Origin of the sequence: Oceanospirillum multiglobuliferum, assembly GCF_900167095.1 — a bacterium.
Lineage (GTDB): Bacteria > Pseudomonadota > Gammaproteobacteria > Pseudomonadales > Halomonadaceae > Oceanospirillum > Oceanospirillum multiglobuliferum.
The window spans coordinates 1-57671 of record NZ_FUXG01000005.1 but is presented as its reverse complement, the minus strand read 5'-3'; the positions used below and the strand labels follow the sequence as shown (position 1 = coordinate 57671).

Annotated in this window: 58 protein-coding genes (1 of these 58 running past the window's edge); 29 read left to right on the top strand and 29 right to left on the bottom strand. The window is 44.5% G+C overall.

The window, feature by feature from the left end; genetic code table 11:
* Positions 1–729, bottom strand: the 5' portion of a protein-coding gene (gene mazG, locus B5D26_RS05050; RefSeq protein WP_078744642.1) for a nucleoside triphosphate pyrophosphohydrolase. 114 nt of this gene lie to the left of the window's left edge; only the first 729 of its 843 coding nucleotides appear in the window; its start codon is at positions 727–729; the stop codon falls past the left edge of the window.
* 104 nt (positions 730–833) lie between these two features.
* A complete protein-coding gene (locus B5D26_RS05045; RefSeq protein WP_078744641.1) occupies positions 834–1343 on the bottom strand; it encodes a PACE efflux transporter in 510 nt (169 codons plus the stop codon).
* A gap of 119 nt (positions 1344–1462) precedes the next feature.
* Here B5D26_RS05045 and B5D26_RS05040 point away from each other — a divergent pair, with 119 nt between their 5' ends.
* Positions 1463–2347: a LysR family transcriptional regulator gene (locus B5D26_RS05040; protein ID WP_078744640.1), complete on the top strand. Its 885-nt coding sequence runs from the start codon at positions 1463–1465 to the stop codon at positions 2345–2347.
* 68 nt (positions 2348–2415) lie between these two features.
* On the opposite strand, the gene B5D26_RS05035 is transcribed toward B5D26_RS05040, so the two are convergent.
* From B5D26_RS05035 to B5D26_RS04975, 14 genes are all read right to left on the bottom strand, one after another.
* Positions 2416–2982, bottom strand: a complete 567-nt coding sequence (locus B5D26_RS05035) for a CBS domain-containing protein (protein ID WP_078744639.1) — start codon at positions 2980–2982, stop codon at positions 2416–2418.
* A 56-nt stretch (positions 2983–3038) separates the two neighbouring features.
* Positions 3039–3332, bottom strand: a complete 294-nt coding sequence (locus B5D26_RS16030) for a hypothetical protein (protein WP_139776611.1) — start codon at positions 3330–3332, stop codon at positions 3039–3041.
* Between the two features lie 134 nt (positions 3333–3466).
* On the bottom strand, positions 3467–4486 hold the full coding sequence (gene lipA, locus B5D26_RS05030) for a lipoyl synthase (RefSeq protein ID WP_078744638.1): 1020 nt from the start codon (positions 4484–4486) through the stop codon (positions 3467–3469).
* A gap of 4 nt (positions 4487–4490) precedes the next feature.
* Complete coding sequence (gene lipB / locus B5D26_RS05025; protein WP_268808389.1) at positions 4491–5177, bottom strand: lipoyl(octanoyl) transferase LipB; 687 nt, start codon at positions 5175–5177, stop codon at positions 4491–4493.
* A gap of 34 nt (positions 5178–5211) precedes the next feature.
* On the bottom strand, positions 5212–5481 hold the full coding sequence (locus tag B5D26_RS05020) for an HP0495 family protein (RefSeq protein WP_078744637.1): 270 nt from the start codon (positions 5479–5481) through the stop codon (positions 5212–5214).
* A 158-nt stretch (positions 5482–5639) separates the two neighbouring features.
* Positions 5640–6740, bottom strand: coding sequence for a D-alanyl-D-alanine carboxypeptidase family protein (locus B5D26_RS05015; RefSeq protein WP_234985189.1), 1101 nt, complete (start codon positions 6738–6740; stop codon positions 5640–5642).
* Between the two features lie 185 nt (positions 6741–6925).
* Positions 6926–7777 carry a septal ring lytic transglycosylase RlpA family protein gene (locus B5D26_RS05010; protein ID WP_078744635.1) on the bottom strand — a complete coding sequence of 284 codons (852 nt, stop codon included), beginning with the start codon at positions 7775–7777 and terminating at the stop codon, positions 6926–6928.
* On the bottom strand, positions 7774–8835 hold the full coding sequence (mltB, locus tag B5D26_RS05005) for a lytic murein transglycosylase B (RefSeq protein ID WP_200810618.1): 1062 nt from the start codon (positions 8833–8835) through the stop codon (positions 7774–7776). Before mltB ends, B5D26_RS05010 begins: the two co-directional genes overlap by 4 nt.
* Before the next feature lie 113 nt (positions 8836–8948).
* Positions 8949–10091, bottom strand: a complete 1143-nt coding sequence (gene rodA, locus B5D26_RS05000) for a rod shape-determining protein RodA (RefSeq protein WP_078744634.1) — start codon at positions 10089–10091, stop codon at positions 8949–8951.
* Complete coding sequence (gene mrdA, locus B5D26_RS04995; protein WP_078744633.1) at positions 10088–11965, bottom strand: penicillin-binding protein 2; 1878 nt, start codon at positions 11963–11965, stop codon at positions 10088–10090. Before mrdA ends, rodA begins: the two co-directional genes overlap by 4 nt.
* 34 nt (positions 11966–11999) lie before the next feature.
* Complete coding sequence (rlmH, locus tag B5D26_RS04990; protein ID WP_078744632.1) at positions 12000–12467, bottom strand: 23S rRNA (pseudouridine(1915)-N(3))-methyltransferase RlmH; 468 nt, start codon at positions 12465–12467, stop codon at positions 12000–12002.
* Positions 12464–12823 (bottom strand): ribosome silencing factor, encoded by a 360-nt coding sequence (gene rsfS, locus B5D26_RS04985; protein ID WP_078744631.1) that lies wholly within the window; start codon positions 12821–12823, stop codon positions 12464–12466. Before rsfS ends, rlmH begins: the two co-directional genes overlap by 4 nt.
* Positions 12824–12945: 122 nt before the next feature.
* A complete protein-coding gene (nadD, locus tag B5D26_RS04980) occupies positions 12946–13614 on the bottom strand; it encodes a nicotinate-nucleotide adenylyltransferase (protein ID WP_159445598.1) in 669 nt (222 codons plus the stop codon).
* The gene (locus B5D26_RS04975) at positions 13592–14848 is read right to left on the bottom strand and encodes a glutamate-5-semialdehyde dehydrogenase (RefSeq protein ID WP_078744629.1); all 1257 of its coding nucleotides are present in this window, start codon (positions 14846–14848) and stop codon (positions 13592–13594) included. Before B5D26_RS04975 ends, nadD begins: the two co-directional genes overlap by 23 nt.
* 144 nt (positions 14849–14992) lie before the next feature.
* On the opposite strand from B5D26_RS04975, the gene B5D26_RS04970 reads away from it, so the two are divergent.
* Genes B5D26_RS04970 through B5D26_RS04960 form a run of 3 tightly spaced genes read left to right on the top strand, consistent with a single transcriptional unit; the run spans position 14993 to position 17760 of the window.
* The gene (locus B5D26_RS04970) at positions 14993–15952 is read left to right on the top strand and encodes a hypothetical protein (RefSeq protein ID WP_078744628.1); all 960 of its coding nucleotides are present in this window, start codon (positions 14993–14995) and stop codon (positions 15950–15952) included.
* A complete protein-coding gene (locus B5D26_RS04965; protein ID WP_159445597.1) occupies positions 15945–16904 on the top strand; it encodes a GGDEF domain-containing protein in 960 nt (319 codons plus the stop codon). Before B5D26_RS04970 ends, B5D26_RS04965 begins: the two co-directional genes overlap by 8 nt.
* A gap of 1 nt (position 16905) precedes the next feature.
* On the top strand, positions 16906–17760 hold the full coding sequence (locus B5D26_RS04960) for a DMT family transporter (RefSeq protein ID WP_200810617.1): 855 nt from the start codon (positions 16906–16908) through the stop codon (positions 17758–17760).
* A 34-nt stretch (positions 17761–17794) separates the two neighbouring features.
* Here the strand turns inward: B5D26_RS04960 and B5D26_RS04955 are convergent, their stop codons facing one another.
* The 6 genes from B5D26_RS04955 to B5D26_RS04925 all read right to left on the bottom strand — a co-directional run bounded on the left by B5D26_RS04955 (position 17795) and on the right by B5D26_RS04925 (position 25197).
* Positions 17795–18430, bottom strand: a complete 636-nt coding sequence (locus B5D26_RS04955; RefSeq protein WP_078744626.1) for a flavin prenyltransferase UbiX — start codon at positions 18428–18430, stop codon at positions 17795–17797.
* Between the two features lie 7 nt (positions 18431–18437).
* Positions 18438–19829, bottom strand: a complete 1392-nt coding sequence (gene mpl / locus B5D26_RS04950; protein ID WP_078744625.1) for a UDP-N-acetylmuramate:L-alanyl-gamma-D-glutamyl-meso-diaminopimelate ligase — start codon at positions 19827–19829, stop codon at positions 18438–18440.
* A gap of 225 nt (positions 19830–20054) precedes the next feature.
* Positions 20055–21356 (bottom strand): methyl-accepting chemotaxis protein, encoded by a 1302-nt coding sequence (locus B5D26_RS16600; RefSeq protein ID WP_078744624.1) that lies wholly within the window; start codon positions 21354–21356, stop codon positions 20055–20057.
* Positions 21331–21810, bottom strand: coding sequence for a PAS domain-containing protein (locus B5D26_RS04940; RefSeq protein ID WP_234985187.1), 480 nt, complete (start codon positions 21808–21810; stop codon positions 21331–21333). The genes B5D26_RS16600 and B5D26_RS04940 overlap by 26 nt, the downstream gene beginning before the upstream one ends.
* A gap of 728 nt (positions 21811–22538) precedes the next feature.
* The gene (locus tag B5D26_RS04930) at positions 22539–23675 is read right to left on the bottom strand and encodes an Abi family protein (protein WP_078744621.1); all 1137 of its coding nucleotides are present in this window, start codon (positions 23673–23675) and stop codon (positions 22539–22541) included.
* 346 nt (positions 23676–24021) lie between these two features.
* Complete coding sequence (locus B5D26_RS04925; RefSeq protein ID WP_078744620.1) at positions 24022–25197, bottom strand: type III PLP-dependent enzyme; 1176 nt, start codon at positions 25195–25197, stop codon at positions 24022–24024.
* A 346-nt stretch (positions 25198–25543) separates the two neighbouring features.
* Here B5D26_RS04925 and B5D26_RS04920 point away from each other — a divergent pair, with 346 nt between their 5' ends.
* The 8 genes from B5D26_RS04920 (at position 25544) to B5D26_RS04885 (ending at position 32982) form a co-directional block, all read left to right on the top strand.
* Positions 25544–26023, top strand: a complete 480-nt coding sequence (locus B5D26_RS04920) for a BamJ family beta-barrel-assembly machinery protein (RefSeq protein ID WP_078744619.1) — start codon at positions 25544–25546, stop codon at positions 26021–26023.
* A gap of 329 nt (positions 26024–26352) precedes the next feature.
* Positions 26353–27576 carry a hypothetical protein gene (locus B5D26_RS04915; RefSeq protein ID WP_078744618.1) on the top strand — a complete coding sequence of 408 codons (1224 nt, stop codon included), beginning with the start codon at positions 26353–26355 and terminating at the stop codon, positions 27574–27576.
* 32 nt (positions 27577–27608) lie between these two features.
* Positions 27609–28667, top strand: coding sequence for a sensor histidine kinase (locus tag B5D26_RS04910; protein ID WP_159445596.1), 1059 nt, complete (start codon positions 27609–27611; stop codon positions 28665–28667).
* Positions 28655–29440 carry a LytR/AlgR family response regulator transcription factor gene (locus tag B5D26_RS04905; RefSeq protein ID WP_078744616.1) on the top strand — a complete coding sequence of 262 codons (786 nt, stop codon included), beginning with the start codon at positions 28655–28657 and terminating at the stop codon, positions 29438–29440. The genes B5D26_RS04910 and B5D26_RS04905 overlap by 13 nt, the downstream gene beginning before the upstream one ends.
* 128 nt (positions 29441–29568) lie before the next feature.
* Positions 29569–30222 carry a hypothetical protein gene (locus tag B5D26_RS04900; protein WP_078744614.1) on the top strand — a complete coding sequence of 218 codons (654 nt, stop codon included), beginning with the start codon at positions 29569–29571 and terminating at the stop codon, positions 30220–30222.
* Between the two features lie 12 nt (positions 30223–30234).
* Complete coding sequence (locus B5D26_RS04895; RefSeq protein ID WP_078744613.1) at positions 30235–30960, top strand: ABC transporter ATP-binding protein; 726 nt, start codon at positions 30235–30237, stop codon at positions 30958–30960.
* Complete coding sequence (locus tag B5D26_RS04890; protein WP_078744611.1) at positions 30957–32171, top strand: ABC transporter permease; 1215 nt, start codon at positions 30957–30959, stop codon at positions 32169–32171. The genes B5D26_RS04895 and B5D26_RS04890 overlap by 4 nt, the downstream gene beginning before the upstream one ends.
* A complete protein-coding gene (locus tag B5D26_RS04885) occupies positions 32164–32982 on the top strand; it encodes an outer membrane lipoprotein-sorting protein (protein WP_078744610.1) in 819 nt (272 codons plus the stop codon). Before B5D26_RS04890 ends, B5D26_RS04885 begins: the two co-directional genes overlap by 8 nt.
* A gap of 190 nt (positions 32983–33172) precedes the next feature.
* Here B5D26_RS04885 and B5D26_RS16355 read toward each other — a convergent pair whose 3' ends face one another.
* The 3 genes from B5D26_RS16355 to B5D26_RS04870 all read right to left on the bottom strand — a co-directional run bounded on the left by B5D26_RS16355 (position 33173) and on the right by B5D26_RS04870 (position 37890).
* Positions 33173–36034, bottom strand: a complete 2862-nt coding sequence (locus B5D26_RS16355) for an HD domain-containing phosphohydrolase (protein WP_078744608.1) — start codon at positions 36032–36034, stop codon at positions 33173–33175.
* Positions 36035–36209: 175 nt separating this feature from the next.
* Positions 36210–36911 carry a 16S rRNA pseudouridine(516) synthase RsuA gene (gene rsuA, locus B5D26_RS04875; protein ID WP_078744606.1) on the bottom strand — a complete coding sequence of 234 codons (702 nt, stop codon included), beginning with the start codon at positions 36909–36911 and terminating at the stop codon, positions 36210–36212.
* A gap of 16 nt (positions 36912–36927) precedes the next feature.
* A complete protein-coding gene (locus B5D26_RS04870; protein ID WP_078744605.1) occupies positions 36928–37890 on the bottom strand; it encodes a D-2-hydroxyacid dehydrogenase in 963 nt (320 codons plus the stop codon).
* Positions 37891–38042: 152 nt separating this feature from the next.
* On the opposite strand from B5D26_RS04870, the gene B5D26_RS04865 reads away from it, so the two are divergent.
* The 7 genes from B5D26_RS04865 to B5D26_RS04835 all read left to right on the top strand — a co-directional run bounded on the left by B5D26_RS04865 (position 38043) and on the right by B5D26_RS04835 (position 44811).
* Positions 38043–39935, top strand: coding sequence for a DUF3413 domain-containing protein (locus tag B5D26_RS04865; RefSeq protein ID WP_078744603.1), 1893 nt, complete (start codon positions 38043–38045; stop codon positions 39933–39935).
* 136 nt (positions 39936–40071) lie between these two features.
* Positions 40072–41085, top strand: a complete 1014-nt coding sequence (locus B5D26_RS04860) for a D-alanyl-D-alanine carboxypeptidase family protein (RefSeq protein WP_139776609.1) — start codon at positions 40072–40074, stop codon at positions 41083–41085.
* A gap of 117 nt (positions 41086–41202) precedes the next feature.
* On the top strand, positions 41203–41961 hold the full coding sequence (locus tag B5D26_RS04855; RefSeq protein WP_159445595.1) for a glucosaminidase domain-containing protein: 759 nt from the start codon (positions 41203–41205) through the stop codon (positions 41959–41961).
* A 66-nt stretch (positions 41962–42027) separates the two neighbouring features.
* Positions 42028–43047 (top strand): NAD(P)H-dependent glycerol-3-phosphate dehydrogenase, encoded by a 1020-nt coding sequence (locus B5D26_RS04850; RefSeq protein ID WP_078744598.1) that lies wholly within the window; start codon positions 42028–42030, stop codon positions 43045–43047.
* Between the two features lie 38 nt (positions 43048–43085).
* On the top strand, positions 43086–43421 hold the full coding sequence (locus B5D26_RS04845; RefSeq protein ID WP_078744596.1) for a DUF4389 domain-containing protein: 336 nt from the start codon (positions 43086–43088) through the stop codon (positions 43419–43421).
* Between the two features lie 24 nt (positions 43422–43445).
* The gene (gene sixA / locus B5D26_RS04840; protein WP_078744594.1) at positions 43446–43910 is read left to right on the top strand and encodes a phosphohistidine phosphatase SixA; all 465 of its coding nucleotides are present in this window, start codon (positions 43446–43448) and stop codon (positions 43908–43910) included.
* 4 nt (positions 43911–43914) lie between these two features.
* A complete protein-coding gene (locus B5D26_RS04835; protein ID WP_078744592.1) occupies positions 43915–44811 on the top strand; it encodes an alpha/beta hydrolase in 897 nt (298 codons plus the stop codon).
* Between the two features lie 67 nt (positions 44812–44878).
* Here B5D26_RS04835 and B5D26_RS04830 read toward each other — a convergent pair whose 3' ends face one another.
* Positions 44879–45835 (bottom strand): AEC family transporter, encoded by a 957-nt coding sequence (locus tag B5D26_RS04830; protein WP_078744590.1) that lies wholly within the window; start codon positions 45833–45835, stop codon positions 44879–44881.
* Positions 45835–45990 (bottom strand): hypothetical protein, encoded by a 156-nt coding sequence (locus B5D26_RS16155; RefSeq protein ID WP_159445594.1) that lies wholly within the window; start codon positions 45988–45990, stop codon positions 45835–45837. The genes B5D26_RS04830 and B5D26_RS16155 overlap by 1 nt, the downstream gene beginning before the upstream one ends.
* A gap of 199 nt (positions 45991–46189) precedes the next feature.
* Between B5D26_RS16155 and B5D26_RS04825 the strand changes: the two genes are divergently transcribed.
* The 3 genes from B5D26_RS04825 (at position 46190) to B5D26_RS04815 (ending at position 48998) form a co-directional block, all read left to right on the top strand.
* Positions 46190–46975, top strand: coding sequence for an alpha/beta fold hydrolase (locus tag B5D26_RS04825; RefSeq protein WP_078744588.1), 786 nt, complete (start codon positions 46190–46192; stop codon positions 46973–46975).
* Between the two features lie 13 nt (positions 46976–46988).
* Complete coding sequence (locus B5D26_RS04820) at positions 46989–47885, top strand: alpha/beta fold hydrolase (protein ID WP_078744586.1); 897 nt, start codon at positions 46989–46991, stop codon at positions 47883–47885.
* 114 nt (positions 47886–47999) lie between these two features.
* A complete protein-coding gene (locus B5D26_RS04815) occupies positions 48000–48998 on the top strand; it encodes a DUF4892 domain-containing protein (protein WP_078744584.1) in 999 nt (332 codons plus the stop codon).
* Positions 48999–49168: 170 nt separating this feature from the next.
* Here the strand turns inward: B5D26_RS04815 and B5D26_RS04810 are convergent, their stop codons facing one another.
* Complete coding sequence (locus B5D26_RS04810) at positions 49169–49732, bottom strand: Smr/MutS family protein (protein ID WP_078744583.1); 564 nt, start codon at positions 49730–49732, stop codon at positions 49169–49171.
* 123 nt (positions 49733–49855) lie between these two features.
* Here B5D26_RS04810 and prmB point away from each other — a divergent pair, with 123 nt between their 5' ends.
* From prmB to B5D26_RS04775, 7 genes are all read left to right on the top strand, one after another.
* Positions 49856–50782, top strand: a complete 927-nt coding sequence (gene prmB / locus B5D26_RS04805; protein ID WP_234985186.1) for a 50S ribosomal protein L3 N(5)-glutamine methyltransferase — start codon at positions 49856–49858, stop codon at positions 50780–50782.
* An 85-nt stretch (positions 50783–50867) separates the two neighbouring features.
* Positions 50868–51965 (top strand): chorismate synthase, encoded by a 1098-nt coding sequence (aroC, locus tag B5D26_RS04800; protein ID WP_078744581.1) that lies wholly within the window; start codon positions 50868–50870, stop codon positions 51963–51965.
* A 93-nt stretch (positions 51966–52058) separates the two neighbouring features.
* Entirely contained in the window at positions 52059–53225 is a 1167-nt protein-coding gene (locus B5D26_RS04795; protein ID WP_078744580.1) for an MFS transporter, read from the top strand.
* Positions 53226–53332: 107 nt separating this feature from the next.
* Entirely contained in the window at positions 53333–53575 is a 243-nt protein-coding gene (locus B5D26_RS04790) for a DUF6489 family protein (protein WP_078744578.1), read from the top strand.
* A 305-nt stretch (positions 53576–53880) separates the two neighbouring features.
* Positions 53881–54297, top strand: coding sequence for a phasin family protein (locus tag B5D26_RS04785; RefSeq protein ID WP_078744575.1), 417 nt, complete (start codon positions 53881–53883; stop codon positions 54295–54297).
* Positions 54298–54419: 122 nt separating this feature from the next.
* Positions 54420–56270: a PHA/PHB synthase family protein gene (locus B5D26_RS04780; RefSeq protein ID WP_078744574.1), complete on the top strand. Its 1851-nt coding sequence runs from the start codon at positions 54420–54422 to the stop codon at positions 56268–56270.
* A gap of 124 nt (positions 56271–56394) precedes the next feature.
* Positions 56395–57477, top strand: a complete 1083-nt coding sequence (locus B5D26_RS04775) for a CHASE domain-containing protein (protein WP_078744573.1) — start codon at positions 56395–56397, stop codon at positions 57475–57477.
* Here B5D26_RS04775 and B5D26_RS04770 read toward each other — a convergent pair.
* On the bottom strand, positions 57398–57671 hold a 274-nt coding region (locus tag B5D26_RS04770), incomplete at its 5' end, for a zinc ribbon domain-containing protein (protein WP_143833097.1). The two genes, B5D26_RS04775 and B5D26_RS04770, sit on opposite strands and share 80 nt — an antisense overlap.

The following is a 57671-nucleotide window of genomic DNA, read 5'->3' as shown; positions in this document are numbered from 1 at the left end:
CTCAAATTTTCGGTTAGTGCCACGTAACGCTGTTTCGGGGTCTTGCTTTAAAAAGCGAGTGAGATTAGTTACTGCAAATAATAAGTCGCCATACTCTTCTTGTGCTGCGCTTAAATTGCCTGCATCAACCGCTTCTTGCACCTCGTCTAACTCTTCCCGAATTTTGTCGAGTACACCGGATATATCCGGCCAATCAAAGCCTACTTTAGATGCCCGCTTTTGAATCTTTGCAGCTCGGGTCAAGGCTGGCAGCCCTACGGGAATATCTGCCAAAATGGATAAAGGCTCAGTGCTTTGCTTAACCTCTGCTTTTTCTTGCGCTTTAATCTCATCCCAACGCTGTTTCACTTGTTGTTGGCTAACCTCTGTAGAGGAGGCTGTATTATTAGCAGCATAAAGCTTGCCATCAGCAAAAACATGGGGATGGCGGCGTACCATTTTAGTCACTAAACCATGCACCACATCTTCAAGCTCAAACCAAGTTTGTTCTTGTGCCATCTGTGCGTAGTAGATCACTTGAAACAATAAATCCCCTAGCTCATCTTGCAAATGCGGCCAATCTTCTCGCTCAATGGCATCGGCAACTTCGTAAGCTTCTTCTAAGGTGTAAGGCACTATAGTGGCGAAGGTTTGTACTTTGTCCCAAGGGCAGCCTGACTCAGGATCACGCAAACGCGCCATTAGGTACTTTAAATCCTCGACAGAATAACGCTGGGGTTGATTGCTCATGGTCGATCCAATATTGAGTATAAAGAGGGTTTTGAGAGTAGGATTCTAACATAGAGATAAAGCCCCACTATGGAAAGTGGGGCGTTGGGTTTTTTAATAGTCTATTAGGTCTTGAGCTGGATGAAGGTATTTTCTGACTCAGACTGAATGCTAGATTCGGTTATAGCCTGACTGACAGGAAAAATTCGATCGTAAATCCAAGTAAAAACAAAGGTATAAAGCACAATAAAGGCCATGATTACAGCGTCCATTGCTAAGGCTTTAAGCAGCCCAATCTGCAACCACCACATAACAATCGGTAGAGAGGTCATGGTGAGTGTCAACTCAAAACCAAACGCATGTAAAAGCCTAGCTTTAGCGCCTCGCTCTGTTGGTACTATGCCACGGCGCGCATCAAAACGATCATAGAAATAGTTATAGACAATATTGATGACCATAGCCTTTAGGCTGAGAATAATGGTCAACATGCCAACGTCTAACACCTCTTTACCCAATGCATAAGCAATAACAGGTGCAGATAGCAAAATCAGTAGTACTTCAAAGCAGAGCACATAACGCACTCGGTCTGCTTTTGAACGTAAAGTGACTGTTTTTTTGTCAGCTGATGTCGCCATTTTGATTATTACGCCTCTTTATAAATAGCTATCTAGTTTGATTGGCGTATTCTATGGCTTATTAAGATATATTAAAGTTAGTATCTATCTGATATTTAGATAAGTTGATAGGGTCGTTTATGCCTAATCTTGATCAATTGTCTGCATTCATTGCTGCGGCAGAAACAGGCTCTTTTTCTGCCGCAGCGAGACGTTTAAAAAAAGCACAATCTGCTGTCAGTAACGCGATTATCAATTTAGAAATTGAATCTGGTGTTGATCTGTTTGATCGTTCTAGTCGTAGCCCAACTTTAACCGATCAAGGTGAGGCGCTATTAAAGTCAGCTTATGCGGTACAAAGCAGCCATCATGACTTTGTGGCTAAAGCGCGTGCGTTAAACCTTGGCGAGGAAAGCGAGCTTTGCATTGCCATTGAGCAAAATATCTCCCCTCAACCTGTAGTCGAACTACTGATTGAGTTTGAGCAAACATTCCCTTTTATCGAGTTAGAGTTGCTAGATCCCGGTATTAATGATGTGGCAGCGCTGATTCGTTCTGGCCGAGCCCATATTGGTTTGATGCTTGAACAAGAAGAATACCCTCAAGGCATTAAGTTTAAGGGTATAGGACATTCAAGGCGGATGCCGGTGTGCAGTCGGAATCACCCACTTGCTCAGTTAAAGCAGGTGAGCCACAGCGATTTACGTCAATATCGGCAGTTGGTGATGAAAAGCCTTGATCCTGAGGATACGAGCCATAATAGACAGGTCATCAGTCCTAAACTCTGGTATGCAGAAAGTCCTTTTGTGATTGCTGAGTTGTTGAGTGCAGGCTTAGGCTGGGCAGCATTACACGAAGCGGTTGTTGCGGAGCAGTTGGAAAAAGGTATCTTGGTTGTATTGAGTCGTACTTATCAGCAAGATGCTAACTTACAAGGCATTGATGTGGTTTGGACGGAGCAGAAGGCGCTAGGCAAAGGCGGGCAGTGGCTATTAGAGCGCTTGTTTAAGTTAAAACTTGGTTAGTGTTAAACCCCATCACGGGCCTATTACAGGAATAGGACGGTGATGGGGTATTTTACGATGCTCTTGGATCAGTGAGGGCGTAAGGCCATAAAAATATCAAAGAAAGTGGTTTTTCTTTCGGTCGGTAACGGAATATGCAGACGACGAGCAATGTCTGTGGCCGAAATCACACCGCGAATTTGTTTTTCATCGCTATCCACCACTAAACAGTGCTGTTGATGGTTTTGGTTTAGAGTCTCTAATACATCACCAATGCTGGCTTGTGCTAGTTCATCATATTCTAGGGCTTTGATTTTTTGACGTGGAATCATTAAGTCTTGCACTAAGACTTCTTCTTTTGAGATACCGTTTTCTTGCTGAACCTGAAACATTTTCTGTTCTTCTAACTCATTAACACTGATGGTTCCGACCAGCTCGCCCTCTTTGTCTACCACCACTTTTAAACGTACGTGGGCTTTGCGCATCATCGATTCAGCATGCATTGCGGGCATGTTGAAGACCACGGCCTGTGGGATATGCTTTTTAAAGTCAGTGAAAATGGCCAGCGCTGAGGAGTCTTGTGTGAGGTGGCTGAACTCTTCAGGGTGAACAAGGTGAAAGTGTTGATCAAAGCTCATTAAATTTAATGCTTTCATGATAAAACCTACCAATCAAATTATGCGGATATCAATACGATAAAATAAACACAGTGTTATGTTTGATGTGTGAGGGGTGGAGCACGGACGAGAGGAAAGGCATAAACAGAGGTGGAAAATAGCGGTGTATTCAGTGCGATAATTTGAATTCTAGAGTAAATCAGGGCGGGTAATCGCCAGTGTGTGAGTAGCGAGGTTTCGCTATCACCGGAATCTAATAAACTGAAATAAGCGGCGTTATCAAACGCGATCGGGCTAGGCTCAACCAGTGTGTCGATGGGTTTAAAGATTGCAAAGGACAATACAATCCAAAAATAGAAACTGGGTATACGGGGAACGCTGTTGATCATTGGAGATACTCGCTACCGTCATACTTTCAGGCTATGCGAGTTTTCCAATCTTATCAAGTCATAAGGGGCTAATTAGCCCCTTATTTTGTAAATTAAATATTGCTTTTGATCTGCAAGGCAGATGTTATGGGTGATTATTTCACTTCTTCACCATGTGCTTGTTTATCAGCATGGTAAGACGAGCGAACCAGTGGGCCAGAGGCGACGTGTTTAAAACCTAAACCTTCCGCAATTTCACGCAGTTCGTCAAATTCAGACGGCGGCACCCAGCGGTCAATAGGCAGGTGGTTTTTAGAGGGCTGCATATACTGACCTAAGGTCAACATGTCCACGTTGTGAGCACGAAGGTCTTTCAATACTTCGATGACCTCTTCTTTGGTTTCGCCAACACCTAGCATCAAACCTGATTTGGTCAGTACATTTGGGCAGCGCTCTTTGTATTTTTTCAGTAGGTCTAAAGACCACTGATAATCGGCACCCGGGCGTACTTTGCGATACAGAGCAGGAATAGTTTCAAGATTGTGGTTGAACACATCGGGTGGTGACTGTTCAAGAATATCCAGTGCAACCTCCATACGACCACGGAAGTCTGGCACTAGTACTTCAATCTCAATTTTGTCCATGCGCTTACGTGTTTCAGAAATACAGTCTGCAAAGTGCTGAGCACCACCATCACGTAGATCATCACGGTCAACGGAAGTGATCACAACATACTTCAAACGCATGTCTGCAATAGCTTCAGCCAGTTCGCGCGGCTCATCTGGGTTTAAGTTGTTAGGACGACCATGCGCCACATCACAGAATGGGCAGCGACGGGTGCAGATATCACCCATAATCATGAACGTCGCTGTACCACCGTGGAAGCACTCGCCAAGGTTTGGACAAGAGGCTTCTTCACAAACGGTGTGCAGTTTGTGTGAGCGTAAGGTGTCTTTAATACGGTTGACTTCAGGGGACACATGTAAACGTACACGTAACCAATCTGGCTTGCGTGGCAGCTCTTCCGTTGGAATAATTTTTACGGGAATACGGGAGACTTTTTCAGCGCCACGTAATTTAACACCCTGTTCTACTTTGCCAGCGGTTTTACCTTCAGCAATGTTTTTTGTTTCGCTTGTGGCGACACTTGCACATGGAGAGCGTGTTTCACTCATAATATTAATCCAGACGGTTATAGGCTTCGATTTGTTGGTAACCCAGTCCTGCTACTAGGTAATCCAACACCCACTGAGTGGCTTGTTCAGGGGTAACCTGAGGCGCTAACTCAGCCAGCTGTGTCATGCGCAATCCTTGGTAACCGCAAGGATTGATGCGTAAAAATGGCGAAAGATCCATATCAAGGTTGAATGCTAATCCATGAAAAGAGCAACCCCTGCGTATCCTTAAACCAAGGGAGGCAATTTTGGCTTCTTCCTGCCCAATTTGCACGTAAACACCAGGGGCATCCGCTTTAGCGTAGGCTTCAACACCTGCTTTTTTTAAAGCATCAACAACAGCCTCTTCCATTAATGTAACCAGCTGGCGGACGCCTGAGCCTAAGCGCTTTACATCTAACAATAGATAAGCAACTAGTTGGCCGGGGCCGTGATAGGTCACTTGACCACCACGATCGACTTTTACGACGGGAATATCACCCGGCGCAATCAGATGTTCTGCTTTACCCGCCTGTCCTTGTGTAAAAACGGAAGGGTGCTGCAACAACCAAATCTGGTCGGGGTCATTAGGTCCCCGCTCATTGGTGTACTGTTGCATCGCTTGCCAAGTAGACTCATAGGATACTTGGCCTAAATGTCGTACTTGTAACGGTAGATGATGGCAAGTCTTACTTATTGGCTGTTGCTTCACGCGTTTTTTCCACTCATTCTGGCGACACTCAATATTAAATCACCATTTGTACACGACCTGTGGCTTTCAGGTCGTTAAAGATTTGAGTTAACTGTGGTTCGCCTGTTGCTGTGATTGTGAGGCGCACAGATTGAAAGCGACCATTGCTGCTTTCTTGAATACTAACACTAGTATGATCAAGATCAGGGGCATGTACTTCAATGACTTCTAATACCGTCATTTTAAAGTCAGGGGCAGCGCGACCCACAACTTTTAGAGGATAGGCGCATGGGAACTCAATTTTTGGAGCTTCTTGATTTGTCATAGTTTACAACCTTAGGCATAAACAACAGACGGGGCCTAAGCCCCGTCCCTTTGATCTATTCTCTTGAAATGGTTATTCAAGCTATACATTGCAATAACCTAGTAATCCTGTAGGTCATTATTACCGTTACTTACAAGACAAGCAACAGTGCTGGTCTGTTAGCTGACTAAATCGGTAAAGAATAGGATAACAGCATCCCACAAGCGTTTAAATAAGCCACCTTCTTGAACGTTTTCAAGAGCAACTATTGGACGCTCTGCCAGTACTTGATCATCTAGACTGATTTGTAGAACACCAAAGTTCTGCCCTTCTTGAACAGGCGCTTTAATCACTTTATTGACATTTAATTTAGCAGTAAGACGTTTCGCTTGACCTCGTGGAATGGTCATATACAAATCATCTTTAATGCCCAGCTTAATTTTATCTTTAGCACCCGCCCACAGGCGTGGCTCATTTAAGATGTCACCAGCCGAGTATGGCTTGATCGTTTCAAAATAACGAAAACCATACGCTAATAATTTTTGACTCTCACGGGCGCGGGCTTCTTCACTTACGGTTCCCATTACAACACTGATCAAACGCATATCGCCACGTTTTGCTGATGCAACTAGGCAATAGCCCGCTTCATCAGTATGGCCTGTTTTCAAACCATCTACTGATTTATCACGCCATAGCAAACGATTGCGGTTGGGTTGACGAATGCCGTTATAAGTAAAGTATTGCTGCGAGTACGTGCTATACAATTCAGGGTAATCTTTGATGATGTGATTGGCTAAAATCGATAAATCACGGGCGGTTGAAAAGTGATCAGGGCGTGGTAGTCCCGTTGCATTTTCATAGCGCGTATTTTCCATGCCCATTTTCTTAGCATGCTGTGTCATTAAGTCAGCAAATGCGGCCTCACTACCTGCAATATGCTCAGCTACAGCGATACTGGCATCATTACCAGACTGGATGATGATCCCCTTTAAAAGATCAGAGACGGAAACAGAGTCACCTTCTTTGATAAACATTCTAGACCCAGGGGCTTTCCAAGCTTTTACACTGACTCGAATTTTATCTTCAGGGGTGATATTACCTTTGGCAATTTCGGTTTCGACTAGGTAGGCCGTCATCATTTTGGTCAAACTAGCCTGAGGTAGCTGTTTGTCTGCATTATTCTCTACTAACACTTCTCCGCTGTCGGCATCAATTAATATGTATGACTTAGCTGCCAGTTTTGGAGGTGCGGGTATTAGTGCATCAGCTTGACTTGACATAGGCACAACGCCTAAAAATATCAATAACATCAAAGCCTTTGTACTAAGCTGCCTAAAAATCCTCATGATAATGAACTCTTCTACTCTTGGTTTATTGACTGCGCAAACGGGCTGACCAACGCAAAAAGGCGTACAGTATAACACGCTTATAAATTTACGCATGGCCGAAGCCCAGTTGCTTCGGCCTACTTGACTTGCGTCATTGGCAATATAATCGGGTGGCCGTAACCACTGTTTGCAAGATCGTTAATTAACTTCTGCAATGAAGTTCTTGACCAAACTGGGCCTATTTGTACTTTATGCAAGAGATTACTGCGCACCGTTTCGCTCACAATTGTAATAGGGAGCTTGGTCTTCATTGTCAGATCTGATTTGACACGCTCTGCAGATGCTCGTTGACTTAACGCAATAACTTGTACGCGCACAGGTGGCGTTAATTTATTGACCTGATCGCTCATTCCACCTTTCCATGTGGAAGGGTCAATGACCTCTATTTTAACCCTTGCCGTCCCCTTGGTGGTGACATCTAAACGCACTGCCGCAGCGTAGGATAGGTCAATGATACGATCAGCATGGAAGGGACCACGGTCATTGATCCTAACCAAAATTTTCCGACCATTTTCTAAGTTGGTAACTTCGGCATAACTGGGAAGCGGTAAACTTTTATGCGCAGCACTCAGCTGATACATATCGTAGACTTCGCCATTTGCAGTTTTGTAGCCATGGAACTTTTTACCATACCAAGAGGCAATGCCCTCTGCGACATAGCCCTTTGCTGTAGGTAAAACATAGTAGCGTTTTCCCCACACCTCATAAGGCGACTTATTACCTCCTGCACTGGGTGGTTCATAAATCGGGTTTAACGCTTTAATTTTACTTTCGTCAAAATGCTCATCAGGCCCAGTATCATGGGTCAGTTCATAGCGTGACGTAGAAGTAGGTGCACTGCTACAACCTGCTAACAACGCTATCAACATTAGCGCAAACCATTGCCGGAATGCAGAGCCTGATTTCAAGGCTATATATTTTTTGCTCATCGCTTCAGATCTGCCTTACGGATCTCCTGGCTTAACTGATATACCGCCATGGCATAAAGCTTACTGTGGTTATAACGAGTAATCACATAAAAGTTCTTAAGCCCTAGCCAATACTCTGTGCCTCGAACACCCTCAAGCTGCATTGCAGTGGCCTTGCCATTAGCATCAATATCAGCATTTTTGTTTCGCGCGGTAAAACCAAGAGCAGCCAAATCTGCAACACTTAACTCAGGCTTGAGGCTTTGATTTAGTACAGACTGGAATGCATCACCCTCTGTTGAGGCCTCCAGTACCACTTCAGCACCCGTTTCCCAGCCGTGCTGACGGAAGTAATTGGCAACACTGCCGATGACGTCTGCAGGGTTCTGCCAAATATTACGCTGATGGTCGCCGTCAAAATCAACCGCATAAGCACGATAGCTGCTCGGAATAAATTGAGGGAAACCCATAGCACCAGCATAAGAACCTTTTAAACTAAGAGGATCAATCCCCTCCTCTTTGGCCAGTAATAAATACTCTTTTAACTGACCTCGAAAAAATTCGGCTCTAGGCGGATAGTCGAATGCCAAAGTGCTCAGTGCATCCATCACACGATATTTTCCAGTCATACGACCATAGAAAGTTTCCACCCCAATAATGGCTGTGATGACCTCTTTAGGTATGCCGTATACCATTTCGGCACGTTCTAATAGCGCTCGATGCTGACGTAAAAAGGTTACCCCTTGATCAATCCTAGGCTTAGTAATAAAAATCTTACGGTAATCTTTCCATTCTAATGTGCGCTCAGCAGGGCGCGAGATCGCATCTAAAATACTTTGTTTACGTTCAACTTTTTGAAACAACGCTTCCAATGGTTCTGGATCAAAGTCATGGTCTTTGACCATTTCGGCAATAAAGTCTTTGATTTGAACTTTACGCTCATAGTTAGACTGAGCCTGCGGCTCTGTCGGCTCGCTTGTATTGGCTGTTGCACAGCCCATAGGTAACAGAGCTGCTAATAAAAGGGCTGGCTTAGCCCAGCTTTTTACTAGTGTTTTAATCTTTAAATTCAAAAACATAACCTGCTTACCTAACTATTTTACTCAATTTTTAACTGATTTGAGGCCAGCTTGCTCGATAAAAGAGTGCAGACTCTATCAAACAAGAAAATGAAAAACATTATTATTTAACATTATTTTGCGACCAACTTACGATGGGTATGAATTGACATCAGTATTCCAAACCCCGTTAACAGCGTTACACTGGATGTTCCGCCAAAACTAACCAGTGGCAATGGTACGCCCACCACTGGCAGTAAACCGCTAACCATTCCAATGTTTACAAATACATAAACAAAGAAAGTAAGCGTAATGCTACCTGCCACCAAGCGCCCATAAGAGTCTTGGGCATTAAGTGCGATAAACAGCCCCCGTGCAATGATCAGCATATAAAGAAAGAGAATGGCGCAAACACCTACCATGCCAAACTCTTCAGCCAATACTGCAATAATAAAGTCTGTGTGGCGCTCTGGTAAAAACTCCAACTGAGACTGAGTACCTTCTAGCCAGCCTTTACCATAAAGCCCACCTGAGCCGATGGCTGTTTTAGACTGAATAATATTCCAGCCAGACCCTAAAGGGTCGCTTTCTGGATTTAAAAAGGTCAGTACTCTCTGACGTTGGTAGTCATGCATGACATACCAAAGCGCAGGTAAAGCCGCGATGCCTAGCGCAACAAAGCCACCTATTAACTTCCAGCTTAAACCTGCTAGCAACACGACAAAAACTGCAGCGGCAGCAACCAATAACGAGGTGCCCAGATCAGGCTGCTTAGCAATCAATAATACGGGAATCGCTATAATGACAGCAGAAATAAACAAATGTTTCATGCTAGGGGGTAATGGTCGATTGGCTAAATACCATGCGACCATCATTGGCATAGCCAGCTTCATAATCTCAGAAGGCTGAAAACGAAAAAAGCCCAGTGATAACCAGCGTTGGGCACCCTTTGCACCTACGCCAAAAAGTAAAACGCCAATCAATAGCAGTGCACCAGCACCGTAAAAAACGGGAGACCAGTACTGCAAGTGCCTAGGTTCGACCTGAGCGACCCCAGCCATAACCAATAACGCGAATAAAAAGCGCATACCTTGTCTTTGCACATCATGCAAGCTTTCCCCTGATGCACTATACAGCACCAATAGGCCGCAGCTGATTAAGATAAATAGACATATCATAAGCCAGAAATCTAAATGGATACGCTCCATCCATCCTACAGGACGGCGGAAAGCTTGAGTTGCACCGGGTAGTTGATGTAAAAAATCACGGGTACTCATGGGCGCAGTTCCTGATCAAAAATTTCTTGCTTTATCTTTGCAGAGTGCAAGTACTCATCAAATACCATCTGTGCAATAGGCGCGGCTGTAGCACTGCCACTACCTGCGTTTTCAACCACTACTGCTAGCGCTATTTTAGGATTATAAGCAGGTGCAAAGCCTGCGAACATGGCGTGATCTCTGTGCCGCTCTGCAAGTTTACTTTCATCATAAACTTCGTCTTGCTTGATACTTTTTACCTGTGCAGTACCAGTTTTACCTGCAATCAAATACTCAATTCGATCCCCAAGCTTATGGGCTGTGCCTCGGTCGCTGTGTACAACTGCAACCATAGCGTCAATTACTTGATCCCAGTAGCGAGGATCTTTAAGTTCTATATCTGCTGGTGTATCAGGTAGCTGTACAGGAATTTCTTCACCACCAATACTTTTAACTAAACGAGGCTTTATCCACTTTCCTCGGTTGGCCAAAACTGCCATTGCTGTAGCGACCTGCAAAGGCGTTGCTTGCCAATACCCCTGTCCAATGCCAACACTTAAGGTTTCCCCTGGGAACCAAGACGTTTTACGATGTATTTTCTTCCACTCTCTGCTAGGCATAAGGCCACGACTGGCCTGAGGAAGGTCTTCCGCTGTATTTAAACCAAACCCAAAGCGCTGCATAAAAGGATTAATGCGATCAATACCTAGATTGAAAGCAAGACTGTAGAAGTAGGTATCATTAGATACAACAATGGCACGCTTTAGATTCACAGCCCCGTGCCCAGTTCGCTTCCAATTTCGATACAGTCGATCATCATTTGGTAGCTGATACCAGCCCGGATCATTAATGGTCGTGTTTTTATTGATCACGCCTTCATTTAATCCGGCTAATCCCATAAAGGATTTAATTGTAGAAGCAGGAGGATAGTTACCACGAATACTCCTATCAAACATAGGCAGATCACGAGAGGTAATCAGCTGTCGGTAAGTTTTACTATCAATACCTGAAACGAAGAGGTTAGGGTCAAAGCTTGGGGTGCTGACCATCGCTAAAATACCGCCAGACTGAGGGTCAATAGCAACAATGGCTCCCCTAAATCCAGTTAAAGCTCTAAGTGCGGCCTGCTGTAAGTTTGCATCAATGTGCAGCTGTAGTTTTTTACCCGGTGATGGAAGATCCTCATCGAGGACTTGTAATACTCGCCCTCGGGCGTTGGTTTCAACTGTTTGTACGCCCACGCTGCCATGTAAAGCTTGTTCGTATTGTTTCTCTATCCCACTTTTACCAATGTAGTAGGTGCCTGCATACTCTGAGGCATCAAGGTTGTCTAAATCTTTCTCACTGATACGAGAAACATAACCCAAGACATGGGCCAGCATAGACCCGTAGGGATAATGACGGATTAATTGAGCCTCAATTTCAACACCAGGCAAACGATAACGATTGACGGATATAGCGGCAATCTGAGGCTCAGTTAACTGGCTAAGTAATAGTGCGGACTGGAATGGACGACGACGACTGTAAACCTGCTTAGTAATCTCTTCCTTACCGGTTTCATCCAGCTTTAATATTTCAGCTAAAGTATCAACTACCTCAGGGATATCTTTTGCCCGCTCGCGCACAAAAGTAAGGTTATAACTGGGTAGATTTTCAGCCAGAATACGACCTTCCCGATCATAAATTAAACCACGGGTCGGCGGCATGGCGCGTATGTGCATACGGTTTTTGTCAGAGCGAGTGCTGTACACCTCATACTGATAAACCTGTAGATAAAACATGCGAGCTATCAGCACTAAAACCAGTAGCACCAATAATGCAAAGGCAACATAAACCCGCTCTTTGAATAAGCGGTATTCAAGATCCAAATTCTTGAAGGTGCGTTTTTCCGACATCCGGCCGTTACCGTTTTAACCTACAGGGGATTATTCATCGGTGATAGGGGTGGCCTTGTAAGAGGCTCCAAGCACGATAAATTTGCTCTGACAAAATAATACGTACCATAGGATGTGGTAGCGTTAAGGGGGACAATGACCATTGTTGGTTTGCCCTTTGTTTACACTCAGGGGCTAATCCTTCTGGCCCTCCAACTAAGAGAGCGACATCCTGCCCTGACATTTTCCAACGCTCGGCTTCGTCAGCTAAATTCTCAGTAGACCAAGGCTTACCTAATACTTCAAGCGCGACAACGTGATCTGACGGATGGATTTTAGCCATCATCAAATCACCCTCTTTACGAATCGCACGCTCAATATCTGCGTTTTTACCCCGGTTGCCCGGGGGGATCTCCACCAGCTCAAGGGAAAACTCCCTTGGCAGGCGCTTTGCGTATTCTTGATAACCCTGTTCAACCCAGCTGGGCATTTTAGTGCCCACGGCAATCAGTTTTATCTTCAAGAAGCAGTCTCCGCCTCTGACGCTGTTTCATCCGGTAGGTCGCCCCACAGACGCTCTAGGTCGTAATGTTGGCGTGTTGCTGGTTGCATAACGTGAACCACAACATCGCCCAGGTCTACCAAAACCCATTCGCTACCAGACTTGCCTTCAACACCTAAAGGACGGCAGCCATTTTCTTTAACTTTTACAACCACATTCTCAGCTAGTGACGCTACGTGACGGGTTGATGTCCCGCTGGCGATGATCATGAAGTCAGTCACACTGGTGCTGCCTTTAACATCTAGCACGACAATGTCATTGCCTTTCATTTCTTCCAGCGAGTCAATAACCAGCTGTTTGAGTTGTTCAGTTTGCATAGGACCTCATTCTTTAACGGAGTCACCCGATTTTTTTCGACAAGGGCTAATTGTCTTATAAGTTAGAGCAGCTTTGTAGCCTTATGTTCAAAAATGCTGCAATTAAGACACTTTAAAGTGAATTAACCGTAAAGTTGCTGCTGCTGAATGTAGTTTAATACAGCATCAGGCAACAAGTAGCGCACAGAACAACCTTGCTGTAGCTGATCTCTAATAAAAGTTGCTGATATTTCTAATTGCGAAGGTAGTTGTAACGCATAAATTTTTCCGCAATCTGCTTTTTCTAACTCAGCACAATCTGCTCGGTTTGCCTGCCATAACTTTTGCTCTGGCGTATTTTCGCCCAATGTGAAGCCTGGGCGGGTTAAAATAATTAAATTGGCGAGCTGTAGAATCTCTTGCCAGCGATGCCATCGAGTAAAAGAGGCGAAAGAATCCACCCCCAATACCCAAAACAACGTCACACTGTCGCCCAACTCTGCCTTTAAGCTTTGCAAGCTATAAACAGAGTAAGAAGGCTGATCAAGGCGAATTTCACGATCGTCAATATAAAGAGAGGGCTCGTCCGCTACCGCAAGTCGCAGCATTTGAAGTCGCTGCTCAGCTTGTGTTCGAGGCACCCCTCTATGCGTAGGCTGATGACAAGGTAATAAACGCAGCTGATCAAGGTTAAGCAGTTGCTTCAGCTCAAGTGCAGAACGTAGATGGCCGTGATGAACAGGGTCAAATGTCCCCCCCATCACTGCCACCAATTTACGTTTTTTCAGACTATTGGCGGATATGTCCGTCACCAAACACCACATATTTCTGTGAAGTTAAACCTTCCAAGCCCACAGGGCCGCGCGCATGGATTTTATCAGTTGAGATACCAATTTCAGCACCCAAGCCATACTCAAAACCATCCGCAAAGCGAGTGGATGCATTGACCATTACAGAGCTTGAATCGACTTCTGCAAGAAAGCGGCGTGCCAAGGCATAGCTTTCAGTAATAATCGCATCGGTATGGTGTGAGCCATATTGGTTGATATGCTCAATGGCTTCATCTATATCCGCTACAACTTTGATCGACAGAATAGGCGCTAAATACTCGGTGCTCCAGTCGGTCTCTGTAGCGGCAATCGCTTGAGGCAGAATCTGGCAGGTTTTCTCACACCCTCTTAGCTCTACACCCTTTTCAGCATAAGCTTCAGCTAAACGAGGCAAAACCTGTGTCGCCACCGACTCGGCAACCAGTAAAGTTTCCATTGTGTTGCAGGTGCCATAACGATGCGTCTTAGCATTCACTGCAATACTAACCGCTTTGTCTAGATCAGCCTGAGAATCAATATAAACATGACAGATGCCATCTAAGTGCTTGATCACAGGCACCGTGGCTTCTTTACTGATGCGCTCGATTAAACCTTTGCCCCCACGCGGCACAATCACATCCACATATTCAGGCATAGTGATCAGCTCACCCACTGCTGCTCTATCTGTGGTATTGATCACCTGTACCGCTGTTTCAGGCAAGCCTGCCGCTTTCAAGCCTTGCGCCAAACAATCTGCAATCGCACGGTTAGAATGAATGGCTTCTGAACCACCTCGTAAAATTACAGCATTACCTGATTTCAAGCACAGGCTAGCGGCCTCAACAGTAACGTTTGGGCGTGACTCATAAATAATACCGATAACACCAAGCGGCACGCGCATCTTACCTAGCTGAATACCGCTAGGACGGTAGTTCATGTCGGTAATTTCACCAACAGGGTCGGCTAGTGCAGCAACCTGACGCAAGCCTTCAACCATAGTGTCAATAACTTTAGGGGTTAAGGCTAATCGATCCAATAAAGCGGGATCTAGGCCGTTGGCTTGGCCTTGTTCAAGATCAATTTGGTTCGCTGCCATAAGCGTTGGGCGGGCAGCTTCTAACGCTTCAGCAGTGGCTAACAGAGCACTGTTTTTAACGCCAGTATTGGCTCTAGCAACTGCTCTAGAAGCAGCGCGAGCATTTTGACCTAGCGCTTGCATATATTCGCTGATATTCATTGGTCTAAACCTTTGGTACCTTTGTGTTTTACCACTTTTTATTGAGGGCCTTGATTCAGTGTCTTATGGCTGGTGTTATAATCTCGACACTTTGATCTAACTCTCATTTGAGTCTCACCCTACGGAACTGGCAACTATACGCTAATGGACACTAAGTACAAAGCACGGCTGCACGCCCTTTATTTCATATTTGCGGGCATTGGAACATTGATCTTGGGTGGTGTGAATTATTTACATCAGTCACATTTAAGTGCTTGGCTATTAGATATAGGCGGTTTTTTGCTGCTATCTTGTGGCGTTTATAATTTTTGGCGGATTTACCAGCCCTCACGCATTATACCATTTTTAATTTTGCTATTTTTCGGAGGGCTAAGTATAGCAGGGCAGTGGCAGCCTACTATATTGGCTGCTAATTGGGCTTATTTGTTGCCGCTTTATCTATTTAGCTTACTGGCGTTTCAGTCGGCACTGACTCTGATTATGCTCTACGCGGTGATTTTCACACTGTCAACCACAGTGCAATTAGATGGCATTGAGCGATTACAGGTGTTGTTCTTGTTTTGGTCTGCCACCACAATCGCCTGTGTGTTGATATTTACAAGTAGAGAGCGTCAGCACCATTTGCAAAAGTTGGTCAGTATAGATGCAGAAAGCGGCGCTTATAATGAACAGCAGCTTATTGACGACCTACCAAGAGAGCTTGCACGGGCTGACCGCGAAAACACTAGCCTGACCATATTGTGTGTACAATCTAGAAATAGCGCCACACCAATTTCACTACAAAAAATCAATAAAAAGCTTAAAGCTCAACTACGTCCATTTGACCGTGTTTATCGCTATCAAAATCAGCTTGTTGCACTTCTACCTAGTGCCCATCATGCAGATAACTTAAAGCTTTGCGAAAAGTTTCAAATAAGCCTAGATAAAAGCATCGCTTTGGCCGCTGTTATTCCAAACGAGCACGATAATGAACAGGATATTTTACGAAAGACAACGCTTGCAATGCAGAAGGCGAGAGGGCAAGAGACTAATACGCCTTTGTGTTTAATCAGCGACTTTGATACCTATCTAGACGAGGCCGATGATGGTGAAGAGTATGTTTGAGCTACCAGCACAGGTTTCATTATTACGCACTAAAGTATCTGCAACACTGTACTTGGCTTTAGCTGTAGTGCTGGCTGTTACTGCTTGGTATCACTATGTACTAGGGCATTATGAGCAAATACTATGGCCTGCTTTTGCCAGCCCTATTGTACTGGTTGTCGCTGTTTTAGCTTTTTTTCAATCTGAAGAAAATGGTCATTTAAGCGCATACACCGTATTAGTTGTACTGGCGGCAGTGTTGCTCAGCTCGACACCTATTATTAACCCGCTTTATCGTCAGTGGCTTTATATGATGCCCGTGCTGGCCTACTTTATATTACCCGTTAAGTCGGCAAGCTTTGTATTGGCTTTGCTGCTAATACTATTACTGCTGCGTATAGACATAGACAGCACCGTTGTCTTGCTTGATTTTCTAGTTAACTTTGCCCTTTTCTCTGGTATTAGCCTTATTTTTGCCTACGCCCAAGAGCGTCAAACTCGCACTCTAGAGCAACTCAGTGGCAAAGATAGCCTGACCAGCACCTTCACGGCCAGCCATTTAACTCAACGGCTAGAAGCAGAGGTTGCCCGAGCACAAGCAACAACACGACCTTTATCCGTGTTGCAAATTAGCTTAAGGGAACTAGACGAATACAGCAGTCAAAATGGCGAGGGGCACGCTCGAAAATTACTGATTAAACTGAGCGAAACTATTCGACAAGTTTGTCGTACAGGGGATGAGCTATACCGAATTGAAGACGCTTGTTTTTTGGTACTGCTGCCCAATACCTCTATCAATGGCGGCATAGTATTAAAAGAGCGCATGACGCAGCATATTTATGAACACACGGACCTTGAGAATAGCTTGATTAATATTCATCTGAACCCTGTAACCTTGTTAGAGGATGAAAGCGTAGAACGCTTTTTAGCCCGCGCCTCTCAGCGACAAGAAGACAATATACAAGGATTATAATTTGAGCGACCATCTAAAGGGTCTATTGAGTCTACATGCGGGCTTGCTGCTGTTTGGCGGTACTGCACTATTTTCACAAACAATTGCTCTAAACGCTCTGGATATGACCACCTGGCGTTGCCTAGTTGCAGCGGTTCTATTACTAGGCTGGTTAAAAATCCGTAACCAACCCGTTGTTTTCACTAATCATCGCTACTGGTTAGGCATGTTTGGTTTATCTGTATTGATGGGGCTGCACTGGATTACCTATTTTCATGCAATGCAAGTGGCAGGTGTAGCGGTGGGCATGTTGTCACTTTTTACCTTTCCGGTTATCACGGTTCTGCTAGAACCTCTGTTTGATAAAACTCGCTTACGGTTAGGGGATTTAGGCGCGGCGCTACTCGTAATATTGGGGGTTGTGTTAATGACCCCTGCGCTTGACAGTGAAAACCCCATCAGTGTTGGGATTTTTTGGGGCGTTGTTTCTGCATTTTTATTCACGCTGCGCAATTTGATTCAAAAACGCTACTTCAGCCACTACAGCCCTTTGTTAACTATGGGGTGGCAAACATTGTTTGTAATGCTGATGTTACTGCCCTTTACTTCAGAGGCTGTAGCAGAGTTAGGTTATGAGCAGTGGTTACAGATTTTGCTGTTGGGCACTGTTTTTACTGCTGCGCCTCACACCTTACTGGCCAATAGTCTGCGTTACTTAAAAGCAGCCTCTATTAGCCTTATCTCCTGTTTACAGCCTGTTTACGGCGTAGTGCTGGCTTTTTTGCTACTAGGAGATCAACCTGCGTTGATGACATTACTGGGAGGCACTTTGATTTTAGCGGCGGCAATTAAAGAGACGTTAAAAAAACGGTGTTAACGCTTTAGGCCATAACACCGTCTATAGCAACTGTTTAAACAGCTTCTCCCCAGCGTGGCATTAAGCTTTGATCAAAGCCAAGCTGATCTAATATTCTGGCAACGATAAAGTCCACCATATCGTTAACTGTTTTGGGGTTATGGTAAAAGCCTGGGCTGGCTGGCATCACCAAGGCACCCATACGGGTTAGCGTTAGCATGTGCTGTAAGTGAACCTCATGATAGGGCGCTTCGCGGTGTACTAATATCAACTGCCTACGCTCTTTTAATGCAACATCTGCCGCCCGTTCAATCAAATTATTACTGGCCGCAGTGGCAATGGCTGACAAAGTCCCTGTTGAGCAGGGACATATCACCATTTTATGAGGCGCTCCTGACCCTGAGGCAACTGGCGACATCCAATTTTCTCGGCCATACACTTTGATCTGCTCAGAGCTGGCATTAAAGCGTTGGCATAAAACCTCTTGCAAGCGCTGGCTGTCAGACGGCCACTTCTCCTCAGTTTCTGTGGCGATAACCACTTGGGCAGCCTTAGAGACCAACACAGAAACTTCACAACCTAAAGTAATCAAACACTCGATCAAACGAATGCCATATTGCACGCCAGAGGCTCCAGTTAAAGCAACGGTCACACGCTCTCTTTTTACATCAAGACTAGGGGTTCTCGACATGGTTCTTCTACACCTGATTGGCAATGGACAGTGCATTGAGTAACTTATTATGAATTCCAGCAAAGCCACCGTTACTCATAATAACAATACGATCATTTTTCTGGCTTTGGGCTACAAGCTGGGCGACTAACCTATCAATATCTGACAGCACCTGTGCTGGTACGATTGAGTCTGCCAACACTTGCTCTAAATTCCAGTTTAAGCCTTCTGGCTGATACCAGAAGACTTGATCCGCATGTTGAGTACATTGCGCCAACTGGTTTTGCAGAGTACCTAAACGCATCGTATTAGAGCGTGGTTCAATAACCGCGATGATGCGTCCTGCTTTGTCCTTGTCTTGCTGTAACTCTAGCTGACGACGTGCACCTTCAAGCGTAGTATTAATGGCCGTAGGATGATGAGCAAAATCATCATAGACTCGAACACCGTTAACCTCTCCGCGTAGCTCCATACGACGTTTTACATTTTGAAACTGAGCCAAGGCTTGTGCTGATATTTCTGGCATAACCCCTACATGGCGTGCCGCTGCGATAGCCGCTAATGCATTGGCTACATTGTGTTGCCCTGATAAGGGCCATTGAACAATGCCAACCTGCTTGCCTTGATACAACACTTTAAACTCACTGCCGTCAGCTTTTAGCAACACCGAATCCCAATCAGCTGTCTCCTGATTACTGCTTAGGCTTTGACACTGAGTCCAGCAGCCTTGAGCCAGAACTTGCTTAAGGCTGTCACTCTCTTGATAAATAACAGCACCATCACTGGGTACAATACGCACTAAATGATGGAATTGACGCTGAATAGCCGCCAAATCTGGGAAAATATCCGCATGATCAAACTCTAGATTGTTCATGATCAGTGTTCTAGGGCGGTAGTGTACAAACTTAGAGCGTTTATCAAAGAAGGCACTATCATACTCATCGGCCTCAATCACAAAGAAAGGGGTTTCTCCTAACCGAGCAGATAAACCAAAGTTCTCTGGTATGCCGCCCACCAGAAAACCCGGAGCCATATTGGCGTACTCTAAAATCCAAGCCAACATACTGGTTGTGGTTGTTTTGCCATGAGTGCCAGAGACCGCTAGCACCCAGCGGCCTTGTAAAACATGCTCTGCCAGCCACTGCGGGCCAGAGGTATAAGGAATCCCTTTGTTAAGCACATACTCAACCGCTGGATTACCACGGCTCATCGCATTGCCAATAATGACTAAATCAGGGGCTGGCTCTAATTGAATCGGGTCAAAACCTTGGGTGATCTCAATGCCCTGCTCCTCTAGCTGAGTGCTCATAGGCGGGTAAACATTTGCATCGCATCCCGTTACTTTATGCCCAAGCTCACGGGCTAGTAGGGCCAAACTGCCCATGAACGTACCGCAAATACCCAAAATATGCAGATGCATTTGAACTCTCCCGCCAGATAATTAAGCAAAACAGGCGGCAGATTAGCACGGGTGCTAAATTCTCCCAAATTGCTTTGAAAACAGAGCGCTCGTTTTGAATTGATCATGGCTAGATATGGCGAGGTCTTACGCTTTTGATAATACAGATTGCATAAGACTGAACAGAAACACTCATCAGGCTTATAAAGGCTGATGAGTGCTTTTATTTGGAAGCGGCTAACGAGACTAGCGCAAGCCCTCAAGCTGGCGCTCAATATCAGTAAACACCTGATCGTAAATTTCTATCAACGCCTCTCGGTCGCTACCCTCTTTTGACCAACGTCCTTGCTCGGCAATATCAATCGCCTTCTGTTCAATAGCGGATAGTTTTCTCGTCTCAATAGGTCGACCGTTCAGAATGCTATTAACATCTTCCCGTGCCTTCTGAGCACCTCTAAGCAGCTTCATTGAGTTGCCCATAACCCCCGTGAGCTGGCTGATCTTACCTGCTTGCTCATTAACGGTATAAGCCGACTCAGCAGATTGCTTGAGTGTTTCACCAAAAATACCAGAGGTCTCTCTTGCTTCATCAACCGCCTTGCATAACACATCAAATCGGCTAGACATGGAGGACAGCGTCTCCATCATCGTTTTGATTGACGTGGAAATTTCTTGAGCAGTATTACGCGACTGATCTGCAAGATTACGCACTTCATCGGCAACAACCGCAAAACCTCGTCCCGCCTCACCTGCGCGCGCCGCCTCAATGGCTGCGTTCAATGCGAGCAGGTTAGTTTGCCCCGCTAGATCATCAATTTGGGTGCTACGATTGCGGATTTCAGAGGCAGCTTCTGCCAAGTCATGCAAAGCAGAAGAGCCAGACTCTGCCGATTCGCCCGCCTCTTTTAACGCCTCAGACATACGTGCCGCAGCTTGAACCATTGACTGAGCGGTTTCAGAAAAACCACTGGAGAAATTGGCGATATAATCCGCCTGCTGATTAACATTATCCAGCGTTACATTAGTTGTGTTCAGCGCAGAAGACATACCGCGTTCTGAGCGTAGAAAAATACGGGACAGCAAAGACTCACGGTCAACAATTTCCTGAGTGCTTTGTACTTCATCTAAAACCAACTGAATTTCTTCTAATACCTTGCGGAAAGTACCGTTTAAGCCCGTAACTTGTAGCCTTCTATAATACTGTCCATGACCAGAGGCCTGTACCGTACCCAATATTTCTCGAAAAGCAGTTTCAGTTTGATCCAGTGCCGAATTGATTCGAATACGTAACAGATCAAGCTCAGGGTCTTGCATCGTTTTCGGCAAGCGCTGTTCCAGTCGACCATTAGCGACCTTCTCAAACAACTCCCTAATCTCTACTGCCTCAGGATTGGTACGGGGTTTAGCGGTCAAAATTAACAGCCAAATAGCCGCAACAATGCTGCCTACTAAAGGCGCAATTGGAAGCCAAATAGAGGCAATACAGCCTGCCACCAATACCAAAGAGGGCAATAAATACTGACTAGATAGTGAGAACCAGTTCTTCATAACTTTTACCCTCCCGTAACAATTGATCCTGCAAAGCCTGATAACCTGCCTCAAGCGCAGTCTTAGCCCCTGCCGCACGTTCAGCGGCCAACATTTTTGCATATAGCGGTCGAATCACATCTAGCGCTTCAGGTTTAGGGCAACGACGAACAGAGGTATAGCCAATAGGTCGGCCATTCACATCTAGGTCAGGCGTCATATGCGCCAGCACCCAGTAAAAACTACCGTCCTTACTCATATTCTTTACATAAGCAAAAAACTCATTACCGGCTTGAATGCAGTCCCAAGCCAGCTTAAAAGTAGTTCTGGGCATATCAGGGTGGCGAATAATATTGTGTTGCTGGCCTAAAAGCTCTTTTTCGGTGTAACCAGAGAACTCAATAAAAATTGGATTGCAGTAGATAATCCTGCCCTTTGCATCGGTTTTGGAGACGATAAAGTCTTCCGCACGCATCTTCCGCTCAACATCCGTTGGCTGGATCCCTTTCGGCTTCAATTTAAAATGACCTCGTGGATAGCTCCGCCCATTTTTTGGCCGAGCGTCTTGAATGAATCAGTAGCAGGCAGTACAGAACAAGCTTAAAAATCAACTCACTAGGACTGCTATTTATGGCGGGGCATTAAACTATCAGAAAGATTCAGAATCAATGAATATTCATTCTTATTTATGAATCGTGATTAAATTTCAGCCTAAAGTATGGGGGTAACTGATACGCACCCAAGGCCAGACAATTGATTAAGGTTTTTCCAGCCTAGCCTAGCAAACAATATATGGTTTGGCCTTCACAGATGTACCAAGCTTATTAATGATTCACCCAACTTGCTTGTTTCAGCTATTGCAGATTAAACAAGCCTGCCATCTGTTCAATATTGGCTGCCATTTTGACCAGCATAAATTGAACCCAAAACTTGATTAACAGCAAAGTGTTAAGCACTTCGGGTATAGCCTGAGCGGTGATTGTTGCTAGCGCACCAGAAAACAGGTAAAAGAGTGCTTTATTAGAAAAAAATAGTGAACCAAGCGAGCGACTTAGGCGCGGAACAGGCCAGAAAATAGCGCGTAGATAAGCCACAGGTTGACAGGGAAAACATCGTGTTAAAAAGCAAATTCCCTAGAGTGCCAGCGGCCGTTCAACAAACGGTTATAGCCATGGCTTCGCCATCTGTATAACCGATTAATAGTTAAGTTTCATCAATGAGCGCATCAAGCTCGTAAGAATGCTCTGTTAGTGCTTCAATAGCTTCTTTTAATCGTTCACTATCGTGAGTTGCGATTTCTTTTAAATCATACTCGTTTCCAAACGTAAGAAGCTGATCTAATCGATGTTCAAGTTCTTCCATAGGTGACTTTTCAACTACTACAGGTATTGCTTTAATAGTTTCTGGGAATAGTTTTCGAGGAAAACCAGTTTCAGGTAATCCCATTGATTTATAAGTGAAACCTGGAATTTCAGGCTTCTGGTCAATCAAGTCAGCGATACGGCAAATCCATTTAGAACTTGGCCCAATTTTTTTTAATAAAAACCAAATTACAGCGATCATCCCGTAGAATTTTTCTTTCTGCTTTTGGCTAAGACCTAGTAGGTTAAAGTACCCTTTCTTAGGTATTTTCAGGGTTCTTGGGTTAGAACGGTTACATAGACGCGCATGATGAGCACATCTATTCCGTATGTCACTAAGGTTAATGAGCCAGTTGTCTAGTTCTATACGATTATCAAGACCTAAGCGGTTACAGACTAGATCTTGATTTTTACCAGACAAAATACTATAGAATTTTGAAAGCGCTCCAAAGTCCCATGCTTCAACTGCTACCCAAAGAGGAATTGGCTTATTTTTACTTCTGTGGTCTTTTATACTATCTTCTTTACTTTGATCAATTAGACGGTTATGTCGATCAAGCCATGATTCATAATGGATCTTAGCCCCTTCTTTGAAAGCCGCTTTTGAAAATTGCTTTTTGTCTAAATATGCTAATGGATCTGTTCTACCTATCTCATGCGCGATGATGGTACGCAGATAGATTTCAATTCGCTCCAATGCGTCTGTAAACTCAACTCTTAACCGTTTATCGAATAAGTAAAATTCGAAAATGTTCTCAAAGTAGGTATTTGCCTGAAACTCATTTTGGTGCTTTATTTTGTTATCGACATAGCTAAACTTTCGAGACGTATGCCAATAGCCAGACAGCCTGTAGTAACCAACTTGTGTTAGTTTCCGTTGTGCCCTAAGAGGATCTTTTATCAACATACCGCGCTCAGTTAAGCGCTGGATTAGTTCGTCATACTCAAAAAATGGTTTAACTTCAACAGGTTCTGTCATATTCTAAATTTCAGGCAAAAAAAAGGCCAAGACGTCACTGATGCTAGATCAGGATTGGACATTGGCTCTGTTGGATTAGGATCATACGCTGATAAGCATCCGTGTCAATAAAAACTTAACAAACAATTTAAGAGTGATTCCCCACACTTGGCATTTTTAGTTTAGGTTTAGTTCAGTGTTTACGGCGTTTAAGTTGAGTGTCGTGGTAGCGTGGCTCACACCTTAATTGGGCGCTATTCTGCTGAAGATCATCCGATACGGCTTCCGTCGATAAACAACACCAAATTGTTATAACTGAATAAAATGGGCTGCAATGCAGCCCATTTTATAAGAGGTAGCACTTTGATTACACGTAATAATCTTTCAGTGGTGGAAAGCCGTTAAACTCAATGGCGCTATACGTGGTGGTATAAGCCCCTGTGCTTAACCAGTACAAACGATCACCAATGGCAAGGTTCAGCGGCAGGCCGTATTTGTAGTTTTCGTACATCACGTCGGCACTATCACAGGTAGGGCCTGCGATGACGACCTCTTCCATTTCCCCTGTTTTTTCGGTGTAAATCGGGAATTTAATCGCTTCATCTAAGGTTTCGATTAAGCCTGAAAACTTACCCGCATCTTGGTAGATCCATCGGTTAAGGGCGGTGCGTGATTTACGAGAGATCAGCACCACTTCGCTAACTAAGATACCTGCATTGGCGATTAGTGAGCGTCCCGGCTCGATAATAATTTCTGGAAAGTCATCACCAAAGTCTTCACGCAAAAAGCGGGTAATGTCTTCGGCATAGGTTTTCAAATCATTGGTGCGGGTGATGTAGTTGGCTGGAAAGCCACCGCCCATGTTGATCATTTTCAGGTGAATGCCTTCTTCTTCTTTTAGGCGCTCAAAAATTACTTTGGTTTTACCCAATGCAGAGTCCCACGCGCCAATGTCCCGCTGTTGTGAACCAACATGGAAAGAGACGCCATAAGGATCTAGGCCAAGGTCACGAGCCAGCATCAGCAAGTCCATTGCCATATCGTTTTGGCAACCAAACTTGCGTGATAACGGCCAGTCTGCGGTGTCGGTGCCTTCTGTGAGAATACGCACAAACACTTTTGAACCGGGCGCGGCTTTGGCGATGTTACGCAGATCTGCTTCTGAATCTGTGGCGTAAAGGCGTACACCCGCTTCATAGAACTTGCGAATGTCTTTGCTTTTTTTAATGGTATTGCCATAGCTGATACGGTCAGGGCTTACGCCCAGTTTTAGTACCTTGTCTAACTCGTAGATTGAGGCAATATCAAAGTTGCTGCCTTTGTTTTTCAGCAGCTCTAGAATTTCAGGTGCAGGATTGGCTTTCACCGCATAGTAGATGCTGGCAAAAGGAAAGTTGTCTTCTAACTCAGCATAGTGTGTGGCTATGGTTTGAGTGTCGATGGCAACAAAAGGGGTTTCCTTGGTATCTGCCAAGGCTTTTAAGCGTTTAAAGGCCGCATCATCAAAGTAGTCTGATACTGAAATTGGGGTTAGGTTTGACATCACGAAGACCTCCTGTTGACTAAAATAATGGTGCGATCTTGTATCCTATTAGGATAATGACAGATCTAAGTTTTCTGTTGATCGGTATTGTCTATCCCGATCTGTTATACGCCTGTGTTAATGCTTCCAATCGGCGCACAAAGCGTTACTCTGTGCATCAGTTTTTAAACATCAAAAACAGCTGCATTTTTTCGGGCGCAGACCGTAACATTTTTTAACGGGCTTGTGGAAAAAAATCTGATTTTATCCACTCAGCATGGCAAAAAAATGTAATTAATGGTCGCTTTTCGAGATTAAATGCTAAGACTAGTGCATTGATTTTTCAGATAACTTAAGAGGATTGACTGTGACTAAAATTATTTTGTCCATTTTATTGGTGGCCGTTGTATTTTTTGTTGTGCAACGGGTGACGGGCGGTAGTAAGAAAGCGATTGAGGCTAACATTCAATCAGGCTTAGATTTCTTAAAAGAAAATGGACAACGAGAGGGTGTAAAAAGCACTGACTCTGGCTTGCAATACAAAGTATTAGAAGCAGGCACGGGTACTGTGCATCCAACCGCAACAGACCGTGTGCGTGTACATTATGAAGGTACGCTAACAGATGGCACATTGTTTGACAGTTCAATCACTCGCGGCCAACCGATTGATTTTGGCTTAAACCAAGTTATTCCCGGTTGGACAGAAGGGGTTCAGTTGATGGTTGAAGGCGAGAAAACCCGCTTTTTCATTCCTAGCCATCTGGCTTATGGCAACAGCTCTGCGGGTAAAATTCCGGGTGGTTCTACCTTGGTGTTTGATGTAGAGCTTATTAAGATTAATCCATAACTTGTGTTACTGAATGGATGAACTAATAGCCTAAAAAGGTATCGTTTTATCAGGCTATATGATAAAAATCTAAATCTCTAGGTGAGGTCAGGGGTTATCCCATAACTTGCGAAAGGCGTGGACGCAGCATCTTTCGATTTTCAGGTTTCACTGACCTCACTTTTTTCCTGTCTTGCTTTACTTCTCCCCGCTTCCTCTGCTTGATGACACCGTTAGTCCTTTAACTTGTCACTTTATCCGCTCTGGCTACGGTTTATCGCATTGCGCTTTGCTAAGTGTATTCTCGTTTTATGCTACAGGCTGATAATAGCCAATAGCGTAACTATTTTATGAAGCCACGCACCACACTTGACCGCTCTATTATTCTTAAAGCCCGTTATCGTCTGCTATTGGTGGGCGGTTTGATGCTGTTTATCACACTTCAGCCCTCTGCATGGGCAGAGCAACGCTGGCAATTAGACCTTACCCACAGCCATAAAGCAGGGCGCAGTATCGCAGGACTTGACGCCTCAGATCATCACCAGCAACAAGCGCAATTACAAGCTTGGTATCAGAACTCAATTAGCCAGTGGCAAGTCAGCTTTTTAGCTGATCAAGGGCGAAGCTCAACGCTTACTGAGCGCCTGATCATTAACGAAGCGGCATTCACAGACAGCACAGTGCACGGAGACTGGCTACTAGGTAAAAAAGCCTTAAGTTTTAGCGTGAGTTATGGTGCCAAACCTTTGGCTTTATTCAGCCAGCCGTTAAGCCAAAGCTTAAGTGCAGAGCCTGAACAAGGTTATGGCTTGCTGATCTATAGCCAATTCTCAGACTGGCATGAACGCTCTGTGCTCTGTTATTCCGACAAAGTGCTACAGCGGCAAGATTATCTGCCCCAAAAAACTGAGCGACTCAGCCAAGGCTGCGGCCTGCGCTTTTATCAGTTACAAGAAGAGCAAGAGTGGCAGCTGTTGGGGCTGTTTGATCAGCATCAACACTGGAACCTAGGGCTTTCCGCTTTAACTACCCTTGGCGAGGCTTGGGTGCTTCACACTGAAGCACTGTGGCGACAACACAGCCCTGTTTGGCAACTACAACCTTTTGCGCCACCAATTGAGCAATCTCAGTCAAGCGCCACTATATTAGTGGGCGGCACCTATGCCACCGCCTCAGGTCATCAATGGATTGCAGAGTATTGGTTTGATGGCCGTGCTTGGTCTAATACGCAATGGCATCAGCTTGATCAACAGCGGGCGCAGCTAGAAAGCCTAACTGAACCTGCCAAAAGCCAGCTACAACGGGCGCAAACATTAGTCTTTAACCGTGCTGCGTTGCGTCAACATAACTTGATGCTGCACTGGCGGTATGAAGCCAATGGTTGGCAGCCTAAGCTTGACCTGTTGCTTACCGATGATGCAGGCTGGATCAGCACGCTAGGCTTGCAATATAAAGCCCCGCGCGCTTGGCTTGCCAGTGTTGAATGGCGACAATTCAAGGGCGATTCTGCTACTGTTTATGGTCAATTACCTATACAGCAGCAGCTTTTTGCTCGACTAGAGTATCAGTTTTAATTCGATCAATTGAAAAGGTGAGTCCCTCAGCAATGTTACCAAGCCTTAAGCGCAGACTTAGACAGCTGCCATGGGACAGTCTATTACGCTTTGTGATACTGATTAACGCCATCGCCCTGCTGACATGGATACTTTGGGAAGGTGCTTATCTGATGCATTTAGCCATCTCAATGGGCTATGGCTTAAGCACAAACCTAACCAATCTACTGTTACAGCGTATAAAGCCAAATTGGCACAATGTGCAAATTACCCTGTTGAGCATTTTGGTAGGTTTAAGCTTGGGCACGCTTAACGCCAACTGGTTAATCAGTTTATATTACCCTGTTAGCCATGTACTGATGTTGCAAATTATCGCCATTGCCCTAGCCGCTTGTGTCAGCCTGTATTATTACTTTTATAGCCGTGAACAAGCCCTAGCCCTTAAGCAACAGCTACAAGACAGCCTGCTGCAACAAAGTGAGCAAGAGAAAGCCTTAGCGCAAAGCCAACTGCTGTTATTGCAAAGCCAAATTGAGCCGCACTTTCTGTTTAACAGCCTTGCTAACTTAAAAGCATTAATTCGAGAAGAGCCTAAACAGGCCGAGCAACTATTAGATCAGCTTACCGCGCTGTTGCGTGCCTCAATGCATAACAATCGTCAGCAACAAGTACCACTGCAAGACGAATTCGCCTATCTAGAGGCTTACTTAGCCATTCAACAAACCCGTTTAGCAGGTCGTTTGAGTTTCAGTGTAGAGGCGCAGCCCGATAGCCTAAGCTGCCAAATTCCACCCTTTTTGTTGCAGCCCCTAGTGGAAAACGCCGTACTACATGGAATAGAGCCTAAAGCCGAAGGTGGGCAAATTAACCTATTGGCGCAGCTTGATCAGAGCAACCCAAACCAACCGCTATTACGTATTAGCCTAATCGACACGGGTGTAGGCTTTAATTTTCAGGCCGAATATCAACACCATCAGGGACAAGGTTTGGCCCTGCAAAATATTCGCGCACGACTAAAAGCCCTTTATGGCGATAAAGCCCGTTTAAGCTTACAAGAGCGCGCACAAACAGCAGGTGTGCAGGTATTACTGGAGTTACCATGCGGGCATTGATTATTGACGATGAACCTCTGCTAAGACGACACCTAGACCGAATGCTGGCAGAGCTATGGGCAGAGTTAGAAATAGTAGGACAAGCCGCCGATGGCGAACAGGCTTGGGCGCTGATTGAAAGCCTAGCACCTGATCTAATCTTTTTGGATATTCGAATGCCGCGCTTAGACGGTATGCAACTGGCAAAGCGATTACAGCAGATGAAACAACCGCCTGTGGTGGTGTTTACCACCGCTTATGACGAATTTGCCGTGCAAGCCTTTGAACAGCAGGCGCTAGACTACCTGCTAAAACCGATTAGCGAAGCCCGTCTACAGCAAACCATTAACCGCATTAGAAATAAACAGCCAAGTGCGGCAGCCTTATCAGCGCCATCAGCCGCGTTGTCACAAACCCCTTTAACACAAATAGAACAGCTGTTAGCGCAGCTACAAAACAAGCCACAACCAGAAACCCTAAAATGGTTGAAAGCCGCCAAAGGTGAATCTATTCACATCATCGCCATAGATCAGGTGTTTGCACTGGTGGCAGAAGACAAATACGTTACCGTACACAGCAGCGAAGGCGAGTTTTTACTACGCAGCTCCCTCAAAGAACTGAAACAGCAACTTGACCCTGACCAGTTCTGGCTGGTGCACCGTTCAGTGATTATTCAAGTGCGTCAAATTGACAAAGTCAGCCGCGACCTACTCGGGCGCATGAGCGTACAGCTTAAAAATGGACAACAGTATCCGGTTAGCCGAAGCGCACAAAGTTTGTTTAAAACCATGTAAACCATTCACCTGCGATTTTGACCTTTTATCGCCCCCGCTTGCCTTTTATCTCATTCAAAACACTGTGCCTGTTTATCGCCATAGACTGTTGAGATCAACACTAGATCTCAACTCTTGGCGAGGCGTTTATGTTTTTAAACCAAAGTAAAACCATTCAACAATTGTTGTTGGCAACGGTGCTGGGCACGACACTTTTATCCGGTGTGGTACAGGCTCAAGTGAGTGGGCAGCAGGTGGCCGACTATTACCGTATTGCACAGTCTGACGGCGATGAGGGTTTAGATGAGCTGTATGATGCCGTGCAAAAAGCCCAACAGAAAAGCCCTTCTGATGCGACTAGTTTGTTTTATTTAGGTGCGGTGGAAACCTTAGTGGGGCGCGAGGCTTTTATGCCTTGGACAAAGCTCAATGCCACGGAAAACGGCTTAGCCCGTATGGATAAAGCCTTAAATGCGTTAAGTGAGCAGGAAGCCAGCGAGCTGTATCAAGGTTTAAATAAAGCGCTGCATCTGCAAGCTTTAGCCGCAACGACCTTTTCTAAAGTGCCTGCTTTTTTTGGTTATCAAGGGCGAGGCTTTCAGCTTTTTCAGCAGGTGCTGTCTGATCCTCGTTTGAAACAAGCGCCTACTGAGGCAGTGGATTGGATCTATGTGTCGGCCATTCAAGCCGCTCTTGCACAAAAAGAGACGGCACAAGCCCAGCATTGGTTGGCGCAATTGCAACAGCTTTCTCCTCTGTCTTCACGTTTGTCTGAAGCCCAAAGCTTAATCGCTCAGCACTGAGGGGGGATCTGTATGTTGCAACTACTGCAAATTCAAAAATCATATTGGCAGGGCGAGATCGAGTACCCTGCGCTTAAGGGCATTAACCTTGATGTGAATCAGGGTGAAATGGTGGCGCTGTGTGGCCCTTCTGGATCTGGTAAAAGCACGCTGCTGAATATTTGTGGTTTGCTAGACCATCAGTTTGAGGGGGAGATTCGTCTTGCTGGTACAAAGGTTGAAAAAGACCCTAAGCAGCGTATGTTGCTGCGTCGACAGCAATTAGGCTTTGTGTTTCAAAGGTTTAACTTGATTCCGGTGATGACGGTTTTTGAAAACATCGCCTATCCGTTAACGCTCAATGGTGTACATCCAACACAGATTAAACGTCGGGTTTCAGAATTGTTAGAGGCGGTGGGTTTGGCGGCTTTCGCGCAGCATCGACCTGATCGTTTGTCTGGCGGCCAACAGCAGCGTGTGGCGTTAGCAAGAGCGTTGGTACATGAGCCTTTGCTGGTTATTGCAGATGAACCTACCGCCAGTTTAGACAGTAAAACTGCTCAGCAGGTGGTGGGTTTAATGCGCACTATTGGCGCGCAACAAAATACCACTTTTATTATTGCCAGCCATGATGAGCGTATGACGCAACATTGTGATCGCATCATTCATCTACAAGATGGTGTATTACAAGCAGAGCGCGACCTCTGCGATTCAGTGTTGGGCGAGAACATGAATAAACAGAAGGTGTTGAGCAGATGAATAAGTTCAAATTTGCAGGTTTAAATTTGCTGCGTAATCAACGGCGGGCGCTGCTCTCGGTTTCAATTATTGCAATTGCTGTGCTGGCGCTGATGACGTCTGGCGGTTATGGCTTGTATACCTATCACTCTTTAGAGGAGTCAACCTCAAGGGATATTGGCCATATTATGGTGACGCAACCGCAATATTTTGAGCAAGAGCCTGATTTGCCGCTGGGTAATGGTTTAACTCAGTACGAGCAGATCCGTCAGCTTTGGTTGGCCGACTCAAGGGTAAAAGCGGTGCAGCCTCGTATTGAGTTAAGCGGTTTGATCAGTAATGGTGAGAACTCTAGCATTTTTATGGGCTTGGGCGTTTTACCTAATGAGTTCAGTCTGAAAGGCCCCTTTTTAACCCTTGAGCAAGGCCATAGTTTACCTTTGCAGAGCAGTCCTGATGTTAGCCCTATTATGTTGGGTAAAGATTTAGCCCGCAGTTTAAAGCTGAATATAGGGGATTTGGTAACGCTGTTAAGTACGACCACTGAGGGGGCGTTAAATGCGCTGGATTTTCAGGTGCAGGGGATTTATAGCACAGGTATTCCTGAGTTAGATAAGCGTCAGATCTATATATCGTTGGCTGATGCACAAAGTTTGTTGGTAACCGATAAGGTGAGCACTTTGTCTGTTTTTGCCTTTGAAACTGAATCTACCTCGCAGTTAATCAGTGAATTCCAACCTGCTATGAACGGTTTAGAGTTAACCCCTTGGTGGCAAAGGGCGTTTTTTTACCAAGGGGTTAAATCCCTTTATAACCGAATTTTTGGTGTGTTAGGGGTTGTAATGGCGGTGGTGGTGTTTGTGGCGCTGTTTAACACTTTAACCATGTCGGTTACTGAACGCACCCGAGAGATTGGTACTTTGGCGGCATTGGGGGCTTCCTCTGGCGAGTTAATCTTGAACTTTATTTTAGAGGCGCTTTGGTTGGTTATTGTGGGTGTGTTGGTGGGTTTGGCCTTATCTGGGCTGTTAACTTTGGGGGTGTTATGGGCTGATATTCAAATGCCTCCACCACCGGGGCGAAATCAAGGTTATCCCTTGGTAATCTATTTCTCTTTTTCATTAGCGGCGTTGGTGTCTTTTTGCATCGCGGTGGTATGCGTTTTAAGTTCTTGGCTGGCGGCTCGCCAAGGGGTGAAAAAACCAATTACGGAGGCGCTGATCTATGTTTAGTCGAGCAATCAAAAAACAGTTGTCAGCTGGCGCTATCACTTGCGTTGCTAGCCTGTTGCTGAGTGTGTCTTATCTGGCGCTCGCTCAAGTCGCACAAGCTGAAGAGATGCCAAGGAAGGCGCAAATAGAAAGCGCACAAGTGGCAAGCTGGTTGGCTCAGGCTGATCACTATCGGCTGCCCTTGTCGGTGGCTAAGTCGGTGACCCGAGTTGAGGTTTTTGAGAATCATCAGCTCAGTAGTGAGAACCTCTATCATGTCTATAGTCAAACCGATAAGCGCAGCTTGGTGGTGTTTAAATCAGACCGAGAGCAAGGACAAAAAATGCTGATGCTGCAAGAGCAGTATTGGTTGCTAATGCCAAGCTCTAAACGCCCTATTCGTATTACGCCTATGCAAAAGCTCTTGGGGCAGGCCTCTGTTGGTGATATTTCAACTATGACTTGGAGCCAAGATTATGAGGCAACAAGAGTGGTAGAACAGACGAATGATATTGCTGAAGCAGGCGCTTTAAAGCTAGTGCTTAAAGCCAAGGCGGGTAACAGTAATTATCAGAGTATTGAGCTTTGGCTTAAAGCGGATAACGCTTTTCCGGTAAGGGCTAATTTGTATCTAAAGTCGGGTAAGTTGGCTAAAACAGCCTACTTTGAAGCGGATCAGGCACAGCAGCGTGTAAAAACCATGCGCCTAATTGATGGCTTTCAGCCTGACAAAGTGACGCTGATTCATTATGAGCAACATGAGGCAATCAGCTTAGAGGATAAATTTTATAACCCTGCTTATCTTATACGACAGAACTTATCTGAGTTTTAACGTCTAAGATAATGGTTAGACAAGGGGCTGAGGTTTAAAGCCATTTACCGACACCCTTGAGATGGCCTGTCTTTCTATGTTTGGGCTTTTTGTGTACTGCAATCCGGTCACAAAAGTGATTTTGCCACGGTGTTAAGCCGTGGCATTTTTTTACCTTCAGTTTGCTATAACCTGCTGTTTGAATAGCGGTTTATGCAGACTCAGTTTCTAGGCTTTGAATCAACGCCTCAAAGTCAACATGATCGAGTTGTTCAGGCTGTAAGAACTGCTGGCAATACTGTATAAATCCATCTCCCGCCAATAGCTCTTTAAATAGATTAGCCTCTATATGACCACCTTTACTCATCTGCACCATAATAGATAAGGCTTGTGATAGGGTTTTAGGCTTTTTATAAGGGCGATCTGAGGCCGTTAGCGCTTCAAATATATCGGCAATACCCATCACCTTTTCTTGCACGCTCATCTGATGGCTAGGCAGTTTTCTAGGGTAGCCCTTTCCATCTGCGCGCTCATGATGGTTACCCGCAATAATAGGCACGCGCTTAAGATGATCAGGCAGGGGCAGGGCGCTGAGCATCATAATGGTATGCACAATATGTTCGTTAATTTTGAAACGCTCTTCTTCAGTGAGTGTGCCAAAACGAACGCTTAAGTTATAACGCTCACCAAAGTTGAAGGAGTATTGTGGTAATGGCATATCAAACTGCCAAATATTGTTCGGATCATCTTTTTGTACGGGTGGTTTGCGGCCTTCCTGCCAAGGCACAATATGCTCTGGACGGTCTGAGAGTAATCGCTCGCGCGCAGGTAAGCGTTGCTCTGGAGTATTGGCCAGTTGGTTCAGCTCATCTTGTGATAGGCCTATACGGTTATCAAAATTTCGCAGCCAAAGACGATCGCCAATGGTATTAATTCTGGCAATACTTTCAGGGTTCATTGACTCACCACCAACGTTGCTGTTGGCAATAAAGTGATAGTCATCTTGTAGCTGTTGCTGGGTTTGCGTTAGCTCTGCTTTTAATTGCTCGCCATCACCGCCTGCGTGCAGTTTCTGCCAATAATCAATTTCTGCGTCACGCCATAACACTTCAAAACGGGTGCGTATTTCGTGAATACGGTTGTATATGGTTTCAAGCTTGGTGGCTTTGTCAATCACGTGCTCTTGGCTGAGAATTTTGCCACAGTCGTGTAACCATGCAGCAATACGGAACTCTTCGTGCTCTTCATCACTCATTTTAAAGTCAGCGTAGACACCTGATGTGCGAGCCTCAAGCTGATTAACTAACAGTGTTGCCAGCTGCGGCACACGGTCACAGTGGCCACTGGTGTAAGGTGACTTGGCATCAATAGAGTCTGCCAATAAGCGCAAGATGCCTTCAATCAGTTCTCGCTGTCCATTAATTAGGCGACGGGTTTCAATGGCTACGGCAGCAGAGCCAGAGATCTCAGAGATAAATTCAAGCAGGGCTTTTTTGTTTTCTGGCGCTTGCTCCCAACGCATGATCAACAAGCCCTCAAGACCTTGATCACGTTTTTTCAGTGGCGTGATCAAGCATTTTTCAGGTGTTTCTAATAAGCTTAATGTGCTGTGAATTAAGCGTTTATCATCTTGTGTATCGGCTTTCAATATCAATGGGAAGTGCTCAAACTCGGTTTGGCTGGCTATCTCAAACAGTTGTGTTTCTGACTGATAGAGATAAACGGCACCTTGTGACATGCCTGTTGCGTTAACTAAGTGCGTTAACACTCCGTCTAGCATTTTCTCTAGGTCAGTTTCTCGATTCAAAATGGTGCTAATTGCTTGGAAGCTGCCAATGGTTTGCGACATATTGTTCACTACTTGGCCTAGCTTTTTTGCCTCGCGGATATCTGACCGTACTTCTATCTGAGAGCTAAAGTCAAAACCTGATAAAGCACTGACTTGATGAGATAGTTCGTGGAAAGCGCGACCAATCCTTGAACCTGCCAGCATGCCGAGTATCAGCATTAAAAAGGTAATACCCGCAGTCCACAATGCTTGATTTAAAATGGTGTCTTTGGCACCGGCTAATAATTCATCTGCTGGCGTAGCAATCAAAATACGAATGCTGTTATCACCAAAATGAGTCACTGGCATCCATAGACCGAACCACTCTGTGTTATCACTATGCAGTAGTGAGATTTCGCCTTGAGCTATCTGGCTCTGTGCTAGTTGAGTAAGTGCATCAACATTGAGCTGCGCAATAGAACTCAAGCGGTAACTATCACCTTCTTGTGTGATCATTTTATCTGAGTGGGTGTAAGCCAGTACTTTTTGTTGCGGGTCTATAATTGCTAACTCTGTACTGTCTGTAGCTTTTAGAGAGGCTAACTGTGCGGATAGATCCGCCACCGAAGCATCCATACCAATAATTGCGGTTCCGGTATAAGCTTTTTGCGCTAAGGTGATGCCAATTTCACGGGTAGTGAAAAATAGATAAGGTGCTGTTAGCACTTGTTTTTTGTTTGCTTTGGCGTCGATGTACCAGCCACGTCGCCTTGGATCATAGTCGTAATTTTTTGGTATCTCTGTTTTTAATAGTTGGAGCTGTTGGTCGTAAAATGTCCACTCCCCGACCATTTTTCCGTCTTTCTCTGTAATGCTTTGCAGCATGAACTTTGCAGCTTCAGGCACTTTATATTTACTACGAACAAGGGGATTGCTGAGTTTACGGATCAGAAAAAACTCACCATTGTCGTAGCCTGCGTAGATGGCACTGAGCATCTCATTAGCGTTGAGTGTTTCGGCTAATACTGGTAGGCGGGCAATACGCTGTGGCAGGGTTTGAGCTTGTAGTAGTGGGTCGTGACTGAGGATTTGCAGTGCGCTTTGTGCAGGACCTGTTAATCGCTGAACCTTTTCATTAATGGTTTTACTGAGTTGCTGGGCTGCTTCACTGGTGGCGATGATTAGTGCTTGTTTATTGCTCTGATAGCTTTGGCTGACCAAAATAGCACTGAGCAGCAGCATTGAACAAACAATTGCACCTACAACTAACCACTGTAGTGAAATTCCTTTTCCGGCGCGTGCCATATTGGCCTCCATAGCTAATTGTTAGGTGGGTAATAAAACCTTGGGTATTCTAGGGCTTTATTATACGGGTGCTATTAATTGTTTGACTAATTCTTTAGTGTAAGCAAAGCGCCTATTTAGGCGCTTTTATCAAGAAATGCTTATATTTTGGTTGGGTGCTGATGACGGATTGAGTCTAAAGCATTTTCAAAACACTATTAGTTTCCGCTTCCGTCAAGTAGCGCCAATCACCTTCATTTAGGTCTAAATCTAACTCAATATCACCAATCTTTTCGCGATGAAGTGCTGTCACTTTATTATTCAGCGCTGCAAACATGCGTTTTACTTGGTGATATTTACCTTCTGAGATAGAGAGCAACACTTCTTGTGAGTTAATGCGTTCTAGCGTGGCAGGTAAGGTGAGTTCTTTTTCGCCATGCAGTTTCAGCCCTGCTGTTAGCTGGGCTTCGGCATCATCACATAAGGGCTCGTCTAGCCAAACACGATAGCGTTTAGTGCACTGCTTTTTAGGTGACGTGATCTGATGTGACCATTTCCCATCATCGGTGATCAATACCAATCCTGTTGTATCCACGTCTAAGCGTCCTGCGATATGCAGATCACGCGTATTGTTTAGATCTAACAAGTTCAAGACAGAAGGGTAGTCTTCATCAATAGTTGAGCAGATAGTGTTTTCAGGTTTGTTCAGCATGATATAGCGCTTACTGACCGCCCCTAAAGTCTGGCCGTCGTAACACACAATATTGTCAGAGCTAATATGCAGTGCTGCATTTTTGGTTACGACCTCGTCGACGGTTACTAAGCCTTGGCGTAGTACACGTTTGGCTTCAACGCGGGAAAGTCCTGTGTGGTGACTGATCATTTTATCTAAACGCATGGTCGAAAATTAATTCCTAAAGAGTAGAGTCTAACTTTTTATAAGCTAAAACGGATTCTGCTGCTTGGTTAACAATATTTTGTCTGGCGGCTTGAGAGATCCAAGCATTGTGCGGCGTCACAATTAAGTTCAAGTCTTCTGTTCGGGCACTTAGCAGTAAGTTGCCATTAATCGGAGGCTCTGTTGTTAATACATCTGTTGCTAGGCCACCTAACTGACCTGTATGCAGGGCTGCCAATGCATCCGCTTCATTTACAATGCCACCACGGGCACAGTTTACTAGCATTAAGCCGGGTTTGGCTTTGGCGAGACGCTCTGCATTAATTAGATTGTCAGTATCTGCGGTAAGTGGGCAGTGCAAAGACAAAAAGTCGGCATGAGGTAGTAATTCATCCAAGCTTGGGCGGCTGTCAACATTTTCTGTGTGGCTTGAGTTTGGGCGTGCGCTAAAGGTGACTTGCATATCAAAAGCTTCTGCAAGCTGAGCCACTTTTTTACCCAGTGCGCCTGCGCCCACAATAACCAAATGCTTGCCAGCAAGCTCCATAACAGAGTGTGTCATTAGGCAGAAGTAAGGGCTTTTTTGCCACTGATCGGCATCAAGTGATTTTTGATAGCGAACTTGTTGTGTTGCCAGCATTAGCATCAGCATCAGGCTGTGTTGCGCTACACTGTTAGTGCCATAAGCCACTGCATTTTTGACGGGAATATTGCGCTCAGCTGCATAGGCTAAATCAATATTGTTCGTGCCGGTTGCTAAAACAACGATTAACTTCAATTTTGGGCACTGTTCTAACAGTGCTCGATCTAAGATAACTTTGTTGCTGAACACAATATCGGCATCTTGAATACGGGCTAAACGCTGTTCAGCAGAGGTGTGTTCATAGCACTCAAACTGATCTAGTGCATTTTTAATACCAGAGAAATCAATATTGTCTCCAAGGCTAAGGGCATCCAATAAAACACCTTTTAATAACATGGGGGAACTCCTAGTCAATTGATGTGCCTGAGAATAAGTTAGCCATATAGAAAAGCCATTCATGTAGGTCTGGCTTATATGGTAGAGTGCAGCCCATTTTGAGCCTGATCGAAAGCAAGGGCTGTTTAATTGTTCAGTTATTGTAGGATGATATGTTGGCTTTGTTACGCAGTTTAAGTTATTCGTGGCAGCAAGGGAAAAACTTTACCCGCTGGCAGTGGTTAAGTTTTTCAGGTTGGGTTTCTGTTGTAGGGGCTATCACTGTTTATTTGGTTGCCAGCCGCTATCTGCCGTTTATTCAGGTTAGTGAAGTACATAGTATTAGTTATCTTATTATGGCTTATATAGGCCATTTTGGTTTGCTGCCTGTAGTCTTTTGGATAGGAATGCTGCCTTTAGCGCTTATTTTACCCTCTCGCTGGCTATTACTACCGATCAGTTTAATAGTGTTATTTGGCGGCTTATTTTTATTAGCCGTAGACACCACCATTTACAGCCAATATCGCTTTCATTTAAGTGGTTTTGTGTGGGAGTTGATCACTGCGCCTGAGGCCAGTGATATGTTCCAGCTGTCGTGGTTCACCATATTGGTGATTGTTTTCGTTTTAGTTGGCGTTTTCATTGCCGCCTTAGGTGCTTTATCTATGGCGGTATGGCTGGTTAAGCGTAAGTTATCATGGTGGTGTGGTATTACTGCTTTTTCGATTTGGATTTTTTCGCTACTAATAAGCCAAGTTATGCATATTTGGTATGAAGCACATTATGATGCTGAGGTTACAGGGATTACACGACACTTTCCTAGCTATTATCCTGTAACAGCCAAAACTTACTTATTAGATAATGGCTTGATTGATCCCACTCAAGTTCGACAAGAAGTTGATCTAAGCGTTTCCAATAAAGGGCAATCGCTACGTTATCCGCAGAACCCCATGCAGTGCGTGACGCCTGAGAAACCTAAAAATGTCTTGGTCATCGGAATTGATGCGATGCGAGCGGATGTTTTTACACCAGAAGTTACACCGAACTTGTATGCTTTAACAGAAAAGCCTAACGCACAGCAGTTTATGAACCATCACAGTGGTGGCAATGTTACCAAGGGCGGGATTTTCTCGCTGTTTTTTGGCCTGCCTGCAACCTATTGGGATGGTTTTGCCGCAGCGCAAGAAGGGGCTGTTTGGATAAAGCAACAGCAAGCTGCGGAGTATCAAATGGGAATTTTTGGCTCTGCAACTTTGGTCAGCCCAGCTTTTGATAGAACCGTTTTTGCGTCAATACCTAATCTGCGAGTCACAACGGAAGGCACTACGCCCTCGGGTAAAGATTTACAAGTCATCAAAGAGTTTGAGCAGTTTTTATCAGAGAAGAACGATGAAAAACCTTTCTTTGGTTTCCTTTTTATGGACGCTGCACATAGCTATGATGTGCCTACAGGTTATGACAAGTTTAAGCCGCAATGGAGTCGAGTTGATCATGTTAAGTTGAATAATGACTTTGACCCAGTGCCCTACTTTAATCGTTATAAAAATGCACTGCACTTTCTAGATCAGAAGCTTGGCGAAATGCTGGCACGTTTAGAAGCTCAAGGTGAGTTGGATAATACGGTTGTTATCCTAACTTCGGATCATGGTGAAGAGTTTAATGACCTAAAGCAGAACTTTTGGGGCCATGGCAGCAACTTTACGCACTATCAAACGCAGGTGCCGCTGCTTATCTTATGGCCAGGGAAAAGTCAGCAGAAAATTAACTATAAAACCAGTCACTTTGATTTAGCACCAACAATCTTGCAAGAGATACTGGGCTGCCAAAACCCAACTTCTGATTATGCGGTAGGTAGCAATCTATTTGATAGCAATGCAAAACGTGATTGGCTGTTGGTACATAGCTATTTTAATTATGGTGTGGTCACAGATAATCGTATTATTGCAACCTATCCCTCGGGACAGCATGAGGTGCTTGATCTAGAAAATAAGCGCCTGCCAGAGGAGAAAATGCCTGCTGATATTGGCTTTCAAGTGTTAGAGGCTATATCACGATTCTATCGCTAATATACAGTACAAGTTATAATGCCATTTTATAAGTTGTTTAATTAATATTGTATTTGCGATAAGTTGACGGTTGTCAGGTCAAAGCTTAGAGTTTAAGCTTCATCTCATTGAATTTGGTTGTATTGGAACGCGTAACGTGGATCGTCGAAATATTCTTAAAGCATTTTCCATCAGCGGATTCGTTGCATTAGGTAGCGGGTCGGTGATGCGCCAATTGTTTTCCAATTCAGCGGAAAATTCTTCTGTTGTTGATGCTGCCAATCTCGAAACATTAGAACCTGCATCTATAGGCAAACTGCCTGATAAGCTAGCAGAGCTAGTTGAAGAGCAAACTGCGGCAACAGATTATCATGAAGTGTCTGCGCCTCAGCGCCTTGAAAATCAGGTGGCTGACTTACAGGCTGAAATTGAAGCGGCGAAGTCTGATCCTCATGTAAAAGACTATATGCAGAAAATCCGTTATTTCGAAGGGGTTTTCGAGGATGACTACTTTGTTGATGCAGCTGAGTTCAAACTGATTAGCCAAACCCTAGCGCGTATGAATAAGGTTCAGCGCACTATTGGTCATGGCAACTTCAATCTGATTAGTTTTGATCAGATGATCAAGTACGGTCGCAATTTTTCGCAGGTTGGTGAATTCAGTAAGGTTGAAATGGAATACCTTGAACAGCTGTTTTTCTCCGACGCCAAACGCTATGGTTTTTATGGCGAAAAAGTGATGAATGGCCTAACAGATCGTGTTGCGAGCAAAGATTTGCTGAAAGTACCAAAAACAGGTAACTATTTATTCAAAGGCAAGTCAATACAGCTTTACGAAACATTGCGTCGAGATGTTGGGGAAGACATTGTTTTAACCTCGGGTGTTAGAAGTACCGTTAAACAGATGTATCTTTACTTGTCCAAGGTTGTACAAGCTGAAGGTAATATGTCTAAAGCTTCTCGCTCTTTGGCGCCTCCTGGATATTCGTATCATGCCATTGGTGATTTTGACGTTGGCAAAGTGGGCTTTGGTTACCAAAACTTCACTTCTGACTTTGCTGAGACGGACGTTTATAAAAAGCTACAAGATCTAGGCTATATCTCTATTCGATATACCAACGATAATAAGTTTGGTGTGCGCTACGAGCCTTGGCATATTCAGGTGGTTTAGTGCAAGCCATACCAAAACAAAAAAGAAACGACATAACTTTGCTTATGTCGTTTTTTTTTCGTGCTCTAAATATTGTTTCTATGCTCACCTAAAGGAATATCATATATGCAGCGGATTATGAGTACAGTACTTATCTTAATACTGTTTTTTACTGCGACAGACATAGCTCAGGCCAGTGACAAAGAACAGCTGATAAGTGCACCAAAGGTTCAGAAAGTTGACTTAAAATTAATGCTAGAAAAAGGCACCTCAAAAGAGAAGAAAGCGCGCTTTTTTGCTTTATTGAAGCCGATTATTCAAGCTGAAAACCAGTACATTGCACAGCAACGCAAGTGGTTAAGCGCTTTGAATTTGAATAAGCTGTCGACAGCAGATCAAAAAAAACTGCAACGTATTGCGCTACAGTATGAGGTCGAGACAGAAAAACCTGTAAAGGAGATTTATGCTACGCTACTTAATCGCGTTAATACCATTCCAGTTGAACTGGTTTTAGTGCAGGCGGCCAATGAATCCGCATGGGGGCGCTCAAGATTTGCTCAAGAAGCTAACAACCTTTTTGGTCAATGGTGTTTTAGCAAAGGTTGCGGTGTTATACCTAAAGGCCGCCCTGAAGGTAAACGCTATGAAGTGGCAAAGTTTAGCTCTCCTCAATTAAGTGTTCGCGCTTACTTACATAATCTGAATACTTTTTGGGCGTATAAAAACTTGCGTGCTCAAAGAGCTCAAGCAGAAAAGCATCATCAGCCAGTAACGGCTCAATTGCTGGCAAAAACGCTGACTCGTTACTCTCAGCGTGGGCAAGCTTATGTTGATGAATTGTTACAGATGATTAAGGTAAACCAAAAACTGATTAACCAAGTGCCAAAAGCAGTTTAGGTTTAAATAATAGGTCTTAAAGAGGGGGTGTTATTTACAGCCTCTTTTAATCACAGTAAGTGCGTTATGACAAAAAAATATGCTGTCACAGTTTTAGGCGGCGGTAGTTTCGGCACCGCCTTGGCTAGTATTGCCGCGGACAACGGCTATCCCGTACAGCAGTGGATGCGTGATCAAGCGTTGGCTGATCATATCAATCTGTATCGGTGTAATAACCGCTACCTCCCAGACTATGTAATCAACGAGAATGTACAAGCCACAACAGATGTTGTTGCAGCGGTATCGAGTGCAGATATTATTTTCGTTGCGATACCTAGCAAAGCTTTCGCAGCTGTAGTTGATCAAGCTGAGGCTTATCTCCGCCCTGACCAAGTTATGGTTAGTACTGCTAAAGGCATACAGGAAGATGGTTTCTTACTGATGTCTGAGATCCTTAGAGCTCATACACCAAGCCAACATATAGGCGTACTCAGTGGGCCAAATTTAGCGAAAGAGATTGCTCAAAAGCAGCTAACCGCAACAGTTGTTGCGAGTGATGATGCCTATACTCGCTCAACCATTCAGCAAGTTTTAAGCTGTAGCTATTTCCGTGTTTATGCTAGCAATGATCTTTTTGGTGTTGAACTAGGAGGGGCATTAAAAAATATTTATGCAATTGCTGCTGGTATGGCCTCGGCATTAGGGGTGGGTGAAAACACAAAAAGCATGCTGATCACTCGCAGTCTTGCTGAGATGAGTCGTTTTGCCGTTGCAATGGGAGCTAACCCTATGACTTTTTTAGGATTGTCAGGTGTTGGAGACCTAATTGTCACCTGCATGTCACCTTTAAGTCGTAACTTTAGAGTGGGTTATGCTTTAGGTGAAGGACAAAGCCTTGATCATGCGGTAGAGCAACTGGGACAAGTGGCGGAAGGGGTTAATACCATTCGTTTGGTACGCAATAAAGCTTTAGAAATGGGGGTTTATATGCCTCTAGCTTGCGGCCTTTATGAAGTACTGTTTAATAATCTGCCTGTCAGTAAGGTCATTCATGGTTTAATGACAGGCGAGCAAAGTACCGATGTTGAGTTTGTTTTACCCCGTTAATCAAATTATCCAAACATCAAGCATATTAAGGGATAGCTATGAGTGAACAAGAGAAGAAAACCGCAGGCATTAAAACAGAAGGCTTTTGGCTAAGAATTATTTTTATGCTGCTATTTGCCGTTGCCTATCAAATAGCTGAGCTGTTGATCGCTATATCGGTGTTATTACAAGTTATCTTTGTTGCGCTTTCTGGCGAGCAGAACTTGTTTTTACGTCAAGCAGGGGCCAATCTGAGTCTTTTTACTTATCAAGTCTATCGTTACTTAACTTTTAACTCAGAACAAAAACCCTTCCCTTTCAGCCCTTGGCCTGAAGGTGATGCTCCAGATGTTGATCCTTACCAACCAAAGCCAACAGATTCAGATCAACACTAACCAAACGAACTCTAAGAAGTGACTATGAAACTGATTATCGTACGCCATGGTGAAGCAGGTGTTGCTGCAACAGATCCCGAACGTGCATTGACAGCAAATGGCCGTCAGCAGGTTCAGCGCATTACCCAAGCTATGAAGGACGAACTGATAGGTAGTATCGCTTATGCAAGCCCTTATCTTCGCGCTCAGCAAACCCTTGAATTAATCTCTCAAGGGTTAGGTGAGCAGGACGGGCAAACATTGGCATTTATTACGCCAGATGATGCTCCAGAGCCTGTGTTAAGTTGGCTAGCTTTACAGTCTGATGCTTGCTTAATGCTGGTCAGCCATCAACCACTTGTCAGTCGATTGATCAGCTTGTTGGTAGACGGCGTAGAGTCTGCTGCCTACCCAATGGATACTGCTTCTATTGCGATTTTAGAAGCTGATGTGTGGGCTAAAGGTTTAGCCCGATTAGTTTCACTCACTCATGTCGTAGACTTGGACTAAAATTTTGATTTTTTTTGAACCGTTTCAACAAGCTTTTAATACACTGCATCGACAAGGGCTGAATCAGTATTGTCGAATGGTGCGTGATCAGTTTGAGCGTTCGATGACAAAGCCTCAGCGGCCTCATGGTTTGATTATCAGTGAGCAGAATGCCAATGGCGTGAAAGCAGAATTACTGTCTTGGCGTCAGGATGCACCGCGTCGCTATGTTGTTTACCTGCATGGTGGTGGTTATGTTTTAGGTTCTATTGAAACTCATCGAGAGCTAGCCGCGCAGATCGCTTTACGTGCCAATGCTCGAGTATTGATCATTGACTACCATTTGGCACCAGAAGGGCCTTATCCTAGTGGCTTAAATGATGCAGAAGCAGCTTATCGCTGGTTACTGGATATTGGTGTGCCGCCAAGTCAAATCGCCATCGCTGGGGACTCTGCTGGAGGCGGTTTAACCTTGGCTCTCTTGCAGCGCTTAAAAGCCAGCAACTCCCCTTTGCCTGCCGCAGCGGTTTACCTATCGCCTTGGGTTGACTTAACTTGTAGCTCACCCAGCTTGGATACTAATACCGCAACAGATATGATACTGAATAAAGCCCAAATGCAGAGCTTTGCACGGGTGTATGCAGGCCAAAAGCCTTTAGACCATCCTGGGGTATCGCCACTGTTTGGTGAGCTGGAAGGAATGCCACCATCCTTAATCCAGGTAAGCAGGCAAGAACTATTACTCAATGATGCAACAAGACTAGCTGATCGCTTAGAAAAAGCGGGCGTTATCACTCACTTAAGTAAGTGGAGCCAGATGCCACATGTCTGGCAAATGCTACACCGCTATTTGCTACAATCTGACGAAGCATTAAAAGAGATTGGCGAATTTTTGCAGCAGCGTGTGGCAGGAGACGAATAGTTTTATTTTAACTATCAAAATGGGGCAGCTTTAATTAGTAGCCCCATTTTTTCAGGTTTAAAATAATTCAAACCAATTGCAGCCAGTGCAGTAAAAATACCCCTGCGGTAATTGTTAAAGTTGAGCCAACCGTTGTCAGTGCCACAATGTTGGCTGCTAACTTATCGTTACCTCCCATTGCCTTTACCATTACAAAGCTACCGGCTGCGGTTGGGCTGGCAAAGTAGATAAATAGAATACCTAATGTTTGCCCTGTCCAGCCCATAGCCCAAGCACCAGCGCTCATCAAAATAGGCAGAATAAGAAGTTTCATCCAAGTAGCCCCCCATGCGGCAATAGAAGACTCTCGTAGCGCTTTCAGGCTTAAGGATGCACCAATACAAAGTAGTGCCAAAGGCAGAGTTAGACCCGAGAAATACTGACCTGTTTTTAGCAGCGCGGTGGGGAGCTGCAAGCCTAGTAACGAAACAGGGATCGCCGCGACAACCGCTAGAATTAAAGGGTTTTTGATAATGTCTTTCACAATCGCGCGCCAGCCTGCGATCGCTCTATCAGGCATAGACATATTCAGGGCAATAACCGATAAAATATTATAAATAATGATTAAGCAGCCTAAAAGAATTGAGGCTAAGGGCATACCTGATTCACCAAACTGATTGGCAACCAAGGCCATACCTATAATGCCCTGATTACCTCGAAAACTACCCTGAATAAACACTCCTCTATCAGCTTTTGCCGCAATTAACTGTTTGGCTAACCAAAGTAAAAAGATAAAACTTAGCAGAGTAACGCCAGAGGCATAATACAAAACATCTGGGTCTAAATTTTCGCGTAAGTTGGTTTTGCTAATATTCAGAAAAACCAGAGTGGGCAACGTGACGCGGAAAACGAGGGTCGAGGCAGTCTTAACAAAGTGATCGTCTAGCCATCGCCAGTATTTAAATAGTACGCCCAAAAAGACAATTAAAAAAACAGGGGCAGTAACCTGTAGAGTTGTCGACAGGGCTAGAAAAAAAGCCTCCATTATTGGCCATTACTCATTGACCAAATGGCATAGAGTACAGCTGCCAATACAGTGATAAAAAACGATAAGTTACGTTTTCTTTTCTGTTCAGGACTGCGGCTTGGACGGTTGCTTTTATCATTTCTATTAGGATCAGTTGGGGCTGACGGACTCATAAAAGGCTCCAAAATGGCGTTATGCCCTGACTAGGGTCACAAAGAGGGGAAACTGTGAGGGCGGACTCTACTCTTACTCTGATATTGACTCAAGTTTCTCGCGCCATTGATTAATTAATCTATCGAGTAAGTCTGTTCAGATTGTTTGAGTTATAGTGCAATAGCTTAATATTCAAACAACTGTTTGCTCGGAGCTGTTATGTCGACCATCCACTTTGCCCATGCCAATGGCTTTCCAATGGGGAGCTATAAGACGCTGCTTGCCCAGCTTGAGTCACAATTTCTGATCCAAGGAGTTTCTCATATTGGGCATAACTTACGCTGGCCAGTAGGAGAAAACTGGGATGCTTTGGTTGATGAGCAGTTGGCTCAGATTAGCAGTAATACTGAGCCTGTTTGGGGGGTTGGCCACTCTTTGGGAGGGGTGTTGCTATACCGTGCAGCATTAAAGTCACCAGCCTATTTCAAAGGGTTGGTTTTACTTGACCCACCGCTCTATATTAGCGGTTTGCGCCCTTACATGCTTAAGTTAGCCAAATATTTTGGCCGTATTGATCGTGTTACGCCTGCTCGTCAAAGCCGTGCTCGAAAACAACAATGGCCCTCAACTCATGCCATGAAAGAGTATTTACGCAGCCGTGGTTTATTTGCACAGTTTGATGATCGCTGTTTAGACGACTATATTGCAGCGGCCAGCGATGAAATAAGTGGCCAGCGTGTTTTGAACTTTAAACCTCAGGTTGAATATGACATTTTCTGCCATCTCGCAGATAACTTATCTAATACCGGACGTAAAATTAAAGTACCCGTCGCAGTGTTAACCAGTGCTACAGGGTCTGTAGTTCCACCGTCTGGGCTTAAAGGGTTTCAGAATGCGGGCTTCATCTGTCACACCCACAAAGGTGACCATCTTTTTCCATTGCAATATCCAGAGTCGACAGCCAGCCAGATTCAGGCCATGATAAAGCAATTCAAAGATCACTGAATGAGGCTTGCTGATGCAGGACCCAATCCCATTTGAGATTAAACTCGAACATATGACCTTATCAGGCTTGCGCTGGGGGAAAGAGCATAGCACTGAGCATCAACCTCCTGTTTTAGCACTACATGGTTGGCTGGATAACAGTGCTAGCTTTTGCCGAATAGCGCCAATATTAGCCGATCGCTGTGGTCTTGACATATGGGCGATAGACCTAGTGGGGCACGGCTTGTCGAGCCATCGCCCTGAGGGTAGTTTTTATCATATTTGGGACAATGTGATAGATATCAATCTGCTGATGGCTGCTCAGGGCTGGGAACGTGTTGATCTTTTGGGGCACTCAATGGGGGCAGGGATTGCCACGCTAATGGCAGGTGCTATGCCTGACAAAGTATCACGCTTGGCTTTGCTGGAAGGCATAGGCCCCATTGTGACAGAGGTAGAGGCAACACCTAAGCAATTGGCTCAATCAACCAGTGCCTATCAATTACTGCCTTACAAAAAAGCCACCGACTATGATGAGTTTGAGTCTGCGGTGATGGCTCGCTGTAATGGCTTCGCCAAAATCAGCTATGCTGCGGCTCTGTCTCTAACAGAGCGAGGACTACGCCAATCGGATACACACTGGAACTGGAGTGCTGATCCACGCTTAAAGATCCCCTCGCCTGTACGCTTTACTGAGGCACAAGTTGAAGCTTTTTGTGAACAAATTCAAGCTCCAACATGTCTATTAACAGCAGAAGCAGGATTTTTAACTGATCGAGACAATACCGCTACTCGTTCGGCTTTAGTTGCAAATTTGAGCCATCAGGTGTTGGCCGGAAACCATCACTTTCATTTAGAGCCTGATACAGCAGCGGTTGTTGCAGAGGCTTTAATTACGTTTTGGCAGGCTAAAGGTTTAAAATGCGAGTAACTTATAAACTGAACTCGAATTATTATTATAAGAAACTGTCCAATGCTGTTGTAACAACTGATAACGCACTAAGCGTCATGAAAAGCGTCATGAAGCCGAAAAGGACTGCACCTGATGAGCAATTTTTTACCACGGCCAACGTCTGCTAATGTTGATCTATTCGCAACTATTATGGATAAAATTATTTTGAGTTACGTTCAAAAGCTATTCAGCAAACCACTTAAAGCGCTGTTTATACTGGTACTACTGACGAACACAGCTGGCGTTTACGCAAATAATTGGTTAGAGCCTTTCCCGCTATCTCGGCTTGAAAATAGCCAGCAAAGCGAGCAACCTCAATACTTAGTCGCTGTGGGTCGAATCCAAAATAAGAGTGGAGTTTCAGCGCCAGAGCATTGGTTACAGCTACCTAAGGGGATGCTCGAAAAAGCAACCTATCGCGTTGAATCTTCTAAAGATACCAATAAGATTTTTCAGCATTACCGCTCTCAGATCCAACAATCTGGTGAGGAAATTGTATTTGAGTGCAGTAGTCGAGACTGTGGCAGCAGTATTGATTGGGCCAATAAAGTATTTAAATTGTCGACGCTATATGGCGTTGATCGTAAACAACACTATATTGTCGCTCAGCGTCAACAAGGTGATAACAGTGAGTATGTCATCGTCTATATCACAGAACGTGGTACAGGGCGTATCTACGTGCATACTGAAACCTATCAGTTCAAAACCTCTGCCCTGCCCAGCTCGGCACTATCAGATGCCATGGAGACAGATCTTTATCAGCAGCTTAATCAATACGGCTGGATCAGCTTGCCTGTTACGCCCCATGGGCGCTATGAAGACTTAGATGCTGAAAAGCTTAGGTTACTAGTCAGTCAGCTGAATCAAGATCAATATCAATATTGGCTGGTTGCCCATCACTATGGGAAGGGTAGCGATCAAGCCTTGCAAGCTCTTTCTGAGCAAGCCGCACAAGGCTTGTTACAGCAGTTAAATGCTATGGGTTTAACAGCAGGCAAGGCTCAAGCTAAGGGCTTGGGGGCGCTCGCGCCTACTAAAGACTCGGTGGTGTATGGTGGTCGTTTAGAGTTAGTTCGACAAAAAATACGGTAGAAGCCTTGAAAGTCATCAAAGCATCACAATATTTAAAATATCAGGTGCATTGCAAGCGCGAAACCACCATCAAGTTTTTGACAGATCTCTCTATTATTTTGCGGCTCAGACTATTGAGCCGCTTTTTTTTGCATTGACGATACTGCTTTTCTTTAACCTAGAGTTGGCTCTTAATCCTTTGTTTTTAGCAACACGTAAACCGCACCTGTGCCACCGTCGACGGGTAAGCATGAGTGAAATGCGAGCACTTCAGGCATCTGTCTTAGCCATACATTAACAAATGATTTGAGTTCGGCTCTACCGCTTCCCTCTATCCAAGATTTACCATGTACCACAATAACTGAGCGATAGCGTTTTGCTCTCACATCCTGAATAAAAGCGTATAGCTCACCGCGTGCCTCTTCTACTATCTTACCGTGTAGATCCAAGCCTTCTTGCCAAGGTATTTCACCCTTTTTCAAAGTTTGATAGGCTCTTAGAGGGAGATCTGGCACTTTGAAATGGATAATGTCGCTTGGCTTGATATCTGGCATATTGCCCTCTGACAAGTTATCGACTACAAACTTCTCATCTGCACTTGTTGCCATTGCTCGTTTTACTTGCAGGTTGATATCTTTTTTACTGGGTTTTAATAAAACTCGATCAGATTTGATCGGCTTAATACCCGACATTGCAGAACGAAAAAGATCCTCGTCATCAAGGTTTTCGTTATCAAATAGCCTATCATCACTCATGGTGCTGCCCTTAATTCAAACTGTCGCCACCATACCAGAAGAGATTCAGTTCGCAAGTCTGGTTTATAGCAAAGAGCAGCTAAGGTAAACTGTTGCCATATCAGGTATTTGGGAGTGCTCATCGTGCCGCAGAGTAAAGCATTGGCTGAAGTTGCCAGCCAGCTGTTCACCATTAAAGACTATATCCGTTGGACTTATTCACAGTTTAACCATCACAAGCTGTTTTATGGACACGGCACAGACAACGCTTGGGATGAGGCTGTGCACCTAGTGCTGGGTAGTCTGCATCTGCCTTGGGATTTCGAGCCTAGCATGCTAGATGCCCGTATCACCCATGATGAGGCCATTGTTATTCTCAGTTATGTTGAAAAGCGTTGCCTTGACCGAGTGCCACTTGCCTATCTTTTAGGAGAGGCTTGGTTTGCAGGCTTGCCTTTTAATGTTGACCATCGGGTTTTGGTGCCGCGTTCACCTTTGAGTGAGATGATTCAAAATCAGTTTGAACCTTGGCTACTTGAAGAGCCGACTCACGTACTAGACCTTTGTACAGGAAGTGGTTGTATTGGTATTGCCACTGCCTATGCTTTTCCATACGCCCGAGTAGACTTAGCCGATATTTCTGAAGATGCGCTCAATGTAGCGAGAAGTAATGTTGAGCGTCATTACCTTGACGATCAGATTAAGGTTTATCAATCAGATCTGTTTAATGACCTGCCCAAAACACAATATGATCTAATTCTATCTAATCCTCCGTATGTTGATCAGGAAGACTTAGACTCTATGCCTGATGAGTTTAGCCATGAACCTGCATTAGGTTTAGGTTCAGGTGATGACGGTTTAGATATTACGCGTCGTATTTTGGCTCAGGCCGCAGATTATTTAAGCCCAAATGGCGTACTAATCTGTGAGGTGGGTAATAGTGAGTTTGCGCTACAAGAATCCTATCCTGAAGTGCCTTTTCTATGGCTGGAGTTTGAGCAGGGCGGACAAGGCGTCTTCATGCTAACGCGCGACCAGCTCAAAGAGTTTGAACATCTTTTCAAAGCCTAGCACAGGTGGCTGCAACACCTATGGCTTGATTATCATAATAAAAATACAGCGGCATTAATGTCGCTGTATCAGCAAGAGAGAACTTATGTCAGGCAACACATTTGGTAAATTATTCACGGTCACCACTTTTGGTGAGAGTCATGGCCTTGCATTAGGTGCTATTGTTGACGGTTGCCCGCCGGGTTTATCGTTGACTGAAGCTGACCTACAGCTTGACTTAGACCGCCGCAAGCCCGGTACATCAAGACATACCACTCAGCGTCGAGAGCCAGATCAAGTGAAAATCTTGTCAGGTGTATTTGAGGGTAAAACAACAGGTACAGCAATCGGCTTACTGATTGAAAATACCGATCAGCGCTCAAAAGACTACTCCAATATTGCTCAGCAGTATCGTCCAGCCCATGCAGACTATACCTATAACCAGAAGTACGGCTTTCGAGATTATCGTGGTGGTGGCCGCTCATCTGCCCGTGAAACCGCAATGCGTGTCGCCGCAGGTGCTATTGCTAAGAAATATCTACAAACGCATCTAGGCATTGAGGTGCGTGGGTACTTGTCACAACTAGGCCCAATCAAAATTGATAAAGTTGACTGGGATCAGGTCGAGCAAAACCCGTTCTTCTGCCCCGATGTTGATAAAGTGCCAGAAATGGAAAGCTATATGGACGCCCTACGCAAAGAGGGCAACTCAATTGGTGCAAAAATTACGGTAGTGGCAAAGCATGTTCCTGTAGGCTTAGGCGAGCCTATTTTTGATCGTTTAGACGCAGAGCTTGCACACGCCCTGATGAGTATCAATGCGGTTAAAGGTGTTGAAATAGGTGCAGGTTTTGGCTGTATTGAGCAAAAGGGTACTGAACACCGAGATGAAATTACCCCTGAAGGTTTCTTATCAAATCATGCCGGTGGTATTTTAGGTGGTATCTCCAGCGGACAAGACATTGTGGCGCATATCGCACTTAAACCAACCTCAAGCCTACGTTTATCAGGTCGAAGTGTGAACTTAGAAGGTGAAGCTGTTGACGTAGTTACAGAAGGTCGGCATGACCCTTGTGTTGGTATTCGAGCAACGCCTATTGCCGAAGCAATGATGGCGATTACCTTAATGGATCACTATCTGCGTCATCGTGCTCAGTGTGGTGATGTTGTGCAACCTACACCTATCATCCCAGCACAAGCTTAAAGTAAAGCTCTAGACGCTAACCCCACAACCTCCTTTGTTGTGGGGTTTTTTATATCTGATAGTTAATCATTTGAACCTTAAGTGTGAATCTTCGTGTCCTATTGGCAGCTCTCCTCCGTTTACTTTTTCTACTTTGCCGTATTAGGGGCTACCAATCCTTACTGGGGGCTTTTTTTGCAAGATGAAGGTTTTGATGCCCAAGATATTGGTAGTTTGATGGCCATATTTATTGCCACCAAACTGATTGCACCTAATATTTGGGGCTATCTTGCGGATAAAACCGGCCGCCATTTGAAAGTTATGCAGTTGGGTGCAGCTTTAACCCCTCTGTTTTTCATTGGGGTCTATTGGCAGCAGGGTTTTTGGTCTATGGCGGCGGTGATGCTGGCTTATAGCTTCTTTTGGAATGCCATATTGCCGCAGTACGAGGTCATTACTTTGAGAGCGATTAAGGGGCGTGAGGATAGCTACAGCAAAATCCGGCTCTGGGGCTCCGTCGGATTTATTGTGGCAGTGGCTGGGCTAGGTTGGGTGCTGGACTTTTTATCTGTACAAATACTGCCTACTGCAATTTTGTTTATCATGTTGGGAATGGGGTTGAGCACCTACTATCTCACTGAAATAAAAAGAAATTGTTTGAGTGAGAAAAAAATTAAAAACGATAAATTCTTAAAGTATTTATTTCGAGCACCTGTCATCTGTTTTTTATTTGCAGTGATTTTAATGCAGTTGTCACATGCCCCCTATTACACTTTCTATTCGATATTTTTAGAAGAATATGGCTATACCAGAACATCAATAGGATTGCTTTGGTCTTTAGGTGTATTAGCTGAAATTATATTGTTTTGGCAGATGCATCGACTGTTAAAGATATTTAATGCAACCACTATTTTATGGTTCAGTTTGTTTGTGGCTGCTGTACGCTGGTTTTTTATGGGTGCTAGTCCAGAGTCATTATGGGTTATACTTTTATTACAAGTGTTACACGCAGCGACTTTTGGCAGTTTTCATGCGGCGTCTATTGCCATAGTTAGACAGATGTTTCCAGACCGGCATGCAGGTCAAGGTCAGGCTGTTTATAGCAGTATTGGCTTTGGTGTTGGTGGTGCTTTGGGCGCTTGGTTAAGTGGCTGGATGTGGCAAAATTGGGGGGCAGAGTTAAGCTTTTATTTTGCCGCATTAGCGGCGTTTGCTGGAGCTGTTGTTATTTTAGTCTCTCTACAAGTATCACGTGGGGCGTGGCTTGCAAGTTATGACTGAATAGTCAATATTAGTCGCAAAAGATTTCATTGTGCAGTTGCAACATAGTACGGTAACACGTTACATTTACACACACTAGCAGTGCCTAATCAGGCAAGGAGCTTTCAATGAAAGTGAACATTGAAGTTGATATGACACCTGAAGAATTTCGTAAGGCGATGGGTTTGCCTGATGTACAGAAATTTCAAGAAGAAGTGATGTCTAGAATTCAACAGCAAATGGAAGCAGGTGTTGAAGGATATGATCCTTTGTCACTTATGAAACCCTTTGTAAGCCAAGGTTTTGACTCAGTTGAAACCTATCAAAAAATGATGATGCAAATGCTGAATAGTTATACCCAACAAAAGTAACAATGTTGGGTAACGGATAGTATTTTCATGTTATGAAAAGTAACATAAATTTTAAAATGGAATGCTGAATTAAGATAGGGAAGCGACAAGGAAAAGGGGTTCGCACTTTTTATGCTGGATGCATAACGTGAGCTTCGCCATTTGAGAGCTAAGTATTTAATAAATCTCGACTTTATTATCAGCTTCAATCAAAACTGATACAAAGTTAGGTTTGCCTAAGAGTGTAATCATATTGACACTAGGCTCAATGTAGAATCACAACAGTCCATAATCTAAATATCAGAATCAAAATAGGGAATAACGCCATGCAAGACAAAATTATGAATGCATTTTCTGAGCAGACTAAAAACATGTATGCACCGATGCGTAAACTAAATGCGCTGATGGTTGAGAACATGGAAAAGATGACTGAGTTTCAAATTGAAGCACTGAAGTCTTACAGCAAAATGGGTGTTAACCAGCTGAAAAACGCAGCAGAAGTTAAAGATGCAGAATCTGTACGTGACTTCACTGCAGCTCAAACTGAGTTGATGAGTACTCTGAGCAAAAAAGTATTAGAAGATGCGAAAAGCATGGCTGACATGACCATGGAATTCAAACAAGAGATCGAAAAAATTGTTGAAGAGTCTCGCGCTAGCGTGACTGCTGCGACAACAGCTGAGCCTGAAGCTAAGACAGCTGAAAAGCGCTCAACTCGTTCTACTACAGGCGCAGCGTCTTAATTTGACCTGAGCTTGATATAGAAGGTTGCTATGATGGCAGCCTTCTTTTATTTTAACTGTTCGATGCCTGTCGGAAGACACCAAGGAAGCCCGCGGCCTTTGGCCAAGAGTGAGGTACGCTCATGAGTGAACAGACCAAAGACGGTAATAATTTTTTCTACGATCCAGCTGAGTTAGCTGATATTGTTGGCAAAGCTAACAATCAATATCAAAAATTGATTGAGCAGCTAATGTCTCGCCAAAGTGGAATGAGTGATCCTTCCCTATCAATTTTTTCTGATGTTTCTGAATCCTTTCAAAAAATGGCTGAACAAATAGCCGTTAATCCAATGGTCGTTTATGAAGAACAGATGAACCTATGGAAGAGTCAGATTCAATTATGGCAGAACGCTACACGTCAACTCTTAGGTGAAACCGTTGATCCGGTTATTGAGCCTGCACGAGATGATCGTCGCTTTACAGATGCCGAGTGGGTAGAAAATTCACTGTTTGATTTTATTAAACAGTCCTATCTGCTGTTTTCACGCAGCATGTTTAATATGGTGCACAACGTTGAAGGTTTAAGTGATCATTCACGTCAAACCGTTGACTTTTATGCGCGCCAGTACATCAATGCGATGAGTCCAAGTAACTTTGTTGCAACGAACCCTGAAGTATTGCGCCGTACAATTGAGACCAAAGGCCGTAACTTGATTCAAGGTATGGAGCAATTGGTTGAAGATTTGAAATCAAGCCGTGATGGTTTGAATGTTTCAATGACTGATGCGCGTGCTTTCACTATGGGTGTTAACGTTGCAACTACACCAGGTGAAGTTGTTTATCAGAATGATCTGATGCAGCTGATTCAGTATAAACCATCAACAGAAAAAGCGTTTAAAACACCGCTGTTGATTGTGCCGCCTTGGATCAATAAATATTACATTTTGGACCTGCGTCCAGGTAACTCTTTAGTTAAGTGGTTAGTTGAGCAAGGCCATACTGTATTTATTATCTCTTGGGTAAATCCTGGTCCGAAGCTACGCGATAAAAGCTTTGAAAACTATATGCTTGAAGGCCCTCTAGCAGCGATTGATGCTATTGAGCAAGCGACTGGCGAGAAAGAAGTTAACCTGATCTCTTACTGCATTGGCGGTACGTTAACAGCGTCGACTCTGGCTTATATGGCTGCTAACAATGACAAGCGTGTTAAGTCTGCAACCTATATGGCAACTCTGCAAGACTTTACTGATCCGGGCGAAATTGGTGTATTCATCAACGAATCGTCTTTGAAAGGTATTGAAAAGCAGCTAGATCGTGATGGCTATCTAGATGGTCGTGCGATGTCTTTCAGCTTCAACCTGTTGCGTGAAAATGATCTATTCTGGTCGTTCTTCATCAATAATTATCTGAAAGGTGAGCGTCCAACAGCGTTTGATTTGCTGTACTGGAATACAGATAGCACGAACATGCCAGCAGCAATGCATAAGTTCTATCTACGCAACATGTACTTAGAAAACAATCTAATCAAGCCGGGCGGTATTAGCCTAAATGGTACGCCGATTGACCTGACCAAGATTGAAACACCAGTATACTTTGTTTCAACCATTCAAGATCACATTGCTAAGTGGACTGCGACTTATAAAGGCGCACAAGCACACTCAGGCCCTGTGAAGTTTGTATTGGCAGGCTCTGGTCATATTGCAGGTGTTGTTAACCCACCTGATAAGAAAAAATATGGCTTCTGGACAAATGATACGCTGGCAGAAACACCAGATGCATGGTTTGCTGGTGCTGAGAAGCATGAAGGTTCTTGGTGGCCAAACTGGCAAGATTGGGTCACTAGCAATCAGTACGCAGATCCAAAAGCGATGGTTGCTGCACGTGAGCCTGGCAAAGGTAAGCTGAAAGTGATTGAAGCTGCACCAGGTAGCTATGCCGCAAAGAAAATTGTAGATGTTTTGAAAGCTGATGCTGCTGAGGCGGTCGCTAGCTAACTTGAAGCTATTTACTCAAAAGCCCACCCTTGAAGTGGGCTTTTTTTTTGCCTAAATGTTATGATTGATACAGAATAAAAAATATACTTTATTACGATGTATCGGTTATGAGTTTGGGGTAGTTATGGACGATAAGTTTTTTGTTGGTGCCAATAAAGGGCTTAATATTTTATTTACTCTCATTACCTTTGCATTGTTACTCTATGCGAGCTTTTATTATAGCGCCCAAGTGGCAGAGCAAAATAACAACAGGTCTGCTGAAGCTTTTAGAAACATTGCAGATCAAGCCTCAGGTTTGTTACAAGAAAAAATCAAACCCTTTCCGCAATTACTGCGCTCTACACGTGGTCTAGTGCTTGGCAATGCTGATCTACAGCCTTCGCAATGGAGTGCTTATGTCAATTCGCTGAGTCTGAATTACGAATCCTTAGGTATTATTGGCTTAACTTATACTGAAAGTGTATTTGACTACCAGCTTGAATCTTATTTAGAAAAGCGCGAAGTAATGTTTCCTAAGTTCAAGATTTTTCCTGATGGCGTAAGAGAAGAGTATATGGTCGAGCTCTATTTTGCACCTGAGGAGATTTCAGCTCGAGTGCGTGGGTTTGATATTGCAGTTGAGAAACACCGTCGACAAGCTGCTCTCTTAAGTCGTCAAACAGGGCTTATGACATTAACTCACCCAATCTCGCTGTTACCAACAGATGCACATTCTCTCGACTATCTATTGCTGATACCTGTTTATGAAGACAGCTGGCATCCTGATATTTCATTAATGGCAGAAACCGATGGGCAATTCAAAGGCTGGGTGACAATTGGCTTTTCATTAACTCGTCTAGTGCAAGCGGTGTTAGAGGAAACCAACCATCCTATCCGTGTTAGAGTTTTTGATAATAGACTTCCTGACCGCGCTGCCTATGACTCTGAGCCAACTCAAGATGATCGCACTACAGCCCAAAATAAAGTGCTCAAATCAATCATTAGCTTAGGTGATCAACCTCTAACACTTCATATTAGCCCTAAGGCAGGTTCTTTATATGCAGAAGAAGCTGCGACATATGAGCAAGAGTCCTTGGTGTTGGGCACTGTGACTGCTCCCCGCCCTTTCGGGCGAGGCTTCCAACTTCTCAGGCAGCAACCGGCGCGTGGCCGGATTTACGCAAGCCTCCATTGGCAGGAACCGACAGTCCTTCGGCCTTTAGTTTGATAACACCCTGCTGGCGGATATTGATCGCGGCGTTGATGTCGCGATCTAGCTCTACCGAACAAGCCGGGCATGCCCAGATGCGAACCGACAACGGCAGGGTGTCTACCTTGTGTCCACAGCAAGAACAGGTCTTGGAGCTGGCAAACCACTGGTCGATTTTAACCAGATGCTTACCTTGCGCTTTAGACTTGTAC

Bases quoted from the DNA above. Each gene is read 5' to 3' on its own strand.
- B5D26_RS05045 (WP_078744641.1), bottom strand. From the start codon at position 1,343: ATGGCGACATCAGCTGACAAAAAAACAGTCACTTTACGTTCAAAAGCA.
- B5D26_RS05040 (WP_078744640.1), top strand. From the start codon at position 1,463: ATGCCTAATCTTGATCAATTGTCTGCATTCATTGCTGCGGCAGAAACA.
- B5D26_RS05035 (WP_078744639.1), bottom strand. From the start codon at position 2,982: ATGAAAGCATTAAATTTAATGAGCTTTGATCAACACTTTCACCTTGTT.
- B5D26_RS16030 (WP_139776611.1), bottom strand. From the start codon at position 3,332: ATGATCAACAGCGTTCCCCGTATACCCAGTTTCTATTTTTGGATTGTA.
- lipA (WP_078744638.1), bottom strand. From the start codon at position 4,486: ATGAGTGAAACACGCTCTCCATGTGCAAGTGTCGCCACAAGCGAAACA.
- B5D26_RS05020 (WP_078744637.1), bottom strand. From the start codon at position 5,481: ATGACAAATCAAGAAGCTCCAAAAATTGAGTTCCCATGCGCCTATCCT.
- B5D26_RS05015 (WP_234985189.1), bottom strand. From the start codon at position 6,740: ATGTCAAGTCAAGCTGATGCACTAATACCCGCACCTCCAAAACTGGCA.
- B5D26_RS05010 (WP_078744635.1), bottom strand. From the start codon at position 7,777: ATGAGCAAAAAATATATAGCCTTGAAATCAGGCTCTGCATTCCGGCAA.
- mltB (WP_200810618.1), bottom strand. From the start codon at position 8,835: ATGTTTTTGAATTTAAAGATTAAAACACTAGTAAAAAGCTGGGCTAAG.
- rodA (WP_078744634.1), bottom strand. From the start codon at position 10,091: ATGAGTACCCGTGATTTTTTACATCAACTACCCGGTGCAACTCAAGCT.
- mrdA (WP_078744633.1), bottom strand. From the start codon at position 11,965: ATGTCGGAAAAACGCACCTTCAAGAATTTGGATCTTGAATACCGCTTA.
- rsfS (WP_078744631.1), bottom strand. From the start codon at position 12,823: ATGCAAACTGAACAACTCAAACAGCTGGTTATTGACTCGCTGGAAGAA.
- B5D26_RS04975 (WP_078744629.1), bottom strand. From the start codon at position 14,848: ATGAATATCAGCGAATATATGCAAGCGCTAGGTCAAAATGCTCGCGCT.
- B5D26_RS04970 (WP_078744628.1), top strand. From the start codon at position 14,993: ATGGACACTAAGTACAAAGCACGGCTGCACGCCCTTTATTTCATATTT.
- B5D26_RS04965 (WP_159445597.1), top strand. From the start codon at position 15,945: ATGTTTGAGCTACCAGCACAGGTTTCATTATTACGCACTAAAGTATCT.
- B5D26_RS04955 (WP_078744626.1), bottom strand. From the start codon at position 18,430: ATGTCGAGAACCCCTAGTCTTGATGTAAAAAGAGAGCGTGTGACCGTT.
- mpl (WP_078744625.1), bottom strand. From the start codon at position 19,829: ATGCATCTGCATATTTTGGGTATTTGCGGTACGTTCATGGGCAGTTTG.
- B5D26_RS16600 (WP_078744624.1), bottom strand. From the start codon at position 21,356: ATGAAGAACTGGTTCTCACTATCTAGTCAGTATTTATTGCCCTCTTTG.
- B5D26_RS04940 (WP_234985187.1), bottom strand. From the start codon at position 21,810: ATGCGTGCGGAAGACTTTATCGTCTCCAAAACCGATGCAAAGGGCAGG.
- B5D26_RS04930 (WP_078744621.1), bottom strand. From the start codon at position 23,675: ATGACAGAACCTGTTGAAGTTAAACCATTTTTTGAGTATGACGAACTA.
- B5D26_RS04925 (WP_078744620.1), bottom strand. From the start codon at position 25,197: ATGTCAAACCTAACCCCAATTTCAGTATCAGACTACTTTGATGATGCG.
- B5D26_RS04915 (WP_078744618.1), top strand. From the start codon at position 26,353: ATGAAGCCACGCACCACACTTGACCGCTCTATTATTCTTAAAGCCCGT.
- B5D26_RS04910 (WP_159445596.1), top strand. From the start codon at position 27,609: ATGTTACCAAGCCTTAAGCGCAGACTTAGACAGCTGCCATGGGACAGT.
- B5D26_RS04905 (WP_078744616.1), top strand. From the start codon at position 28,655: ATGCGGGCATTGATTATTGACGATGAACCTCTGCTAAGACGACACCTA.
- B5D26_RS04900 (WP_078744614.1), top strand. From the start codon at position 29,569: ATGTTTTTAAACCAAAGTAAAACCATTCAACAATTGTTGTTGGCAACG.
- B5D26_RS04895 (WP_078744613.1), top strand. From the start codon at position 30,235: ATGTTGCAACTACTGCAAATTCAAAAATCATATTGGCAGGGCGAGATC.
- B5D26_RS04890 (WP_078744611.1), top strand. From the start codon at position 30,957: ATGAATAAGTTCAAATTTGCAGGTTTAAATTTGCTGCGTAATCAACGG.
- B5D26_RS04885 (WP_078744610.1), top strand. From the start codon at position 32,164: ATGTTTAGTCGAGCAATCAAAAAACAGTTGTCAGCTGGCGCTATCACT.
- B5D26_RS16355 (WP_078744608.1), bottom strand. From the start codon at position 36,034: ATGGCACGCGCCGGAAAAGGAATTTCACTACAGTGGTTAGTTGTAGGT.
- rsuA (WP_078744606.1), bottom strand. From the start codon at position 36,911: ATGCGTTTAGATAAAATGATCAGTCACCACACAGGACTTTCCCGCGTT.
- B5D26_RS04870 (WP_078744605.1), bottom strand. From the start codon at position 37,890: ATGTTATTAAAAGGTGTTTTATTGGATGCCCTTAGCCTTGGAGACAAT.
- B5D26_RS04865 (WP_078744603.1), top strand. From the start codon at position 38,043: ATGTTGGCTTTGTTACGCAGTTTAAGTTATTCGTGGCAGCAAGGGAAA.
- B5D26_RS04855 (WP_159445595.1), top strand. From the start codon at position 41,203: ATGAGTACAGTACTTATCTTAATACTGTTTTTTACTGCGACAGACATA.
- B5D26_RS04850 (WP_078744598.1), top strand. From the start codon at position 42,028: ATGACAAAAAAATATGCTGTCACAGTTTTAGGCGGCGGTAGTTTCGGC.
- B5D26_RS04845 (WP_078744596.1), top strand. From the start codon at position 43,086: ATGAGTGAACAAGAGAAGAAAACCGCAGGCATTAAAACAGAAGGCTTT.
- sixA (WP_078744594.1), top strand. From the start codon at position 43,446: ATGAAACTGATTATCGTACGCCATGGTGAAGCAGGTGTTGCTGCAACA.
- B5D26_RS04830 (WP_078744590.1), bottom strand. From the start codon at position 45,835: ATGGAGGCTTTTTTTCTAGCCCTGTCGACAACTCTACAGGTTACTGCC.
- B5D26_RS16155 (WP_159445594.1), bottom strand. From the start codon at position 45,990: ATGAGTCCGTCAGCCCCAACTGATCCTAATAGAAATGATAAAAGCAAC.
- B5D26_RS04825 (WP_078744588.1), top strand. From the start codon at position 46,190: ATGTCGACCATCCACTTTGCCCATGCCAATGGCTTTCCAATGGGGAGC.
- B5D26_RS04820 (WP_078744586.1), top strand. From the start codon at position 46,989: ATGCAGGACCCAATCCCATTTGAGATTAAACTCGAACATATGACCTTA.
- B5D26_RS04815 (WP_078744584.1), top strand. From the start codon at position 48,000: ATGAGCAATTTTTTACCACGGCCAACGTCTGCTAATGTTGATCTATTC.
- B5D26_RS04810 (WP_078744583.1), bottom strand. From the start codon at position 49,732: ATGAGTGATGATAGGCTATTTGATAACGAAAACCTTGATGACGAGGAT.
- aroC (WP_078744581.1), top strand. From the start codon at position 50,868: ATGTCAGGCAACACATTTGGTAAATTATTCACGGTCACCACTTTTGGT.
- B5D26_RS04790 (WP_078744578.1), top strand. From the start codon at position 53,333: ATGAAAGTGAACATTGAAGTTGATATGACACCTGAAGAATTTCGTAAG.
- B5D26_RS04785 (WP_078744575.1), top strand. From the start codon at position 53,881: ATGCAAGACAAAATTATGAATGCATTTTCTGAGCAGACTAAAAACATG.
- B5D26_RS04780 (WP_078744574.1), top strand. From the start codon at position 54,420: ATGAGTGAACAGACCAAAGACGGTAATAATTTTTTCTACGATCCAGCT.
- B5D26_RS04775 (WP_078744573.1), top strand. From the start codon at position 56,395: ATGGACGATAAGTTTTTTGTTGGTGCCAATAAAGGGCTTAATATTTTA.